The organism is Bacillus cereus group sp. BfR-BA-01492 (assembly GCF_022662815.1).
Classification (GTDB): Bacteria; Bacillota; Bacilli; order Bacillales; family Bacillaceae_G; genus Bacillus_A; species Bacillus_A cereus_BD.
The window spans coordinates 57,672-115,342 of the sequence record NZ_JAKUEH010000005.1; the positions used below are offsets into that span (position 1 = coordinate 57,672).

A 57,671-nucleotide genomic window follows, 5' to 3' on the forward strand; every position below is an offset into this window, starting at 1 on the left:
GACTAACTGTTCTACACGGCCAAGCACTTCTCCAATTACGTGAGCAGCTTTAGAAAAACCTTTGTCTGCTCCTATTTCTTTTGCACATCGAACTATATATTCATCAAAATAATCTTCTACTACAGAATGAACTGTACCATCTTTCCAAATTCGTAAGAGTGCTGTGTTAGTAGATAAAGCGTTCCATTCTTTTATTAACGCTGCTCGAGTTTCTTCTTTTAAACATTCCTTTTCTTTATATTGTTCAAGAATAACCGCTATATCTTCTGGGTCTAGTTCACCAGTTCCACATATATCATACTCTTTATTCAATAACTCTTTCTGTGCTTCTGAAGTGTTAATTATTCTAATATTTTTCTTCTCTTCTAACATAGCAAGTACAAAGCAAAGCCCTACATGTTCATGATCATTATCTGCTTTCCAAATTGTAACTGATGTATCTTTTGAAATAGAGCGCATCTCTTCTAATGAAGAAAGAAAGCGCGGTAAATACTCTTCCTCAAAATAGAAATCACCTGTGCTTAAATTGCTAGATAACCATTCTTGTCTAGCAACTTGTCCTTTTCGATCATCTAAGTGAAAAATTGGTCCGACTGAAAAAATATCCGATAATGAAATGACATAATCTTGATGAAATCCTTCCTTTTTTAACGTGTGCTTTAAGCAACCTGCCGACGAATCACCAAATGCAATATGTACATGTTCGCTGTCTTTTATGTGTAATGTAGGCTTTTGTGATTCTATTAATTGTTTTGGTATTTCTGCTACCATATGTATCATTTCTTCATCCTGATGTTCCGCTACAAGCTCAAGTTGCAGCAAAACAAAGCGTAACAGTGATTTCGCTTCTTCTTCTGACATGTTATCAATAATTTTCCACAACTGATCTCTCATGCCTTTTCCCCTATTCTTTTTTTGACATAATCAAATGCTGATTAAGAGCATCTCTCATCATATCTGCAGGATATTTTGGTATTTTCAACATTACAGTTTTGTTTAAATCTTGATTGAGCCTTTCAATATTAATAAAAGGCTTCTGTTTCTCTACTAATTCAGCATAGAAGTAATGGTCCACCATAAAGACCGCATCATTCATTTGCGAAAGAATGCTGCGATTATTTGTTGCTGCATATTGCATTGGTGAGCTATTCTTTACATAATGTTCAATCACTTCTGGTTCGACTCCATCTAATAACAAGTTTGTGACTAAGTTCTTTTGAAATAACGCCTCAACATTTCGTAAATCCTTTTTCGTTACTCCATAAATGATGAAATGATACCGCGTCACATTCTACATATTGTGACTGCTATTTTATGTCTTTATTCAACTCCTAAAGCCTTAAACACAGAATCCTCTGCACTCTGATAAAATGCAATCTGAAACTTAGCAAACAACTCAGGTGGCACGCTTGGAATATCAACAGCTGATGCCATTGGTAAAAGTATTTTCTTCGCTCCTGAATCAAAACAAACTTGCAGTACATTCGCTAATTCTTCTACTTTATTAATCGTACCACTAATACTAATAGATCCTAACACAACCATTTGGTTTTGCACCGGTTTACTTAACGCACCAGAACATAACGCAATAAATGCTGCAAGTGATAGTTCACCAGTTAAACCGACGCCATGAATATCTTGAATATGCATTAAATAATCTTTTGTCGTCGTACTAATAGTTCCACTCATATTTTTATGATTTGCTTTAAAAAATCGAAAAGCTGTATCAATACTTTCCTTTGCATCACGATCTGAATTTAACCCCGTTTTTTCAAACTTACCAGTTCCACTTACAACTTCTGTTTCTAATTTATAAGTACCAATCATTCCCGTCTTGCCACGAGCCACTGTATAAATATGGCCTGGTTTATTCATCCCCTCTGGAATTAAAGTTCCTCCGCCTCGTTCAGGAACTGATACAAACTCTTCAGTCATTGTTTCATTGTCAATATAAGAGAAATTCACATCATAAAATTCCATGCCGCCAATTTTCTTTAATTGCTCTTTTACACGTCTACGTCCTATTAACGCATATCGAAGTACTTCTTCCACATCTTCTTTTGTGTACTCTCCGTTTGGATATAGCAGTTTAATCAGACCAGAAACCGTTTTACGTACTGCGATTACATCACGTTGATTTAAATTATTTCCTAATCTAAAAAACTTATCAATTGCATCCGAGAAAGAACGCTTTCGCATTTCACGTAAAAATTCTGCTAAATAGTCTGTAATAAAGCCGTATTCATTTGTGAAAAATTCCGGTCTCATTTTCGGAATCTCCCAGCCTGGTAGATAGTAATGCATGCGATCAAAGAATGCAGAATCATATGCCATCGCTTCTGGAAATGGATCAAATAAATGAGATGTTTTCAACAAAACATCGACGCTTTGATTAATATTTCCTACAAACACCATGGAAGCACTAGCATTTTTTTCTTCGCGGCCACGGGCAAAAGAACCTGAAGCCATATAATCCTTCATAATTTGAATCCCGTCTTTATCTTTAAATGTGATTCCAGCAACTTCATCAAAAGCTACTGTATCCCACATACCAACTAATCCAATTTTTCTGGTCGACATATTGTAAAATAAGTTCGCTACTGTTGTTTGTCCACCTGATACTAAAATAGAGTTTGGGGAAATCTCTTTATAAATATGGGATTTCCCTGTACCCCTTGGCCCTAGTTCGCATAAATTATAATTATTTTCTACAAGCGGTACCATGCGTTCAAGTAAATGCCATTTTACAGTCTCTTCTAGCTGCGTTGGTTCCATACCAGTTGAACGAATTAAAACATCAATCCACTCTTCTTTAGAAAAATATCTTCTTTGTTCGAACATCTCGTCTAAATCCATATTCGGCATTTGAATTGGTGTTACACTTTCAATACGAAATGGGCTCGTCCCTTTTGACTCCTCATCAAAGTAATATTCCATTTTTATAATGCACCAAATACCACCTGCAAGTAGTTTATCAAACTCTTTTACATAGTGTGAGGAAATGGGTACACTATTTAATCCAAGGTTTGAAAATTCTGCTTCGTATATATCTTTTTTATCATTTAGTTTTACACCAATCTTATCGATAACCGTATATTTACCTAATTCTTTCACCTTCGACTTTACTTTCTCAGCTTCATCAGGACGTACAAAATTATCAGCTAAAATCTTTTTAACCATTTCTACGCCATCATTCATACTCTGTTCATCATTTGTTGCACAATACATGCCGAGTAAATATTCTAGTACATAAACCGGAACATTCGCACCTTCTTTAATTTTCTTTGTTAAATCTTTACGCACGACTTTTCCTGCAAAATGTGTATTTAACTTTGTATTTAAATCCTCCATCTCCACTCAACCTCACATTTTTCTTAGAAACCAAAATCATTTGTAATCGCTATATCAATCGCAAATGCTACTTTCTCATAAATATTTTCAACAGTCTCGTCCTCATCCTCTAACACTAAATAATATTTCTTTGTTTTATCATACGTCATATTTTTTAAGACAAATTTCTCTTTAAATGTACGATCTTCTGGTTTAGAGGATTGGCTATCTGCAATGATCATACTGTCATTCGAAATTCGATTGCCTTCTTCATCTGTAAAGTATACTTTTAATCGTAAAGGTGTTTTCTTCTCTTCTATTTTTTCCGTCTGAAAGAACTCTAAATATGTAATACTATTCGTAATTTTTCTTGTTAAACTTGTTAATTTTACTTCAACTTTTTTCACATCATTCTTACTAGACTTACTGCGATCGTTTTTAAATTTAATAACTGGAATAACAATTTCTTGAAGCATTGCACCACCATGTACATAATTCGCACCTGCTCCTTGAACAGAAAAACGATTCGCTCCCCTTGGTACTGTTACATATTTATTAGAACCTTCCCCTAGTACATAGTCCATAGAAAAACGAATTGTTCCTTCTAAAGAATCGGGTGTATTTGAAACGATAAATCGACGCTTTTCAAGATCTGCATTCATTATATTTTTCTTCACTTTATCGCTAGCTTGTAGTACATCTCGATTATAAATAAACCCGTGATCTGCCGTAATCATAATATTAGAAGCACTCACCGTATTAATTAATTGATTCACCATTATACGAATATCTTGCAGAGCTTGTTCTACTGCTTGAAACACTTCATGTTCTGTTGCCGCATGATCTCCTCTTGCATCAATTACATTATGATAAATATAACTTACTTTCTTACCAGAAAAAACTGCGCGGAATTGTTGACGATTCATTGCTACTAAGTCTTTATATTGAACCGCTATAGAATCTTTATAATGCTCTGCAAGCACAGTATTTCTATTTTCCGTATTCGCTGCTTTATAACCATTTACATACATTTCGGCGTTATCACCAAATGTAATTGTCTTATGCGGAAGTAAAGTTGCCATACCTAAGTCTGTATAAGAAGGTACAGCACCTTGCAATGCGACAATCTCCGTTGATGCTTTTCTTTCTACATTCAACACATCACACAATTCTTTCGCAGCTTCATAGCGAAGTGCATCCGACACAATCACAAACACTCGTTCTTCTTTATTCACAAACGGTTGTACAAATGAACGATAAAATGTATGTTGCGACTCTATACCAGCGATGGGCCAATATTCTTTTTGATTCTGTTCAATCGCATCAGACCATTTAATCGCTAACTCACTGATATATCCATTTGTATACCAGTTTTCTAATTTATCTCGAAGTGGTAAGAAAAGATCTTTATTTTCAATTTGATCGAACGCCACATAAAATTTTCGGTACGCAGTATCTATACTGTAATATTTATTTTCATATGCTTTAAACAACTCAAATGATTGAGATTCCACAGTTTCCTTCCCAAATTCATGCGCTTTTTGAAACAATTGAATCGCTTGATATAATGCTTCATATTCATGTTGAAATACTTCAAACCAATGCAATGTTCTTCTTGCGGTAATGAGCTCTATATATGATTCATAATCATGAAAGTCGTCCATTAATCGATTTGTAATATACGTAATAATGCTCTCATCAAAATAACGGAACGTATCTGACGTTATGTAATCTTTTATTTCTTTACTTTGCATATGTTCTTTAACCTTTACACGCTTTTCTACTCTATCTGCCAGTTCATTATAAATCGGTCCATCTGTACTATGATTCATAAATTGATTCATAAATACGATCGCATTCATCGGCATCGCTGAAATATATGGCTGCCATGTTGTCGGAATTTCTCCGCCTAACGTTTCGCTCACATTTGTTAATAATAAGAAAATAAACAGAGAATCAAGGGACTTGTCTTGTAAATGATAGCCATACACTTTCTCTACAAGACTCCAAAACGTCTCTTCATCCCCAAACTTTTTCATATTCTCCCAATATTTATTCGTCTCTTGTAGCTGTTCTCTAAACAAAGCTTTTAACACTTCATCTAAACTAACAAGACTGCATTTACATAGGGAAGCTAACACAGTAAGATCGATTTGCTCTTCTGTATACTCTTGAATCTTATACGATTTAAACGTAGCGTAACGCTCTTTATTGTTAAAGAATTTCATATATTTCTTAAACACATCACGTAACACGGCATCATTTGTTACACCTAACTCACGCATCATAACTGTAACTTTATCTGTCGCAAACTCTTGACTATATTTATAAATATCTAATAGCCAATCTTCCCTAGCTAGAGGCTTTGCCATATTTGCATAAATTAAAAAGTGAGACGTTGTATCTTGCTTCTCTAACTCATACTTTGTCGCAAACATATTATGAGGTGTCAGCTTCCAAATACGAACATCTTCTAAGTTCAATTCATCAACTTCTTCCATAAACTCCCCTGCTTCATCATACCAAAATACAATATGACGCTTTTTTCCTTCTGTTAGTTCTTTATCAAACATCTCTTGTAAAACACGTTTTATTTCTTTTGTATTCATACTTCACCAACTCTCAATAGTAAGAAATAGATTCAGCAACATTGCTGAATCTATCATGGTTTCTTATATATTATAACACGTTAAATCTTCGCTAATAAATTCGCTTTCAATGGTTTCTTACCTTCTCCTTGTGGAAGTTCAATCCCTTGGAACTTCGCATAGTTTACTTTCACACCATCATCTAAATCAATTGCAATCTTTTGATTCGCAACATGAGCAATGACTTGGTCATATTGCTGGCACTCAAGCAATTGTTTTTGCAGCTTTTCTTTCTCTTTTTTCGCACGCGTCTTATCTTTCGCAGGTGCATCAGACTCAATTAATACATCACGGCGCACAATCTCAGATTCATATTTACGTTGCAACGTATGAAGATAATCCGTACGAACCCGGGCCACCGTTCCAACATCATAACGATGCATATAAATTAAAGCTTTAAACCCATCATTCTTACCACTATCAAATAACCAATAAATTGGACGTTTCTGATACGTCTTCACATGATCTTTAAAGAATTCTTTTAAGAAATAACGACGAATGCATTGACGAGATGTCTCATTCGCCTTCTTCTTTAACGCTTCCGCTATAAAATCAAGATTCTCTTCTAACGTCTCTTCACTAAACGTCACACGAACAAACTCAATAAAGCGACTAACAATATCATCTTCAAAATACTCGTCATCTGTAATAGGGATAATATTATTTGCATCAGCCTTAAACGTTTGATACTTACTCTCATCAAACTCTCCGCCAGCGAATACCAGGCCTTCTTGGTCTAATGAATAACGCCCTAACATGCAGCCTACTGCGTAGGAGATGAAGGATTTGATGTCGCGTTCTTTGTCGGCTTTGCGGATTGTGATATCTTCATCATCTAAAAAAGGTGTAACACTGTGGTTAAGATTATACAGATCAATGAATATCTTATTTATTTCTTCTTCATTTTTTTTCATATCTAGAAATTGATTATTTGTATATTCCTTAATGCTATTCCAGCATTCTTTAATTCTTTGACTTTGAACTTTTAAAAAGTTATGTTTGCTAAAGTTCCATGATAATTCAAATGAATTCCACTCATCTTTAGATATTTCAATATTTTTATCACATAAATTATTAATTTTGCTAATAATGTTTTGTGAACTTTCATGAATGATTGGGATCTTACCAACAGTTCCTGCACCAAAATTTAAGGTTGGGTTTATCATATTTAGCAAATCATAAACAATTTTTGTATTTAGCAATGCTAAATAATATTTTATATTTATCTCATCGGGGAACATTGATGAACCAGCTGAGTCAAAAATAGCATGATAGTTAGAATACCTAAAACTAGTTTTACTGGATGTAAGGGCACTCCACGTTATGGCATTCTTAAAATATAATTGTTTTGATCTGAGATTTGCTTTAGATTTTCTTAATTCCTGTCCATCATTTTCCCAGTTGATGACATATAAATTATTCCCATACCATTTTCTAAATTCTCCACCTTTATTGTAAGCGAACCACTTTTTATCTTTCGCAACTTCAATAGAAGCTTCATTATAGTTGATCCCTAATTTATCTTCATTTACTTCAAACCATAGTCTTAAGAATCTATTATTATCTCCTGTATCCATTCCCTTTTTCACAGGGATTTCATTCTCTAAACTGTTTCCAAAATTAAATACATGTTTGTATTCATCATTTATCCAATATGCAATAGGCTTATTAGGGATTTCATTAAAATCTCGAGTATTTGCGCTATATCTATATGCACTGTCAGGATTGTTAATCGCTTCTAATGTTTTAACTGGTTGATTTTCGCTCCCTTTAAAATCCGATAACTTAATGTATTCACCAGCGACATCAAGGTTATAGTTTCTCAAAGTAAAGGTACAAACAGGTATGCAAGCTTCTGGAAAAGAATTATATTCTAATTGAATTAGTGAACTAATACTTTTATTTTCTACAATAGTGTTTCTCAAATCTTCATATGAGGTAATAAACATCCAAACGAATGGAGTTATCATCCCAATATGTCCATCGCTTTTCACTTTTCCCATTGAATTTTCCATAAATGCAGCAAATACATCAAGTTTATTATTTGGATAACAGACTTGCATAAATTTTGTTAAATCTTTATTCATATATTTACTTCCCATATATGGAGGATTTGTTACTAAAATATCATAAGTTGACCCTATAATTTGTGCTTGTTTTAGTAATTTAGGAAGTATATACAAAGCCTTCTCTCGACTTAATCCAACAAATAAATCTGTCGAAATATCATTCTGTATAGATTCTAGTCTTTCTTTAAAAAAGCTTTCATCAAATTCGTTAATTTTAATTAATGATCCATAGATGTCTGCATTATAAAAAAGCTCAATAAGTTTCTTTGTTTTTTCATAATTAGAACCTTCATTCTCTCCAGCAATATAAGCAATGTCTTCTTCATTTAACTGATTACTTTCTTGAATATGAGCTAAATTTAATGTTAATCCTTTTCGCTGAATATTACGCAAGAAACGTCTGTTATATTGTTGTCCTTTCATAATTAAAGAGAAACAGGCTAATTGATACGCACGCTCATCAATATCTAATCCATAAAGATTATTTTCAATAATTAAGTTAGGAATTTCTCTATCACTATAACCACATCTTGTATATATTTCGTAAAGAACATCAAACATATATACAAGAATGTGTCCACTCCCCATTGCTGGGTCAAAACACTTTATTTCTTCTACTTGCATTTCTTTATTAATATATGGAGCTAATTTTTCTTCAAAATCTGGTTCTGGATCCGGGTTTTCTAAATAAAAATCCCAATCTTTTATTAATTCTCTATCTTCAGGATGCGATTCAATCCAATAACGCCCTAAAGAATTTTGTACCATATATTGCACAATCCATTTAGGTGTAAATAATTGTGTAGCAAATGGTATTTCTTCTGTTTTATATTTCTTTTTCGCTTTAATTACCCGATCTTTCTCATCAAAGATGTAGTATTGATACAACCACCCAATAATCTCCACTTGCTCTTTCCAATCGTCCTCTTCAATCATGGAAACTAAATCACGAACAACGGAACCTTCCGCAAGCAAGTTATCCGGTAATAGTAATTCCGTATAATCTTGAATTTGTTCAAACATCATCGGCATAATTTCACCGAGTTTGTTACATTGTTTGATCAAAATGTATTTAAATAAGTCTTCCGTTTTGTTTTCGTCTTGTAAGCGATAGACGATATCTAAATTTAAGTCTAATTCATCGGAAATGTTTGTTACTTCGCCGATTACGTCTGGTTCAGTTTTTCCCGCTTCCGTAGAAGAAAGAACGCGTACACCTGCTGGAAGGTATTCATTCACTTCCATAAAACGAATCGCAATAAAGCGGTTAAACCATGTGTAGACTACTTCTTCAATGATTTGATCAAAGTCTTTTTCGTTCATTTTTTGAATGAGTTTGTTACGTTGTTCTAATTCATAGCCTTTAAAAAATTTCTCGTTAATTCGAAATCCATCTTCATACGTTTCCGGTTCTTTTATTTCATCTTTTGTAATACCAAGCTCGTATGCTTTCTGCTTTACAGCGTCCATTAATTTTACGCGAGCTGATACTGCAAAGTTTTTAATTGCAGTTTTATTCATTATGTATTCCTCCATTTTGCTTATATATCCATGTTGATTTTCAAACACCTAAGTCACGGTTATGGAAACAAAAGAAGCTTTTTACTCACTTTCTCCTTTTGTCCTCACGTAGCATGGGGCAAAAAAGGAACTGACCGCTACTATCCAGCACCGGACGTTCTATTCTTACCTATAAAGAACGGTTTTATGTCTGTTTTCATTTGTATTTATATAGAAAGGGAGAATTTCTCCTCCCCTTTCATTTCTTTACACTAATTTGATAACTGAAACGTCTTCTAATTCTTTTTGTAATTGCTTGCGGATCTCATCTAAGAAGTTTTCGATATCTTCTTCATTTTCAATTGTTTTAATGCCACGAATCAGCGTATTTTTGCTAAGGGTTTTCTTCGTTGTTTTGTAATCTGTTTGCGGATCAATGACTGTTGTACCACCAGTTCCAGTATTAGCCTTTGGTGCATGTGGTGTTACAATCGGTTTACGTCTTTCTACTTCAGCTGCAATTTCTTCAATACAGCGCACTTTCAAACGATCACTTTCTGTTTGCATCGCAATAGCTTCATAAAAATTGTTCACTTGATCCAATCTATTTTTTAGACCATCAAAGTTATTTTTAAATTTACTAAAGAACACATTTTTGATTTCTTCCTGTTTATTTAGTTCTTCTAAAACAATTTGATAATCTGCCTCTACTACTTTTTTAATTGGTGCACATTCTTTTTCTAATAGCTCAACAAATCGCTCATCAAATTCTTGAACTAAGCCTGGTAATTGGTGAATGTTTTTATATGGCTCTTTATGTTTAACAATTTTTGAAATGTTATCAATAATCTTTGTTACTTCTTGATCTGTTACATACGTTTGGTTCTTTTCAAAGATGTTTAATCGTTTGACTGCGTCATCATAAATATCTCGCTGCTTATCAAAGAAAGCTTTTACAAGTTCTACATCCTCCGCATAGTCTAAGAAATCATCTTGTAATTGCTTCGCTTTATGAAAGAAGCTTGCCGTATCTGAGATATTTAATAATTGTTCAATCGATTCTTTCCCATCTTGTAATACATCTTGGCCTGGATAGAAAGTATTTCGATATTGCGCTAGCAACACATGAATTTTATTTTGTTCCGAAGTTAGCAGCTCTTTAAAACGATTCATTAAACCATCTTCATCAGTTGGCAATGCTGTAACTTCAAATACCTCTTTTGCTAAATCCTTGACAACTTTTATTAACGCTGGTGAAATACGTTCCCGTTTCTTTACAATCACACGTTCCACATAGTCACGCTTCGTTAAGTAATTGACTAAGTCACGTTCACTTGTTGTTAAATTGCTACTATTCAATTGCAATTTAATGTCTTGCCCTTTGAATAACTTAATAATAAACGAAACAATATCAAGCTCTTTCCAACCATATGGCTGTTTTGTAAAGTGTGTTGTAATGCCTTTTACTGTAATTTGCTGATTACGCGTTGTTAAACGAGTGATATAATCATTCACTTCTTTTACTGCTAATTTGTTCGCATCCTCGTGATCATCCGTTAACGTTAATTGTGTTGTATTGTCAACTAATAACTCATTTAGTTGTTTTGGTGTATCAATAAATTCTTTTACATAATGTAATTTGTTATATAAGTTGTCGATTAACACTTTAAAAGCATCGTTAATTCGTTCTACAGGATTTTTCTCTTTTACATCTAATTGCTGTGAGTTAACAAAGATTTCTGCATGTTTTAATGCTTCCGTTACATATGTGCGAATACGTTCTTTTCGTTCTGTAACTTCTCTCGATTTACGAATTTTAATATCTTCAATCGCTTGTGATACTGCTGTACCACTTTTTAGTTTTAAATACGCTTGAATTTTTAATATTTCTTCCATTTCTTCTAAATAAGATGTATCATGTGGCAATCGTAAAATGACGTTACTTTCACGCATGGACATCATTTTCAACTCAGCATCATTCAATTCTGTTGTTGCCTCAAAGTATGGTGTAATCATTTTCAATCCAATATCATGCGTTTGTATACCAATTGGACGATCATCAATAATCGTATTAAAACTAAAATGATATTTTGGTGAATAACGATATTTTTTATCTTGGTAAATCCCATTAAAGATTACATCACCAATTTTTTGAATGACTTCCGCAGAATCAACATGCATATTTTTAATTTCACGGTTGACGTCTTGCTCGTCATTTGTTAAGAAAATATACTCTTGTCCATTTTTTTGAATTAATGTTTCTTTACTTAATCGAATTAAAGAGCTTTCAATTTGTTTTTTTAGTTCGATTTTATCATCATTCATATTTTGAATCATGAGAGTTGCTAAATTTTCTAAGTTCGCTGGAAGCTCTTTTACATATTTAATCAAGAATAACAGTTTCAATACTTCTACATCATATTCTGTTAAGCGAGAGTTGTTTTGTGCATGAATAATAACCGTACGAATACTCGAATCTAAAAACGCTTCAATTGTTTCGTAAAATGCCGAGAATGGAATAAGTGTGCCTGTTTCATTCTTTGCATATTTCATTGCCGATTCTTGGAATGCACTTAATAAGGATCGTTCCCCTTCTGCCAAATGCTTTCCGGATGCACCGTGAATACGAATACCAGTAAACACTTTTTGCAGCAAGTTAAATTGGTACGGAATAAATGGATATACATCTACAAAGTCTTCTTCATTGTTAAATGTTTTCATTTCTGCTGTGTCACCAGAGAATGTAATTAAGTTCTTTAAAATGGAACTGTTCTCTTGATATAAAAGTTTTAATGTCTGTTTACCTGCGTCATTTTTTAATAAAATACGTTTCTTGATTACTTCATCTACATGTGCGCTAGAAAGACTTAAGCGTGTATCAAAACGACCTTGAATTTTTGAAAAGTCATTTCCATTTACATTTACAACAGAATCAATGTCTTGCTGACTTGTTACAAGCACCCACACTTTACCACCGCACTGCGTTCCGATATCTTCTACTACTGTTTGCAAGTTCAACATCAGTTGTGAATCATTCCCAATATATTGACCTAATTCATCAATAAGAAAGACAACATGATGATTATTCCCTTTCGATTCTATATATTCGCGTACTCGTTTTGCGAAGCGATCAATACTAATGAAATAATCTTCTTCCGCTCGCTCATACCATTTTCGAGCTGCTTCTTCGCTCATTTTCGTTGTTTTGGATAATGCTTCTATAATCGAATCTTCTTCATAGTAAAAATCTTCGCGAGCATCTTCCCATGTGTTACCAGATAAATTTTCAAACTCTGCTTTAAATTCATCATAACATTCATCTTTAACCATTTGACGTTCTAAATCTGCAATCCAAGGAATCGAACCACAGAATCCTTGCATTTCATTAAACACTTTATTAAATACTTTCACAATTGCATTTTTATCAGACTTGGAGTCCGATTCACTTTTCGAATCAATATTAAAAAGAATAACATCTGTCGTTATATTTCCTGCTAATTTCATATCCGCAAGAACCATTGGATCTAACACTTTATTATCAAAGAAAGAAATTGCTTCTTTATTTTTCACATGTTTATTTTCTAATAAGTAAGAAAGAATTTTTAAAAAGTGTGATTTACCGGATCCAAAGAAACCAGAAATCCAAACACCCATTTTGTCTGTATGTCCTGTAATCCCCTTTTTATATGATTTAAAGAACTCACCCATATGATGCAGTAATTCATTTGTTACGACATATTCATCTAATTCTTGATAAATATTTTGCTCATCATCTTGTCCAACTTTAATTACACCTTTAATGTCACGAGTAATTTCTTTTTCAAACATATTTTGAATTTGCATGTACTTTTCTCCTCCAAACCTTCCTTATTACTTATCAATTAGCTGAAATGCTCTGTAATAATTATCATCTTTGATCTCGCTAAATAATACGAGTTCTAACCCATCATACGTACCTGGAAAAAACATCACCAATGGAACTTGATCAATTGCTTTATGTAAGTTATTCAATATCGTATGGGAGCGAATAATCGGGAATGCTTTCCCGACGCCAGTTAGAAACACAATATCATTTAGCTGTACTCTGTCTGTAATGTATTGTACGACCAAGTCATTATTACTTGTCAGACGTAAAGCTTTTCTTGTTGCATTTAAGATAAACTCGCTCCCCTTTTTTTGTTCCATATCCATATTTTTTTGCAAATACCCTTTGCCTTCTAGTATTTCAATCACAATTTCATACAGATCAAACTCGCGTATATGTAAAGAGCTATCACCTTTTAATCGCTCTTTCATATAAACAATATGATCTCTCACAAGCATTTCATACTTAGGGTCATAATCAAAAATATAAAAACCAATTTCATTACCTAATCCTTTATTTTCACGAAAAGATGGATCTGTAATTTTAGGCATAATTTCATCTAGTCGTTCATGTATTGTTCTCATACTATTCACCTACCAAAATATCCATATATATACCGTCACCTAATTCCCGTATATACCTCACGATATCAGCATCCAACAACGGTCGTTCAACTTCCCGATCTCCTTTTTGATTCTTTAAGAAACCTGCTTCAAATAAAATTCGAATGTAAACTTGCTTTAGTTTATAAAACGTATACTCATTCCATGATGCAATTTTTTCACTTTGCTGTTGTTTATGTTCGAAGAAAACATTGAAATCTGCATCTGTAATATATGTTTCTCGAAAAATAAACTTTTCTTTAAATACTTCATTCATAAATTCAAAAAATAAGCGATCTGTTTTCAAAATAGCGTATAATACAATCGTTTTACTGGATTCTATATCTCCATGTACAATTTTCTGAATTAAATACTCATCTAGTACTTTAAGCCGAGCTAAAATAATTGATGCAAGTTCTTTTTTACGGGATTCTGTATTTACTTGAAAGATATTTTCGACAACCGCTTTTTCTTTTACCTCAAACTCTTTTAACCCTTGTAATAAAAGGGACGAAACCTTTTTTGTTTCCAAAAAAAGAAATGGTCGAGACTTAATGGTTGACTTATATTCTTGTTTTTTTACCATTTTTATACATTCCTTTGGGCCACTTTTTGATACTTTTATTGTAACCTTTTAAGGTTATAAATAAAAGCAATTTCTCTGCAACGAAAAAAACCAGCAATATTTTGAAAATATCACTGGTTTAACTTACTTCATCCTTGAAATACTAAAAACATCATATCTTTCCCTTACAGGACTGTATACAAAAACAAAATATGAAATGATTTGATCAAATCCCTTTACCATGTCCATATTGAATCGGAATATCATTAGAAATTTCTGATATATCTATTGATGTATATACCCCAAAAATAAAGATACTAGCAAGTACAATCCCCATTAATTTCCTCATTATTTTAACGCCCCTTTTTCTTCTAAGATTTTCTTCGCTTCGTAACTCATATAGAAATATTGATTTGATTTCATTTCTTCCTTTGCGTTATAAAATTTCACAGCCAACGCCTCAGCATATTCTTGTACATATCTCCATAAATTTTGCTGTTTAAAATATGAAATCCCTTCATTTACAACGCTTTCTACTTTTTCTAACGAATGCTCACTATACATATTTTGCAGAATTGAAAAATGATAATAATATTCTTTTGTAGAAGCCTTCAAACCTTTTTCGATGTATGTTTTTGCAATTTCTGATTTCCCTAATTTTAAATGTTCACGTGCTAGTAAAAACATTGTTTTATAATCATGTTCTTCATCTTCAAAAGCATCGAGAAGATAACGTATCGCTAATTCAGAAAGATTTTGATCAGCATATAGTAATCCTAAATTATATTTCACTTTCAAAACAGAATCTTCTTCACTTTGTTTCTTAAATGTATTAATAGCCGCAAGTAAATATTCCTCTGCCGCCTCAAATTGTTTTAATGCAATACATGATATACCAAGTACATTTTCACATGCTGCTGTTTTAACCTCATAACCTACATTTTTAGAAAAGAAATCTTTTGCCTTTGTAGCATAACGAATGGATAGGATTGGTTGATCAATATAGTAATAATATAAAGCAGTACGATAGTGAAACTCCGCCTTTTCATATACATCAGAAATATCTTTCAATAACTCGTCTGCATAATCATAGTGTTCTTTCGCATCATTATAGTTCCCGGTTTCCATTGCATAGATAAATTTAAAGAAATGATAATAATATTGCAGAAACACATCTTTTTTCACAGGTGTAGTTTCTAGATTACAATCAAAGTTTCCAATCAACATGTTGTAGCGAAAATCAAGCAATGAGTAATAAATGAAACTATCTGGATTGTCTTCAATTTGATATAGATTTGTATCAATTTCTTTTTTTAGTTGTCTTGCTTTTAAAACATGCTGTGCACGCATTACTTGATACCATTCATTTAATTGTTTAGTAATTTGTGTATTCGTTATAACATTTGCATCCATAAGTTCATCCCCTCTTTTCAGTTAAATATTAACACAATTTTCAGATATTAAAAGAAATATCTTCTCCGTTAATCGAGGAATAGTTATCAGAATATTCATACTTAAAGATCGATATAAAAAGAAGAATTTCTGAGTATAGAAATTCTTCTTAAAAAATGTGTGCTGTCATCATTTATAAATATCGCCACGGTTTCCAACCGCTTGTATGTATATTATTTTCTCATCATGATTGACTTCAAATAAAATCCGAAAGGTACCAATCCTCAATCGATACAGGTTGGTGTAACCCTTCATATTTTTGATATCTCCTTCAGGCGGAAGTTCAAGAAGGCCTTTCAGCCCAACTGCAATTCTGTTTTGCATTCCTTTTTCCTGTTTGCAATAAATTTTAATGCGGACTTATGGTAAATCAACTTGTAGTCCGAATTCATTTTTTGCATCCTCCCCTGATACATACCCTTCTTCACTATCGAGCTGTTCCAATTCTTGTTTAGATAATGGTTCATGATCCGGATCTGCCATATCAATTTGTTCCCAAGCTTTCGGTTTCTTTTTTGAACGTTGAACAAGAAACTCTAAAAAGTCAAATGCAGCCTTTTTATCTTGCTGGTCAAGACGGTCTATCAATCGATATAACTCTTCCTTACGAATGGCCATATATTGCACCTACCTTCGTTATAATTTTTTAACTAGCATAAATCAATAAATCTCGGTATGGTATGATTTTATTATAAGACTTATAAGTCCTATTTACACCATAATTTCTCTTTAAATCTTGGCATAGTATGATTTAGAGAATGGAGTTAAATTTGGTTCATCACCAAAAGTCGTGGGTAACAAAATCAACGACCTGTTTCTAAGCGTAAACGCAAGAAAAAATGGGCATCGTTTCGATAACCAACCCCTCGTCTTTTGATGAGTTTTATTTTATTATTCGTGCCTTCCATTATTCCGTTTGATAAAGGAGAAATAATCGTATTCAATATTACTTGTTTGCGTACAGTAAGCGTTTTCGCAATCTTGGACACGGCACCACACATGTGAAATTGGCATCGGTTGAACCATTCGCTTAATCGTCGTTTCGCTTGTGTTAATACCGTCACTTTTAACACATATCTCATATGATTCAAAGCTTGATAAATATATTTTATGTACAAATGTTCCTGATACCACTGCACAATAAATCCTCGTTCTTCATCTGTCAACTGTTCAGGTTTACATGCGAGACAGCGATCGATAAAACGAGATTTGTGCTGCTTTTTTGTCTCTCCTAAATACCGTCTTCTACGTTGAATTGCATCTGTGAAAAATTGAAAACTATCACATTTTTTCTGGGTCAACAAATGTAATACTGAACAAATATTTACTACATGCATTTTTAAAATAGGGATTTTTTGAGAATGTCAAATCTTTTCCTTTTCTACATTCCCTTTCAATCTGAAATAATAACTCTACTGTTAAAAATTTAAGTTGAAATATCGTATGTTTTTCAGACATCATCACTTTTCCTCCCAATCAACAATTTTACTTATTTTAAATCTCTTAACTAGTTATTCGTTCATCTATATTGTAATTCCTCTTCAAATCCCGGAAAATTTTAGCATTCGCATATGAATAACCGACCACAAGGAATTGTCTTCTTTCTTATTTTCTCATCCATCTACATAAAACATTTTCTATTCCCTCTTAGTATGATATGATGAAAAAAATAAAAGGGAAAATACATTTCAAAGTAAAATAAAAAATGCATTTTTAAGCCATAATTCCTCTTTAAATCTTGGTATGGTATGATTCCTGTCTATAACGACCAACTTTTTGCTTTGCCATAATTCCTCTTTAAATCTTGGTATGGTATGATAGAGACTTGTCAAGTGAGTTACAAAAGTATGCCATAATTCCTCTTTAAATCTTGGTATGGTATGATCCAATGGTCTGTTTATGTAGCGCGTTTTAAGCCATAATTCCTCTTTAAATCTTGGTATGGTATGATGGACGAATTGGTAGAGTATCAAAAATATAAGCCATAATTCCTCTTTAAATCTTGGTATGGTATGATGCCCCGTTGGTGTCGCAAGTTTCAAACTTGGCCATAATTCCTCTTTAAATCTTGGTATGGTATGATAAAGCAAACGACTTATTAGATGTCGCGATGGCCATAATTCCTCTTTAAATCTTGGTATGGTATGATATCAATATGAAAGATTATAAGTCGAGACCAGCCATAATTCCTCTTTAAATCTTGGTATGGTATGATGAAGCAAAACATCTTAAAGCGCAGACTTTAGCCATAATTCCTCTTTAAATCTTGGTATGGTATGATTACCTGGTGTTCATATCGATACAAAAAGTGAGCCATAATTCCTCTTTAAATCTTGGTATGGTATGATAATTGAAATTGAGATACCAGCGATTATGCGGCCATAATTCCTCTTTAAATCTTGGTATGGTATGATAAAGAGAAACGTTTCATTATCAATACAGCGGCCATAATTCCTCTTTAAATCTTGGTATGGTATGATAATCATAGCGAATTTGATTACTACTTATGTGCCATAATTCCTCTTTAAATCTTGGTATGGTATGATAGTTACAAGACCAAGAACGTATTGTGAAAGGCCATAATTCCTCTTTAAATCTTGGTATGGTATGATTGCTTTGATTACGTTGCTGAATTCGCTGAGCCATAATTCCTCTTTAAATCTTGGTATGGTATGATACAGCAAGACCAGAGCATATCAAACGGTTCGCCATAATTCCTCTTTAAATCTTGGTATGGTATGATGCAAAACCTTGGACCTTATTACGGAGCTCAGCCATAATTCCTCTTTAAATCTTGGTATGGTATGATGTTTCCGAACAGTACCACGCGTCGCGGACGGCCATAATTCCTCTTTAAATCTTGGTATGGTATGATTTTTTCGACAATGAAAAAGAAAACGGATTTGCCATAATTCCTCTTTAAATCTTGGTATGGTATGATAAAGTTTTCTATCCGGATGACAACGGTGAAGCCATAATTCCTCTTTAAATCTTGGTATGGTATGATTGATACGACTGTGACTTTACCGCCTACATTGCCATAATTCCTCTTTAAATCTTGGTATGGTATGATACCTCCCCAACCTTCGTTTCAATCTTTCCAGCCATAATTCCTCTTTAAATCTTGGTATGGTATGATCTGAGTATGTCGTAGTGAATGGCAATCATCGCCATAATTCCTCTTTAAATCTTGGTATGGTATGATTCAAGTTTTAAATACCATTCTTAAGAAAATGCCATAATTCCTCTTTAAATCTTGGTATGGTATGATACATGCACCGAAACCTCTTGATATTCCTCAGTTTCAAGGGGTTTCTTTTTTAAAAAAACGAGTTTAAAAATGCTCTTTTGGTTATTTTCGTGCTAAATTTTTTTCATATTACGTCAAAACAAAAAACACTTGCTAAAATTGCAAGTGTTTTTTGTTAGAAAAAGTCGGTTTTATTTGTTCCTAATTTTTCATCAATGGTTTGAACACCAAGTAAAATATCCATACTTTCAAATTGCTTTTCTGTTACTTTTAATGAACGGATTGCTCCATTTACATTTGGAATGTTTTGTCTAAGTCTTCTCAAATGTTTTTGAGCACCTTCTTCTCCATTACAAACTCTTGTGTACACAGAAAATTGCAGCATTGTGTAACCATCTTTTAATAAAAATTTCCGGAAACGGGTGTAGGCTTTTCTTTCAGCTTTTGTCATCACCGGCAAATCAAAGAAAACAAGTATTCTCATAAATTTACTCATACGTATGTTGCCGTAATGTAATCAATTCTGGTAATAGTAATAGCGATGCATCATTTTGCCGGCACGCTGATACGTAGCTTTTTATCATTTGTTCTACACCATTTGTTATACTTTGTCGTTCTTCTTTCCATACTGCTTCAATATTTAATACTGAAAACAGCTGTTCTCTCATTTTAGAATCCCACTCTGTTTCATCTGACACATTCAAAGCAACAATAATATCAACAAATGGTCTTAATACTTCCATAAAGTCATCAGCAAGGTTAAAAGCATTTGTTTGACTGTCATGAAATATACCTAGACTTGGGTTAAAGCCGTAGCGAACAAGTGCGCGAGCTGTTAGAGAGCGAACCAAACTATATCCATAGTTTAAAGAGATATTACGCACATCATCTTCTCTCCGGTAAAAGTTTGGACCAAATAGCGCCGTAAAATATACTTTTGCACCGTAGGCTTCTCGATTTGTACGATCACCCGATTCTACACTTTTGCTAATAGAATATAATTTTTGCGCATCTTCCCCTTTATTCGCTAATTCAAGGCATCTCGCTTGATTTTCTAATTTACGAATTACAATCTGTTGCCAAATTCTTTTCTTAAATGGCTTACCTAGCCCCAATTGGACATCTAACACAGCTTTTTGTCTGGAATGTCTATGAAACGGTTGTAAAATTCCCGCTGGTAATCTTTTCCGATCACATATAATAAGCTCTACATGATATTCGACACATTTACTCAATAAAGCAGCTGTGATTGTAATTGCTGGATCTTCTATTGTAATCGTGCAAATATCTTCTAAAGGAATACGCACCGTTTCTTCTTGCTTAATTAACAATTGTTCATCACGTGTCGAAAGTTTACTTGGTTTTCGAATTACAATATGTCTAAATGCCATGTCGTTTCTCTCCGTGTACTTTATTCATTCTACCGAGAGGATCCACTTGGTATTTTTCAAATATCTCTAATTTTCGCACTCCTATTTCATCTTCAAAACTGTTCATATGATCTATCATTCTCACACCAGCATTCCCTGAATGTACTCCTTTAAAATACATAAAGTTTTCTTGCCATACATGTTTTTCACCAGTGCTTGTTTTTGTTTCTTTTTCTTTTGGCATTTTCACTCTAATTAAATCATTAGGATATAACGAAAAGAGGAATTCATACTCATCCGTAATTCGTTTCCATTCACTATAAGGCTTTTTCGATGTAATTAATCGATCTGGAACTTTTTTAGCAAGCACATCAGCCACATAAACAGGTGTTAAGAAATAATTCCCCGTTTCTTTATGACGAAACACCTCTGTTCTTACAATACTCGCATTATCAGCAGCTGTTTTCTCATCCAGCATGACAACACGATTTGCTTTTTCTTCAATTTTAATAGAGCGGATAATTGGTGCATTTTCTGGATTCTTCGCTGGCTTATAAAGCGGTGTGCTAAAGGCTTTTTTCTTATCTTTTCCATATTCAAGATATCTCGATTTTATTGCTTCATATGTTTTCATATCTGTCTCTTTTCCAAACATCGGGAAATCTCCGTTTTTATCGAACGGAATTTGATCTAAGCTTACTTTTTTTACAGTGCGAATGTAGCCATCATCTGTGCGCCCTCTTACTCGCTTCAACGTTTCTTCATGTATTTGTCCCTTCATTGCTCGTTTTGGCATTCTGGAAACAAAAATCGGCTTTAGTTCCTTAATAAAGGATTCATCATAAGTTTTTAAGTCTAGACTTTCCATTGCTAGCTTTATATTTTCAGGGTCTTGCATCATTCTTATTTCTAATTCATGAATGAACCCCGGCCAAGGTTCGGGGAAAAATTCACCTTCTCGTTTTAATTGGTTATGAGCATATTCTTCGCGCCGCTTAAAATACGCGCTTACCTTATGTTTAAAAGGTAAGCTAACCGCTACAATTACTGCATCTAACGCATGATGTAAATCGTTTTCTTGGCGATTTTTGTTAAATCCCCATCGTTTTCGCATAAGAGATGTATAAGCACCATTCACTGTATGCACATATTGTTTTTTTCCTTCTTCCATGCGGAATTGTAAGTTATCCTCAATAAATGTTTTGATATAACGAGTGATGTAGCGTGTATCATTTAAATGTCTAGAGCGAAATTCTTCGGCTTGTTCTTCATCAAAATTCTTTTTTAATAATAAGCCTTTTTTCTTTTTCGCAACTTTCATCGTTGTTACTAACGAAGTGAACTCTTGCCATTTTGTTTCATCGTGACCAAACCATTCATATGGTGTGCGATTTTGTTTATTTTGGTTTTCTGCTGCTAGAACGAGTACTTTATTGTTATTGCTATCATCAAAACTACGACTATATGGAATAATATGATCTACCTCGGCATAGCCAATCTTAAATAACTGCTCTATCGAAATTGGTTTAAACGAATATGCACAACGACCATCTTGTTCTTGCCAAAGTTTATATTTTAAAATATCATGACCTCTTGGATCGCCAAACTCAGGATGAAGTTCTAAAATATGTTTTTTGGCCCCTTCATTCATTTGACGATTTTTATTGTATTGTTTTTCAAGTTCTTTCCGCTCTTTATACACTCTTCCCATTTCACGTGCCAATTCAATATATATTGATGAAGGTGAACCATATCTTTTTATGATTCCATTCATTACTTTGCGCACTTGTGATAAAGAACGTATAACTACCGGATTCACAATATCTTTTGCTGGTACAGGGGGTAATAACTTTTGCTTTTCCTGATTTATTTTTTTATTAAACTGATAACCAGCTTCTTCACAAGCTTGATGATAAGGAATCCCTTGTTCCATAAACGGCAAAATATTTCTAAGCGCTTTTAATGATAAGTGCCCAAACTTTGTAAAGGAAAGGTGTAAAAGTTCTTCAATCAATTCTTCATTGTACTTACGATTTGCTAGATTTAATTCCTTTTTCCCATTACTCGCCACATATTGATTTTGTAAATAGTCACGAATATCTTGATCGTCTTTAAATACAGTTAAAGCGTAAGCGATTGTATCTAAATCAACTGGACGGTATGTATCATTCAAGCTTTTCCCTTCGATTTTTTGTAATATTTTTCTGATTTTATATTGACTTTCTAAAGAAAGGAATGTTCTATTTTCGTTTTTCTCTATTTTTTCATTTGGATCATAAAAGATTTCATTAAATCGTTGTTCATCATTTAATTTTAATAGCTTTCTCAACTCTTTATACTTTACTTCTTTTTTGGAAAAAAGAGAGTTCAAAATAAGATCTCGCTCTTCTTGCGTAAGTGATCTTGCAGGAGAAGTTCCTGATAGAATTCTTAAACGATTTAATTTATCAAGAGCTCGAAAGCGTTCAAATGTATATGTGCTCTTTGGCGCTCGTTTCTCTTTCGGTTCAAATGTACAATTCCCAATTTTTTTCGCTATATCATCTTTTGTTGCAAAAGGTCGTTGTGATGACCATATTTGAAGAAATTTATCTTCATTTTCCATAGTTGCGAAAGCATGTCCATATGCTCTTTGCTTTTCAAAAATAAGCTGTATCTCTCTTTTTAAATCACTTCGTGCAACAACATGAGTATATTGCCCACCTTTGTTACGCTTAGTACCTTCAAATTTCTCATCATACAGAAGCATTTCGCTAATTGTTTGATAACCTTTTTCTTCCATTAACTGCTTGTTTTCTTGAACTGCTGATAGAACAGCACCATTATCTCCTTCTTGTAATTCACTTTTACGATTAGATTGAAAGCCACGATTTTTTGCAAAGTGAACTAATATACGTGCAAATTCGCGGTCTGATAATTTTCTTTCTAAAGCATTTACACGTACAAGCCAAATATCTAAATCACCAGCTTTCCAATCATATAGTTGTTCCATTTGCACTTGTGTTAATAAGCCTGTTCGAATCATAAATTGACGAACTCTCTCTACACGATGTCTTCTTCTGCGCAACCTTTTTCTAGTAGAACGAGCTAGCCTTCTTGGAGTTGACAAAGAAGCACCTGTTTTCGGTTGCTCAGCAACATCGAAAATACGCACTCCTAAGTCCTCAATTCTTTCTATATCTTCATTAATAACTGCCCAACCAACTGATGCAATTCCTATATCTAGTCCAATGCTATATTTCATTTACTAGCACCTCTTTTAGAAAATTCTGTGTTTTATGTATAAAAAAATGACTAAACGAAGTTAGTCATTTTTTAGGGGAATCCGATAAAATCGGAGTTAGGCGATCCCCAACGCCACGGCATATTGCCTTACCATAATAACTCTATAAATCTTGGTATGATATGATACAGCGGCTTCCTCAAACCGCTATATACATTATATTACATTTTCATGAAAATGTAAACATGAAAATAGATTAAATATCAAATTATTTTAATATCACCCTTTAGTTGTTCACCAACTTAAAAACTGTTTCTTTTCAAATCCCCCATCTAAACATGATACCGATTCCGTCTTCGCTCCATTCTTGTTTGACCTAGTGTTGTCGGTTCTTGTTGCTCATGTTGCGGTTCTTGTTGGATTGCGTGGATATTTTCTTCACGCATTGATTCATATGGACGCTTGTCTTTTGATTGAGTAGATGTTCTTCTGAATTTTAGCATTTTAATCCGCAGTTTCGGTAAACGTGGAATACGAATGTGAAATGTAGGTCTCATTCGTTTCTTTTTTTGTTTTAATACATTTGGTGTTTCTTGTTTAAAATGATCATTTTTACGACGAAATCCGTTTGCGAATAAACCACCTACTAAAAAGCCCGCTATGAGTAATAGTAAATACAATTTTTCTGTTGTGAGTAAATTCATCATGCGTCCTAAAACAGCTAGTGATTGTACTTCTTTTACATCCCATAATAATGCTCCCCATAGCGCAAGTAATCCAAACGTAATTCCATATGTACGGAAGCAAAGAATGGCTGGAAGTAAAGCGATACATGCAGCAATTTTTGCGTTTGCTAGTAATGAGCTCATTGTTACGTATTGATCCCAAATTCCCATCAATAACGTGATAAATATAGTATAAGCTAGCCAACTACAAACACGAGAACTCGTTTGTTTTGTATAATAACTACCAAAGCTCGTAAAAAACAATAATCCACCTAGAATGAGTGATAATGGTAGCGGGATTTGTTTCATAATCCCTGCAACCGGGAACAAACCGCTAAGCAGCATTAACAATACATCAAACTTTTTCACAATGTTCCATCCCTTTCAAAACTTCTTTCATTTCCATTTTGTACAGGAACTGTTGTTATTTTTTCAGCACCGCTCATTTTTTAATCATGCCGTATAAAAGCATGTTTCATGTTTTCATAACTATTATTCCTAAAAGACATCTTAATCCTGCTTGCATGAAAAGTAAATACAAAAAGCAAAATTATAATTGACAATCGCTCCCTACATTTTTATGAAGAAATGACAAATCCCGTTCTCTAGAATACATGGGATTTGTCATATGTTTAGAAGCATTATTCGCTATTTTTTAATGATTTTGTTGCTTCTGAGTACGAAGGAGGTTCTGGATCATCTTTCTTTATTTTTAGTCCAATAGATCCGCTTACGATAGCGAATAGAAAAACACCTTGCCATGAAATCATAATAGGATCCATAAAATAATCAATTGTCATAATGAGAATATATGTTTTTCCTGCATCTAATATAAACGGAATCCATCCCTTGCTTGTTTGAATCAAATCAAGGGATTTCAAAGCTTTTGGTATACTATCCACAATGAGTGAAAGTGGAAAATCGCTGAATATATACACAATAAAAAACATGATGAGAGCTTGATTTGATTCATATTGTAGCCCTATTATTTGTAATAACACCAATTCAATCCATGTAAAACTCAGTAAAAGAATCGCTATAATTAATGTACAGATTACAATCGTCTTTCATTTTTTCACAATTTCTCACCACCTATCCTTATTCATTTTCTATCAGCCAATCTGTGTCCAATTCATCACTTGATTGCCATAAGTCAATATCCGTTATATACCTTTTTATTAATTTTACCATTTGCATTGGGAATGGAACAAACGGACGCTTCCCAGGTATAATACTCATTTTACACATATAAGTCATTATTTTAGCAATCTGATCTCGTTCCTCTTGCTTCGCTCCGAGTACTACAATTTCTAATATACGTTGTTCCATCCATCCCGTATCGTTTAAAGGATAAGTATTTACACTATAATACATTCCCCTTTGATCCACATATAATTCTGTTTCATCACGCTCCTTTTCTAACGTTATCATATAATTGGGAACATCATGCTGATTGTTAATACGAATGACTGTTACATTAGAAAGCGATTGAAATTCCTCACTGATATAAGGTAGTTCATGTAAGTCCATACATTCATTTTGCAAACTTTCAATCCAGTACTCTCTCATACTTGCGTCTATAAGAAAATACACTTGCTTATTTTCCTTTTTAGTTTCTTCTGCGATTGCTGTTAATTCTTCCGTTATATATTTTTTAAATTGAATTCCTATATCATTTCGCTTTGACGGTTGCGGTAAGAATGTTTCGTGTGCACTTACGTTTAAGAGGATAGATGTAAAGTCTCGCCACTCATGACTCCCATATAATTTATATACAATTTCTCCCTCGTTTATTTTAGATATAATAGGTACAAATTGATTGTTATACATTTCTTCTATTGATAAACTAACATATGTATGTGATGGATTTATAATCTCCCAGCTTCGTTTACGAAATCCTATCTTTTCTAACAAACTAAAAGTGGCTCTTACTATATGTTCCTTCTCTATTTCTTCTCCGTCTAATCGTTCGATAAATTGCGAAATGCGATTTGTTCTTGCAAATGCTTCTCGAATCACTTGTTTCGGATCGATTTTTTCACGACCATCACACTTTTCAATTTCTATTAAAGACAACGATGTTTGAAAGGATTGCGTTGGTATAGAAAATATTGCTTGGATCACACTTTGGATACAATCTTCTTTATACCTATGGCAATAATCCATTCGATATGGGTGCTGCTTAATAATTTTTGGATTATACATGACGATGTTTAGTATAATTTGCGGTTTAGAATTTAATATATAGGAATGATCTGTCCTCTTCTCTAAAATTAGTTCTTCTTCAAATAATATTTTTTCTATTTCTATAAGTTTTTGAGAAGACCATAGTTCTAATATAATCTCTTCCATTCCTTTTGGTGTATAAAGTGGAAATAACTCATCGTTCTGATTTATAGTTATATTTTTACATAGCGGGATACGTGTACAATGAGGAAATCGCTGATGAAATGCTTGTAAGAGTACTTCCTTTTCTCTTCTACTTATCCCTCGTTTTATTTTTGTACCAGGAACCTTAAAGATATTTTCATCATATATAACAAGTGCTCGTACCCTTTTCCCTTTTATATATTTTTTTGGATTCGTCATAATCTTAACTAAATGTAACTGTTTATTAAGCATAAAAACATTCTGTAATTCCCGATAAGCTCTGGACCAATTCACTCCAAATCGCGCGTCTTCTATTTTGAGTGTAACAAACTGATCCTTTTCATTATGACAGTTAGAGACTAGTACAGTTCCTTTTCTTTTTTTCATAATCATATAATGTTCATATTGATTTGCTGTTTGATAAAAACGCCTTTTACCAATAGAAACTTTAAGTAGAAACATATTTTCAATTCCACGAGTGATAAGCTCAAACCGATATATATAAGAAAAATATTCCTTTGTTTTTTTATCCTGAATAGGCTCAGACATCGCTTCACATCTATTTTGTTCTCGAAGTGGGTAAAAAGGAAGTTCTTCATATTGTTTATTTCCTATAGATAGATGCAGAGCGCGTTCACAAAACAAATGTGAAATTAATGCTGGTACCCATATATAAAATGTTTTTTTATCATGTAGTAACGACAACTTTGAAATCGCACTAGGTTGCCATTCTAATAAAACTTCTCCAGGCATTTCGGTCGGTTTCCAGTTATGAATATACGCATACCATTGACGACAAATATATTCTAGTTGTTCAGAGCTAAGAGGTTTTAAAGATATAATCCATGGACTATCTTCTGCTAACTTATATGGATCGTGCTCAATGAATAAAATATCCGAAAACATAATATACAATCTTTTATTTAGAAGTTTAAATTTTTTTATTAATTCGTATGGTCTATTATGCTCTAATAAGAGACTTGACCAATGCTTTGGCCACTGCACATAAAATACTGTTTGCTCAAAAAGTGGATTTATTACATCTTTAAAGGCTAACAACTGTAGTGTTTCCATAAAGTGAATACTCCCTCTCTTTTTTCGTTATTTTACATAAAATCCAAAATCAATAGACTGTGAAAGTTTGAAACGAAATACAGATTCCACCCCCTTTTTACTTTTATTATACCATCATCAAAATCCATTTTTTGTTAAAAAACAGTAAAAAAAGAGGAAGTGTTCTATCCTCCTCTTTATCTTTCCCATTTCTCTTTTTATTGTATAATTTTTTCATAATATATTATGAAAAATGATGAAATAAAATGAACATCTATCTTACTACTTTTTCTTTAACAGGCCATTTTTCTAACGTATAAGCCATCTCCCAGAACGAATATTCATATTGACTACTAATGATAAAATGCTGTTTCATTCGCTGACGATCTGCCTCTGTTACTGTTTCCGCAATTTGATCTAATCGCATAATTTGTTCTTCTACTAATGTGCGGAACCAATCAGAACCATATGCTGAAATCCATTCTTGGTAAATCGGTTCCTCTGGTTTACACTCTTTTAGACGTTCGCCAATTTCATAATACAACCAATAACATGGTAAAATGGCCGCAATAATATCACCTAAATGTCCTTCATAAGCAGCGCGATACATATGGGATGTATATGCATACGCCGTTGGTGCTGGAATAAAGGATGCTTTTTCTTCTTCAGTAATTCCTAATTTTTTCGCAAAATTTTCATGAAGTGACAATTCTGCTTCATATGTATTTTGTGCATGATGCGCCATGCGAGCTGTCGTTTCCAATTCGATTGCCTTCGCTGCCCCTAATGTTTGTACTCTAGCAAAGTGACTCAAATAGTAGGAATCTTGTAAAACATAGTAACGAAAGCTAGCTAAATCTAGTGTTCCCTCACCTAGTTCTTTAATAAATGGATGCTCAAAACTCGATTGCCAAATCGGAGCAACTTCTTGACGTAATAACTGTGAAAATGACATTTATATCCCTCCTCATTTATCCTACACTCAGCTAACATCTAACGAAAAAATAGAAATGTACAAAATAAAAACCACTTCCTTATAGGTAAAGAAAGTGGCCTAGATATATAAATATCATATTTTGTCACTTCCACTTCCCTACGCTGGTACGAACCAGATCAGGTACTAAGAGTCTTAAAGATAAACTTTAATCTCAGCCAATATCGGCACCCCTAGTGGATAGATGAGAACTATATAGTTTTGGTAATCATCATAACATAATTTAAAGAATTGTCAATTATCCAAATCTATATCGTATATTGTTATAAAAAATGAGTCACTTTTTTAGCAATTCCCTTACATCATTACTGTGCGGCTAGCCCAATAGGTGAGAATAATACATAGGCACCTAGCATGAATATAATAAGGAAGATTGAAAATACCTTTGCATATTTCCATGGCTTTAAATCAACTTTATTAGCATCGAAAAGTTCAAAGTCTGTTTCTCTCGGTTTTAATTTTCCGATAATTAACATCACAACTACACATGCCGGGAATAAGACACTAAGAATATATAAGAAATTAATGGATCCTAAAAACACTTTTGAGAGCGCATACAAAACAATATGAAAGACTAAAGCAATTTTCGGAGCACTTGCTGGTACTTTTTTACTAAAAAATCCTACGACAACAGCTGCGATAATTGGCACATTGTAAAAACCAAACATTTCTTGTAAGTAGTTATATAATCCAGAAGGTGCATATAAAATAAATGGTGATACGATAACCGCAATGAGACCGAGTGTAATCGCAAAAATACGTCCTACTTTCACCAACTCTTTTTCGCTTGCTTCTTTCTTGAAAATTGGTTTATAAAAATCCAGTGTGAATAAAGTGATTGAACTATTTAATGCACCGTTAAATGAACTTAAAATAGCACCGAACAATACAGCGGCAAAAAAGCCTGATAATGCGACAGGTAAAATCTTAATTACTAACATCGGATAAGCCATATCAGCATTTTTTAATTGATCGCCAAATAAATGAAAGGCAATGATTCCTGGCAGCACTAAATACAATGCTCCAAATACTTTAAATAATCCTGCCAACAATACTCCTTTTTGTCCTTCTGCTAAATTTTTTGCCCCGAGTGTACGTTGGACAATAGCTTGATTGGTACACCAATAAAATAAGTTATTAAACAACAACCCCATAAAAATTGTTGTCCAAGGTATAGAATCTTGCGAGTCTCCAATTGCATTTAATTTTTCTGGATGAGAATGTAATAAAAGATTTACACCATCCATAATATTCCCTTTTCCAAGTGCGAGGAGCCCAAGAATTGGAATTAAGCATCCTCCAATAATTAAACCAATTCCATTTAGCGTATCCGAAATCGCACATGCACGTAGGCCCCCAAATACAACATAGGCAATACCAGTCATACCAATGATGAGTGCAATCACCATAATCGTTGTGAAATTACTAAGCCCAAATAGTTGTGAAATATTAAAGATACTATCAAGTACTAATGCACCGGAATACAATACAGTTGGTAAATAAGCGATGGCATAACCTAATAAAAATAGAATGGAAATAATTTGTCTTGTTCGTAAATCGTAGCGTTGCTCTAGAAAATCCGGGATTGTTGTAATTCCACTTTTTAAGTAACGAGGTAAAAAGACAAATGCCATAAAAATGAGCGCTAGAGGAGCGGTTACCTCCCAAGCCATAACGACCATTGAAGTTGCATAGCTTTGTCCATTTAGCCCTACCATTTGTTCGGTTGATAAGTTTGTTAATACAAGTGATCCTGCGATAACGATACCAGTCAAACTTCTACCACCTAAAAAATAACCATCTGAACTATCTAAATCAATATGTCTTGTCTTATACCAAGAAAACCAGGCAATGAAAATCGTGTATACTAAAAATGTAATGATTGTTACAAATGCCATGGAGCAATAAACCCCTTTCAAATGATATCTATTTCTCTAAAAGGGAGTAGAGTGCCCTCTTGTTCTTTATTCTGTATCATAAAAGCCCTCTACCTACCCCATCTTATAATCTAGAAATGTATTACGAATGAATTTTGTTTGTTTGAAAATTCCGAATATTAATAAGTTCACCTGTTTCAAATGATTCTTTACATGCATATCCAAGCACTGTTGATTTTACTCCATCTTGTACCGTAATTGTTGGCTTACGTTTTTCGATAATACATTGAATAAACTCTTCTACTTCACTTAAATATGCTTGTTCAAAACGTTCTAAAAAGCCCTCTGAACACTCGCGAACTGCACCTGTTTGATCAAAAACAGTCACGGCATTTTTTTCTGGAACTGTTCCAACGCGAAGCGATCCTTTTGTACCGATAATTTCTGTTTCAATATGATAACCATGCATGCAGTTTCGACCTGCGACAAAAATACCCATTGTATCATTTTCAAATTTTATGAGTGCCGCTCCAGTATCCGCATCGTTAAATTCCTTAAATTCAGGACAAGCAAATGCTCCTCCAATCGCCCACACTTGTTTTGCCTCTGATTCTAAATACCACCTTGCTAAGTCTAAATCATGAATGGCCATATCTAAAAATAAGCCCCCGCTATAATTGCTCTTTGCGAATTTCACAAAACTATCAAGAGCTTTTGTCGGATCTATACCATAGCACCGCACTAAAACGGGCTTACCGATTACGCCTTCTTCTATTTTTCTCTTTGCATACATATAAGATTTATCAAAGCGTCTCATAAATCCAAGCATGAATACTTGATCGGGATGCCTTTGTACTACTTTTTCTACATGAAGAGCCTCTTCTAAATATAGTCCTAGTGGTTTTTCGCTAAAAACATGAAACCCTGCTTCTAATGCTTTTTCAATCTGTTCGCAATGAAACCCAGATGGCGAAGCAATGAAAATTGCATCTAATTCTTCATTTCGCAGCATTTCATCATAATCTGTATAACCGTATGGTATGCCCCATTCTTCCTGCGCTTGTGTTACTTCCTCTTCAATTACACTGCATACTGCTGTTAACTCACAGTTACGAATATGAAATGCAAGATTCTCTGCATGTTTTTTCCCAAGTCTCCCTAACCCAACAATACCAACCTTTACACGTTTCATGAAAAACACCTACCTATTTTATTTTTGCTAAAAATTACAAATTTCATTTATGTATGTTCGCGCCTTTACTGCATATTCAAATGGATTTGCTGTTGCTGGATCTTGTTCTGCCTCTACTAATAGCCATCCCGTATAATGCTTTTCAGCTAATTTCTTAAATATCGGTTCAAAGTTAATACTGCCATCACCTGGAACTGTAAATACTCCCTCTTTCACTCCTTGTAAAAAGCTTAATTTATTTTGTTTTACTTTCTCTGCAACATTTAAGCGCACATCTTTTAAATGTACATGTTTGATGCGATCCATGTACTTTTCTAATATATACATTGGGTTCTCACCAGAAAAAACGAGATGACCGGTGTCATAGAGTAAATGAACAACATTCGGATTTGTTAAAGACATCAATTTTTCAATTTCTGCCGTTGTCTGTACTCCCGTTCCCATATGATGATGATAAACAAGGTGAAGTCCGCGCTCTTGAGCTAGTTTTCCTAAAATATTTAAGCCTTCCGCAAGCTTTTGCCAACTTTCCTCATCAAAAATCGGTTTCTTCTCAAAAAGAGGTGTATTCATCAGCCCTTGAATACTATGTCCTTGTTCTGACACAACAACGACTTTCGCCCCCATTTTCTGCAAGAAATCGCAATGTTCTATAAATGGATCTACTGTTTCATTTAGCGGCTTTGTTGTTAAATAAGCGCTAAACCATGCGCTTGCGATTTCCATCTTTCTTAGTGATAACGCTTTCTGTAAAACGTCTACATCTCTTGGATACTTATTGCCAACTTCAGTACCAGTAAAACCAGCTAACGCCATTTCACTAATACATTGTTCAAATGTATTTTCTTTTCCTAATTCAGGCATATCATCATTAGTCCACCCAATCGGTGCAATACCAAGTTTTACAGTTCCTTCTTTAAACATCTTGTTCAGCTCCTTTTTCCCTTTAGAAAAGGCAATGAAACGAACTGCTTCATTGCCTTCTATTAAAATAAGAAAGGCATTTTAATATTGTCTTGCTTGTTTTAAATGGCTCATTCGCTCTTCATAAGACGCTTGAATTTTCTTATTTTCAGTTATCTCAGCAACACCAACATTCCACCAAGAGTCATATCCATTTGTCATCGTTTTAGGTAATACTTTTATATCAATGAGTGTAGAGATCGTTTGTTTTTTCGAATCTTCTAGAGCAGCTACTAATTCTTCTATCGTTGTTACGCGATATGTTTTCACACCATAACCAGCTGCACTTTTGGCAAAATCTATTTTCATAAATCTTCCTGCTGGCGTTCCAACTTCATTTTCTCTATGACGAAACTCTGTACCGAAGCTTCCCATACCATTTGACATTTGAAGATTGTTAATGCAACCAAATCCGGCATTATCAAATAAAAGAACATTTATTTTTTTACCTTCTTGTACACTAGTTACAAGTTCTGAGTGGAGCATTAAATAACTTCCATCCCCAACCATCGCATATACTTCTTTATTTGGTTCAGCCATTTTCACACCAAGCGCTCCAGAAATTTCGTATCCCATACAAGAATATCCATATTCCATATGGTACGTATTTGGCTTTTTACTCATCCACATGCGCTGCAAGTCACCAGGAAGACTTCCTGCTGCGCCAATAATAATAGCATCCTCATCAAGTAATCTATTGATTTCCCCAATTACTTTCGTTTGTGTGAGGCAAGAGCCCACTGTTTCATAAAATTCTGGTAGTGCTTCGTCTAGATGGCCTTTAATTTCTGGTTGAAACCCGTCTTCTTTATAATCGGTTTGATAAAGTCTCTTTAACTCTTGATCCCATAACTCTTTCACTGCATCAATTTCGTCTATGTAACTAGATTGATATTCTTTACTTTCTAATACTTTTTCAAGTTCTTCTAATGAAGCTTTCGCATCTGCGACAACTTTAGTTGCATCTAATTTGCCAGCGTGAAAATCTGACACATTAATCGTTAAAAACGCAACATCTTCATTTTGGAAAAGCGCTTTTGATGATGTTGTAAAATCAGTAAAGCGTGTTCCAACTCCAATTACTAAATCTGCTTCTTTCGCAATACGATTGGCAGCTAAGTTTCCAGTAACGCCAATACCTCCTAAATTCATTGCATGATCGCTTTCGATGGCACTTTTTCCAGCTTGTGTTTCCCCAAACGGTATGCGGAATTTCTCTGAAAAACGTTTCAGTACTTCGCCTGCTTCAGAGTAACGTACACCGCCCCCGCAAATTATGATTGGTTTTTTCTTCTTGAAAATAAGCATTGAAGCATCATGAATTTCGCTTTGAGTCGGCATACGTCTTTCGATGCGATGTACACGCTTTTTAAAGAAATATACTGGATAATCATATGATTCCGTTTGTACATCTTGCGGGAGGGCAATGGTAACTGCACCTGTATGAGCTGGGTCTGTTAATACTCGCATCGCGTTAATCATCGCTGTCATTAATTGTTCCGGACGATTGACGCGATCCCAATATTTACTTACTGGACGAAACGCATCATTTGTTGTAATGGATGCATCATGAAGTTGTTCAATTTGCTGAAGCACTGGATCTGGCTGCCGAGATGCAAATGTATCTCCAGGTAATAACAAAACAGGAATATTATTTGCTGTTGCTGTTGCTGCTGCTGTAATCATATTTGCCGCACCTGGCCCTACTGAAGATGTACAAGCCATAATTTGTTTCCGATGTTTTTGTTTTGCAAATGCTACCGCAGCCTGCGCCATTCCTTGTTCATTTTTCCCCTGATATACTTCTAAGCTTCCGCTATTTTCTTCCAAAGCTTGCCCAATTCCTAATACATTACCATGACCGAAGATTGTGAAAATTCCTTTCACAAATTTTTCTTCTCTCTCATCAAACTGTATATATTGCTGATTTAAAAATTTAACTAACGCCTGTGCTGTTGTTAAACGAATTGTATCCATTCTTTTCAACCTGCCTTACCTTAAAGTTAAGCGCTTTCTTTAAAAAGGAAGTGATAGCAGAGAGAAATGAGACTCTCTGCTATTTACCTTTATTACGCCCAGCGAGTTGTAATCATTTTCTTTCTTGTATAAAATTCCACACCATCCGGACCATTTGCATGTAAATCGCCATAGAATGAATCTTTCCAACCAGAGAATGGGAAAAATGCCATTGGAGCTGGTACACCGACATTTACTCCTAACATACCTGGATCTATATTTTCGCGGAACACACGAACTTTACCACCGTCATTTGTAAAGATACAAGCACCGTTTGCAAATCTTGATTCATTTGTTAGCTCAATTGCTTCTTCTAATGTTTTCACACGTACAATAGATAGGACCGGTGCAAAGATTTCATCTTGCCAAATTTTCATTTCTTGTGTTACATGATCAAAAATTGTTGGTCCAACAAAATACCCTTCTCCATTTACTTCCACATCATTTCGGCCATCGCGAACAAGAGTTGCTCCTTCTTGTATACCTGTTTCAATGTATTGCAGTGTACGTTCTTTATGACCATCGCGAATTACAGGTCCTAAGAAAACATTTTCTTCTAAACCGTTACCAATTTGCATTGCATGAGATGCTTCAACAAGTTTTTCAATCAGCTTATCAGCTACTTCCTCTTGTACAGCTACAACAGAACATGCCATGCAGCGCTCACCCGCCGAACCGAATGCTGCATTTATAATTTGGGTTGCTGCTAAATCAAGGTCTGCGTCATTTAAAACGATTGAATGATTTTTCGCACCTGCTAACGCTTGTACTCGTTTTAAGTTTGCAGAAGCTGTTTTATATACATATTCAGCAACTGGTTGTGAACCAACGAATGAAATCGCTTTAACATGCTTATGCTCTAATAAGCCATTTACTACATCATGAGCACCATGAACAATATTTAATACCCCTTTTGGAAGGCCGGCTTCTTCTAATAATTCTACTAAGCGACAAGCTAATAATGGCGTGCGTTCAGATGGTTTTAATACAAATGTATTACCGCAAGCAATCGCTAATGGGAACATCCAGCAAGGCACCATCATCGGGAAGTTAAATGGTGTAATTCCGCCAACTACTCCAATTGGATAACGATACATACCAGATTCTAAATTCGTTGCAATATCAGGAAGTTGTTTTCCCATCATTAATGTTGGAGCACCGGCTGCAAATTCAACACACTCAATACCACGTTGTACTTCTCCATATGCTTCTTTAAAGTTTTTCCCGTTTTCGATTGTGACCATTTTTGCTAGTTCATCCCAATGTTCAACTAGCAATTGTTGATATTTAAACATGATTCTTGCACGTTTTGGTACCGGCGTTTTGGACCATGTTTGAAATGCCTTTTTAGCAACTTGTACAGCTTCATCTACTTCTTCTTTTGTAGAAAGCGGAACGTGTGCAATAACTTCTCCAGTTGCTGGATTGTATACGGGTTCTATTTTAGAGGAATGTGATTCTTTCCATTCACCGTCGATATAGTTTTTTACTGTTTGAACTGCTACTTGAGTCATTTTAATTTCCTCCTTCATGATTAAGAAATGGATGTTTCTTTTGCTTCTGTAATAAACTGCTGAATTTCTTCCACTGTCGGCATTGCATCTGAACAACTATGCTTCGAAATGACAATTGCTGCTGAAGCGCTTCCAAATTCCATCGCTTTTGGCACGTCCCAGCCTTTCATCAATCCGTATATAAAAGCAGAGGCATATGAATCACCAGCACCGAAAGTTTTTAATACTTTTGTTTTAAAGATACTTCCTTTATATGCATGACCATCTTTTGTATAAGCAATAGACCCTTCCGAACCGTGCTTGATTACAACAATTTTCGCATGATGATCAAACCATTTTTGAGCAATCACTTCATCTTTAGCTTTCGCATCTCCTATGATTCCTTCCATCATTTCAAATTCTTCTCGTGTACCAATAATCACGTCACATTTTTCAGCTGCAAGATTGTAATACATGGCTGTATCTGCTTCAGATGTCCACGTATATGGTCGATAATCTAAGTCAAAAAATACAACAACGTTATGTTTTCTCGCATAATGTAATGCTGCAAAAGTGGCTTCACGTGAAGGACTTGCTGCAAGAGCTGTTCCTGAGATAAGGAGCGCTTTTGCCTGTGCAATATATTTCTCTGAAACTTCTTTTACTTCAAGCTTCAAATCTGCCACATTATCACGGTACATTAAGATGCTACATTCTTCTGGACTCTTAATCTCAGTAAATGCTAATCCTGTAACTGCACCTGTTTTATCTACAATGACATTCTCTGTATCAATCTTCTTTTCTTTCAAATAGTTTGTAATAAAGCGACCCATTTGGTCATCTGCTACTTTTCCAATGAATCCACTTTTTAAACCTAACGTAGCTGTTCCAACAGCAATATTCGCTGGTGAACCCCCTACATATTTTGTAAAAGTTATTGTTTCTTCCATCGGACGATTGATCTCATTTGCATTTAAATCAATGCATGCTCTTCCTAACGCTAAAAAATCAAGAGGTCGATCGTTTGCGATTTGTAACATGTCCACTATCTCTTCCCCCTCATCAAAGTAACCGCTTTCTTTTTATTCTAATAAAAAACATTTTATTTAATAAAACCTTAAATAAAACGTTACTAATACACATAGTAGAGAAAGTATTTTTAGTTAAGCGCTTTCCCTTGATTGAATTATAACGAATAAATTCTAAAAAATAAATACATATTTTATTATTTTCTAAATTTTTTTGCTAGTTGTTTTATTAATAAAATTTATTGTGATAGTATGCACAAATAAAAAATACATGTAAATTTCTCTATTTTCTCCTAAATAAATAACCTCTATTTTATTTAGAAGAAAATAGAGGTTAAAATAATGATATGTATACCCGTTAAAATATTATGGTACAAAATATTAAATTTATGATATTTTTGCTGTTGACTTCCGAATCATTAATTCCGGTACTAATAATATCCGCTGTTTAGGCTTATCTTTATGTTCAATTTGATGAATTAATAGACTTGTCGTTTGTTCAGCCATCTCTTGAATAGGCTGTGCAATTGTTGTTAATGGTGGATAACAAATATCCGCTAAAATGGTATTATCAAAACCAATAATCGAGAGTTCTGATGGAATTTGTATTCCTTCTTCTTTCGCCCCTTGCATGACACCCGCAGCTAATATGTCATTACAGGCAAAAATTGCTGTGGGACGATCTTTTTCCTCAAATAATAATTTTGTGATTTGCTTTCCGTTTTTTATTGTTGCAGCTTCTGTATAATGAATTAATTTTTCATCCACTTTCACTCCGGCTGCTTCTAATGCATCTTTGTAACCTTGAATACGATATTTACTACTTGTTGTTTGTTCAGCAATTAGACCAATACGCTTATGTCCGAGGGATAATAAATAATCCATCGCTTGAAAAGCAGCTTTATAATCATCCACCGACACCATATCAACAGATAATGCTGGTATGTCCGTTGAAAATAGTACAACGGGAATATGTTTTTCAACAAGTTTTTTTATGTGTGTTGTATCCTGAAAACTTGTAGCAATAATTAAACCATCTACACGCTTTCTCAACAATAAAGAAATATATTTCCTTCCTTTTTCATCGTTATTGTCCGTGCTGCACATAATAACATTGAATCCCTTTTCTTCAGCGGAGTCTTCTAATGCGCGTGCAACTTCCGAAAAAAACGGGTTTGCAATATCTGGAACTAGAAGGCCGATCGTATGCGTTTTTTTTCCAGTTAATGCAGAAGCGACAACGCTAGGTTGGTAATGCAAGCGATCCATTACTTCTAATACATGTTTTTTTGTTTTTTCACTAATTTTCCCAGTACCATTCACTACCTTTGAAACGGTTGCAATTGAAACCCCCGCTTCTTTCGCCACATCATAAATAGTCGTTTTCATTGTCTCCCACTTCTCTTCTCATAACGTTATCTTCCTTTCAGTATATCATACGAAACTTAAATTTTTCATCTTGAGCGGAACTCCCTTCATTCCAGCTGCACATATCTTCTTTCTTCTTACAAAAAATAAGCAGTATGCCCATGCATAGACATACTGCTTATAAACGATATAGTATAAAAAAAATATTTACATACAATTTATTTCATTACACCTTCAAATAGCCATTCATGATCTGAGTCATTATGAAATTTCCATGTACGCACCGGTCCTGCCATTACATTTAAATAGTAGGACTCATAGCCTGGAGGCGCTGAAACAGGATGATACCCTTCTGGTACAAGTACAACATCACGATTCTTCACAATTAATGCCTCATCAAGCGTACGATCATCATTGTATACGCGTTGCATAATAAATCCTTGTTTCGGATTTACTTCATGGTAATATGTTTCCTCTAAATAGGATTCGTGAGGCAAATTATCCTGATCATGTTTATGAGGTGGATAACTAGACCAATTCCCTTCTGGTGTATATACTTCTACAACTAATAAACTATCTGCCTCTTGATCTTCTGGTAAAATATTATGAATTTTACGTGTCATATGTCCATAACCTCGGTCTTGTACACCAACATTATTTGGCGCAATAAGACGCGCTTTATATGTACCTTTTCCCGGCGCTAAACAAACAGCTAATTCTACATCTGTTAATGCTTCGACATGAAATTGCTCTTGATTTGGTACATAGACTGAGTATGGTGGAATCTTTTCAAAAACACTCATACGCTCTCCAATATTTTCAAAGCGCTCTTCCTTCGTCGCAACATTTGCTTTTCCGCTTAATAGAACAAGGCAAACTTCTTTATCATTTGTTACTTCTTGCAAAGTCTCTCCTTGTTTTAAAGAAAATAATTCAAATCCAACATATTTCCATCCTGCTGATTCTGGTGTTACAGATACAATGCGCCCATTTTCTTCTCTTTCATGCGGGCTTACGATTAAATTTGCCATAACTTTCATCTCCCTCATTTACTCAATAGTAATGGATGATTGATTTTAACAGGTTGTTTCAATCGCAGTGATTCTTTTGCTGCATGGGCAATGCGTTCTGCTTGTAACCCGTCGTTTCCACTACAAATTACAACTTCATCATTTAAAATAGAGTGCACAAACAATTGAATCTCTGTAATATAAGCCTCTTTATAGCGCTCTAAAAAGAAATGTAGCGGCTTGTCTTGCATGACACCGTTTGCTGTTGAAATGCGGACAGTTGATGGACAATCATTTTCTGTGCTTATACATCCTTTTTCTGCAAACAACTCTATTCTTTGATCATAACCATATGCTGCTTTGCGGCTGTTATCAATAACTCCAATCGCACCATTTGCGAATGTTAATGTAATAATAGCAGTATCGATATCCTCATATTCAGAAAATATAGGATCAATTAAATTCGCACCTTGTACATATACTTCAGTTACTTCACTGTTCATCACAAAACGAGCCATATCAAAGTCATGAATGGTCATATCCATGAACATTCCACCAGAAGTTTGAATATAATTTGCATTTGGTGGCTCTGGATCACGGGAAGTGATTTTTAAAATATGTGGTTCTCCTAACTCGCCAGACATGATAAGATCACGCACGCGTTTATAATTATGATCAAAGCGACGGTTAAAGCCAACTTGTAGTTTTACACCGCTCTTTTCAACTACTTCTAATGCTTCCTTCGTCTCTTTTTCTATAAAACTAATTGGTTTTTCACAAAAAATATGTTTTCCTGCTAATGCAGCTTCTTTTATAAGAGTTGCATGCGTATTTGTTGGAGAACAAATACATATAGCCTGTATGTTATCATCTTGTAAAATATCATGATAATTATTCGTTACTTTATTTATTCCTCTTTCCTTTGCCCAGCCATGAAGTGCATCAATATTTACATCTGAAATAGCTACAACATTCATTTCCGGTATATAAACTGAATTTTCGATGTGAAGCTTTCCAATTCTTCCTACACCTATAATTCCAACATTTAACATATCCTAACCAACCTCCCGTGCATAGATAGATTAGGAAAGCGCTTAACTATTTGTTTTTAGTATACTGAATATTTTTAAATAATTCAATTATATATTTATATTTTGTGGTAACTTCCGAATATCTCTATATGCTTCTTTACATTTTCGTACGCTGCCTGAATAACATCTTGATGAAGTTTAAAATAATCTGTATAAGGGGTAGCTTGAACGAAATTGTTAATCATGTGGATTACATTGTGAAACGTAGCAGTCGCCACATTCACTTTCCGAATACCGTATTGAATACATTGCTGAAAGTCTTCTGCACAAATACCTGAACCGCCATGTAAAACAAGCGGCACCTTAACTTGTTGCGCAATTTCTTGCAAGCGATCAAAGTGTAAGTGCGGATCCCCTTTATACATGCCATGTGCATTTCCAATAGCAATGGCCAGCGCATCTACACCTGTTTCCTTAGCAAAATGTTTTGCCTCTTCTACGCTAGTTAGAGAGATTTCTATATCTTCAGATCCATCCTCACTTCCCCCAACTCTACCAATCTCAGCTTCGACCGTTGCACCATATTGTTTCGCTAATGCAACTACTGCTTTTGTATTTTCAATGTTTTCTTGTAATAGATAGTGAGAGCCATCATACATGACAGAACTAAACCCAATTTCTAATGCTTGTTTTATTTTTTCAATCGTCATGCCATGGTCAAAATGAACTGCTACAGGAACATCCGCTTCTTTTGCTGCCGCTACCATTAAAGGACCAATCAAATGAATTGGCGAATGATTCAACCGAACTTCAGCAATTTGTAAAATTAGCGGGGAGCGTAATTCTTCTGCTGCTCTAATAGCCCCTATTACCATTTCCATATTAGCAACACTAAAAGCTCCAACTCCATAATTTTTCTCCATTGCTTCTTCTAAAATATCTTTCATTTTTACTAATGTCATACCCTTTTCTCCATTTCTTCTTGTCAAATTAAACGAATACTTTCTCTTAAAAAAGTAAAGCGCTTTCCTTAATTATACACACAAAAGAAAGAACCTCAAACTATTTTGAAAATATTCTTATTTTTATCACCTAACTCAGCTCCCTTAACATATCCAGGCCCAGCTAGATTAATCTGATTCCAATCTAGCTCTTGAAACGCAACATTTTCTGATTGAATTTGATTTTCAAAACAATCATATGTTTCAAAAACAACTCTACTTCCAGCCTCCATTTATAGGCATGGTGTATTTTAAGGTGACATACATATATGATATGTTCTTTTCCTATACGATACATTTCATCACTCATCTCAAAAATTTGTAAACTCCAATTTCCTAAAAGTAAAATATTGTTATATATTATTTTTAAGGTTTAATTGTAAAATTTCTCAAAAATGCAAGGTGTATACTCTTTTTTGGCGAATATATATAAGTTAGATTTGTAATGAATAAGTGGTAATCTTCTTTTTCATAGCCGTAACGTTTCAAAATAATATGCTTATTTAATCGTAAAATTAGAGGTGAAAGATGGAGCGAATAGATTATATTAGAAAAGAAGAGAAAAAATATCACGATCTTTGTTATGAGCAATATAAATTGTTTGAAGCTGGATCATGGCTTTATAAGCCGGTAAAAACAATCGTGGATATGATGCAATATTTCGATGATCAAGCACAGGTCAAAGTGCTTGATCTCGGTTGCGGTGTTGGTAGAAATAGTATTCCAATTGCCCAAAAGATAATACGTGGGGGCGGTACAATTACATGTGTTGATTTACTTGACTCTGCATTAAGTAATTTAATCATAAATAGTAAAAAATATCATGTTTCCGAAGCGATAGAACCCATCCAATCTGCTATTGAAAACTTTCCTATTCAACCAGATAGCTATGATTATATTATTGCAGTATCTAGTTTAGAGCATGTAAACTCAACAGAAGCATTTCAAAAAGCACTTTTATTAATAAAACGAGGGACAAAACAGAACGGAATCAATTGCTTCGTTATAAATTCTAATGTTCAAGAATTTGATATAGAAACAAATGAAGAACGAGACGTATTAATAGAAGTCAATCTTCCTACTGAAACAATGTTGGATATATTGAAAAGCACTTATAAAGGTTGGAAAGAAATACATATGAAAGTAAAAGAATTATCCTATAATATCACTCGCAATGAAAAATCCATTCAGTTAAAAACAAATGCGATAACTTTTGTTGTTCAAAAAAGAGGTGCATACGATGAATCGGAGTAAGTTGATTTTCTTGGTTATTATATTCTCATTGCTTAGTATACTTGCATATGCCATACATCAATATATAACCAGAGGTATCATTGGTGGCAGTACCATTTTTGCTGGTTCTTTAATACTTAGCTATTTGATAAATCATATAACATGGGGAGATCCAAATGGTGTTTCAAAAGAAAGTCAAGATGAAATAGGATAACATATTACATATAAAAGCTTCAAAATTGGATATTTCGTATTAGTCATTATTTTGTTTCTTTTATTGATTTGGACAGAAGGGTTTTCTGCTTTCTATTCACTTGATAACATTCAAAACCTTCCTTTGTTCCTTGCGCTTTGCTCGTCATTTATTGTGATTCCACTTGTTGAATGTATTGTTTCAAAACGACATCAATAAAGTGAAATTTTAATCAGTAGGAAGGCTCCATCCCCCACTGATTAAAAGCCCTCAACAATCGAGCTAACAGAATAAAGGATATAAAGAAGAAGGAATTCTTTTACAGAGGAATTCCTTCTTCTTTATATTTTTTACAAACTCGTTCCAATTCTTCTAACATGTCATGAATTGATAATACCTCAAATAAGATAATAGCTTCACTTGAAAAATGATGATAATAATCATCTGGTTTATGCTTTGCTAAATCATTTTTATGTTCCCAAAAGAGTTGATCTAACTCGTCTATTAATTGATAATGTTTGTAATCCATTTTATAACAATGATTACGCAATATATGAATCGTGGAAAGAATCACTTTATATAGTGTCTCTTTTTCTTTTTGTGACCATTTACATTCTGTTGTAGATACACGAGTTAAATTATCTAAGTGATAAATAATTTGCTGAAGGATGTGAAGTTCCTTTTGAATGGCTAAAAAGCTGCGCATTTCATTTTTCGTATGCCGATGATATTTCCAATCCTTTTGCTCATATTGTACAAATTGTATTGCTTTATGCAAAAGTGTTGTTAATTTGGAAATGTGATGAACTGTTTCCTTTTTTATTTGTTCTCCATTTATAGCTTGCTGTAACCATTCTTCCATAATAGTTGCTGTTTTCGAAAATAATTCCGTTTTACAATCAACAATTGTTTTTGCATAATGCGGCGGTAAAATAAAGAAATTTACTAAAGTAGAAACGATAATTCCAGTTGACGTCGTCGCTAACCGCACTAAAAAGGCTGTAAAGTAATGATCGGCTGTAATTGGAATCATTGCTACTGCTGTTAATGTAGCGACTAATGTACCCGCATGTAATTTCAATTTCTGACACGTTACAATTGTAAGCATAGCTGCTAAGGCATAAGAAATCGCTTGGTGACCAAATAAAAAGGTAAATGTCATAGCATATGCTGATCCAATCGTTGAAGCTGGAAAACGAATCAGTCCTTTTTTAATCGAGTCTGTTGCAGTTGGTTCTATCGTTACAATAGCAGTAATAACCGCAAAAATTGTAGGGATTTGCAAAAAGTCACAAACAAGTACAGTTAAAAAAACAGCAATCCCCGTTTTTACAACTCTTCCTCCAATTAAATTCCATTTTCTTAGTTGTTGCATACTTATCTTCCCTTATTTCATTTTTATATTCAAACTAATTAATAATAACATATTATATCGTAACAGATAGAGTTGTTTTCTATAAGATGATATTCAAAAATTGATATATAACATAAATTTACTTATGTTGAAGAAAAGAAAGTCTCTAAACATACAAAATACCGTTCGGAAATAGAACGGCATTTTAAATAGTAATTTCATTTTCACTAAAATAAATAACAATATAATCGTTTAAATCAAAGTAATCTTCCACGATTGCGCTTAATTGCAGACAAACAAATGCATGAGATAACCTCTCTTTTAAAACGAAAAATTTTGAATAAGTGAAATAGTGATAACGAGTGTTGATAAAGAGCCTAAAGATGTTAAAGTTATAATCTTTCTGTTATTTTGCTTTTTTGAAGGTTTACTGAGTTCATGTGTCACTGCACCCCATAATAGTATGGATACTAAGGCAAGAATACTCATAGACATATTTGGCACACCCTTTCATGAAATATCTTAACTGACAGTTTTAAACGATTTTATTAAAAAATCATTTTTTACACAATTCATTCCTGTTTTTATATTGGTAAGTATAAAATAAGTTGTCTTCCAATCGGCCCCATTTTTCTTTGTCCTCTATCTTCAAAACCAACTTTTAAATATACTTTTTGTGCTGGAATATTTCGTTCATTTACAGCTAAAACAACTTCATTTGTTCCTGAAAAGTACGCTGTGACATATTCTTTTAGTAAACGCAATCCTCTTTTCGCATAGCCTTTTCCTTGTTTTTCATAATCAACTGAAAAAGAAACTAACAATAATGCATCAGAATTATTTGTATATTCCTTAACGATTTCTCCTGTTTGAAGTGCAAAAATACCAACTGGAACATCTTGATCTACAATCACAACGACATGTTTTGTAAGGTCTTCTTTTGCTTTTTCAAGTAAGTCACTTGGATTCGCTGTAAACTGAACTTGTTCACTGGGTAAAGTGAATGTTGCGATTTTTTCTTTATATTCCTCTTTGTAGGGAACAAGTTTAATGTTTTCTGTATGTATGCTCATTTTCATTTCCCCATTCTTTCTAGTTTATAAAACTACCTTTTTTCTCTTTATTTTTATTAAACCATATATTCCTTTATTAACAAACTGAATTTTCACTATTTATTTGATAAGAAAAATCCCGCGCTTTCCACACGCGGGATTTTTCTTATCTTTGCAAGTGATGATTCGATTGATCTTTCTGTTCCTTTTTCAACTCATTTTCTTCGTTTTTCGGCAACTGCTTATCATTATCTTTTATTGGATCTGTTTCTTTATTTTCAATCATATCATTTGGCACTTGCGGCATGACACGGCCGACAATAGCAGCCAGTTCATCAAGAATTCCTTCTCCCGCTTTGCCATGTCTAATTTGCTTTCCCATTTGTTTCAGTCGTTCATACGTATCAACATCTGCGACAACAACAGCATTTGCACCGTTCGGATCATGCTTTAAGCTTTCTGCAACAGAATATTTAATGGATTCAACGCGAGAACGATCCAACTTTGCTTTTACATCGATACCAACAACAGCATATTTACCGATAACAACCGCCGTTGCATCTCGCACGCCCGGTATACTCGCTGCTAAAGAGGCGAGATGATCTGCTACTTGTTCATTTGGTTTGTTATGGTTCGTATAAGTAACATTACGCATAGATACATTTTTTTGTTCTGGCTTTTCGCGTGCATTATCTTTTGTTCCGACGCTGCAGCCAGTGATAGTTAAACTAATCATCAGCATATATATATACTTTCTCATTCTGTTCACCACCTTATTCTTGATGTTTAATCATACATATGTTCCACAGCTTGCATCTTCTTCACTTTCTCTTCTGTTCCATCATTTGCATTAATAAAGATTTGATACGTATCTTTCCCTAACGTCCCTATAAATTCATAACACAGTACTTCTTTATGCAAATCATTTACAACAATCGCTTTACGTTCTTCCATTACCTTCACATCTGGATTGATTTTTTTTCTTGCCTCAGCAGCTGATAATGTTGCGGTTGGGATGCTTCGACTCTGATGAGATGCTAAATATTCTTTTGCTGAAAAACCAACAATCGATCCATCATCTAATGCAATTTTCATTTGAATGGCTTCAGGGTAAATCCGCACCCCATTTTCATTTGCCACGTACGTAAATACGCCAACATTATCATATTGTGAACTATCATACAGTTCCATATTTGTAAACCTATGTTTTTTCAAAAACGCTAATCCTTTGTTTCCTGCGTCATTTAAACTAACCTTTTGTTTTTTAATCTCACGGTTATTTATGACCCAAATTGGATATCCACCTTTTCCGGTAATATCCATATAAAACTCATTATTTGTTTTTGGATCTTTAATTTTCACACTATAAAAAGATTCTTTTGCACCTTTTCCACTTTTCTCAACTTCTACTTTTTCATTTCCTTTTAAGTTTAAAAATCGTTTTGCGATTTTAACTGCTTCATCTTTTGAAATTGGTTTTCCTTCAGCTTGAAACCCACCTTTTTCTTTTTTCTGCAAACTCGTAAAAGTAGGTCCAAAATTTGTTGAAGCATATGATGTTACATTTTTTTCAACTGTTTTCAGCCCATCGATAATTGTGTTATCGGCTGGATCTTTATTTGATGCAAGCGCAAGCTCTACATCCATCCAGCGTAAATTATTTTTCAGTACAAGATGCTGTACTTTGCGAAGTTCATCTTGAATATTCTTTGCATTGGCATATAAACTTTGTAACGTTTTATATTCTTTGTCATTGAGTGGCTCTTTTTCTAAATCGCGAACAGCTGTGCGGTAACTAAAATCACCGATATTCGCCAAAAATTCTTCTGTTTTATTAAAGGGTAATAATGTTAAAGGAAGCTGTCCAACATCTGATCGCGCTTCAGATGTAAGACGCCATACATCCGCCAGTGCTGGCGATAAAGAAGAACGTGAATTCATCGCTAAAGTTGTTCCGATTTTATCGTGTAATAAATCGACCTCGTATGCTAAATCATGAAACGCTCGCTGATAATTGTTTTCTGCTCGAATCAATACCGCATTCTTCTCTTGATGCTCTTTATAGCCCCAATATCCTGTCCCCACAACACCAATTGTTAATAGTACAATGATAATACCTCGTAACATCTTTCCACCTCCGCTCTATTTACAGAAAATATGTTTACCAATTTTTTTAATTTGCGGACGACTCCAAATCCACTTACTCGTTGCAGTGTCTGGATTGAAATAATAAAGCGCATTTCCAGTTGGATCCCAGCCATTTATCGCATCTAATACTGCTTTTTTCGCTGTTTCATTTGGCGTTAAATAAATTTGGCCGTCGGCAACTGCTGTAAAGGCACGCGGCTCAAAAATAACACCCGAAACTGTATTCGGAAACGATGGACTCGTTACACGGTGCAAAATTACCGCTGCAACTGCAACTTGTCCAATATACGGCTCTCCTCTCGCTTCGCCGTAGACCGCATTAGCCATTAATTGAATATCATTTTGAGAATAACCATTTGGAACATTGGTCCCTTTGTTTTGCGCTGGCTTATTACTTTGACCGCCACCGCTTTTATTGGCAGTCGATTTCTCATATTTCGTTGCTTTCACAAGCATTTGTTTTGTTTTTGGACCCGCTAGTCCATCAACCGGTAATCCAAATTTTTGCTGAAAGTTTCGCAGTGCCCAATATGTACCCCATCCAAATACACCATCTACTTTTCCTGTATAATATCCGTTATATTTCAGGCGTGATTGCAATTCGATGACATCTTCTCCAGATGCCCCTCTTTGAATGACTTGATTAGAAAAGGCCTGTACATTTTTTGTTTGCTCGCTACTTACGATGACGGATATACTAATCAGTACAAGTAAAATGAGTATTTTTAGAATACTTATTTTACGCATGTATTTCCCTCCTTAAAGACAGTAATGAATTCATGGTTATGTTTTGTAAACGGCGCGCTTTTATGTAAAGAAGACAAAAAAATCCACAGTTATATGTTTTTTGTTCTATGCAAACAATAGAAAAAAATTAAAAAGGAGTTTATTTATGAAACGACTTTGCACATATTTCATGTTAAGTGTTGTACTTTTATCAACATCTTTTCATACATACGACGGATTATCTATTGTTCATGCACAGCCGCCCTATGCAAAATGGGGGAAACTAGCAGTAGAAAAAACGAAAGAAAAATATCCGAAAGCAAAGATTATTGATTATCTTCATATCGGTAGAACACCAAAGACTATTCATGTGACTGTCGAAAAGTTTAAACTTTGGTTACGTGAAAACGGGAAAGAATATGGTGTTTTTGTTCATATAGAATTTGAGACGAAAACGGAGAAACTTTTGAGGATTACCTTTCAAAAAACGAATGGGTAAAAGAAATTTCGATTAATAAAAACTGTATACTTATTTAAAAAAGGAAACCTTAAAAGATTTCCTTTTTTACTTTGTCAACTGTAAAGCTTTCTTATATTCATTTTTCTTTTCTAACGTCTGTTTCGCATTTTCTGCAGTTAATATGTAGTCTACAGGAATATTTGGGAGTAAATGTTGCTTAGCGTTTGGAAGCAAAATGGTGATATCCTCTATAACTATCCTATCATTTTCAATTGTTTTATTAAATGATTGAACTTTTCTTGCAACTTCCGCTAATTGTTCCATATGCTCGGAATTGTTTATATCTAAAAAGATATTACTTTGAAATACTCCGGTAACATACGTCTTCTGATTTTTCTTTTTGATTTCTTTCTCAGTTTTTTTATCAAAAACAGTATCTCCCGTCTGTATTTGATGAAACGTAAATAGCGTATGATCCCCTATTTCTTCATAATATGTATGAAATTTCTCCTGCACATCATGTGCTTGTTTCTTTACTTTATAGTTATCATTCTCTACTTTAGGAGCAATTTGCCCCTCAAAATCGAGTTGAAATTGCACGTGCGGTTCATCAACTTGTTGCACATAAGCGGTACGAAGATCTGGACCCCATAATAAATCTTTTTCGTCCCCTTTTATGTCAACTCGATTTAAATTAACAGAAATTCCATATTCTGCTTTCGCATAATCTTGTGCTTTCGTTTCGATTTCATCATTTGATATATCACATGATGCGAATAAGAATACACTGCACATCATGCTACCTATTAGTTTCTTTCTTTTCATATTTCATCTCCCTTTAGTTCTACTGTATCGTATATAAGCTACATCGTAAATAAAGTGAAACTTTAATCAGTGGGGTTTTTTTTCATCCCCCACTGATTATGAGCCCTCACCAATCGGGCTGTTACGGGCAGCCCTACCCCCACCTATCTTCCTTGCTTCTCTCTGCATCTTGAGGTGGGAGTCTTACTGCCCTAAAATAGCGGGATAAAATTAAGTTTTAAGTGATGGGAATTGTACTCTAATCACTCTTCTACACATACAGATTTTCTTGCAAATGAGCAATAAACTGTTTTAAGGGAACTAATCCGCGCTTTGGCATTTTACTGCTTATAACAGCAACAAGCTCTAATTCTGGAACAACAAATATATATTGTCCTCCATATCCCATTGCAAAATATATACAATACGGTATGTGAAATCTTTTGTGATCTACAATCCACCAATGATATCCATACGCTCCCACATGCCCATATGTTTGATAACGCGGAATCGTTGATTCTTTTATCCAGCTTGATGATACAATCTGTTTCCCATTCCAGTATCCTTCTTGTAAACATAAGATTCCTAATTTCAATAGGTCTTCGCTTTTCATTTTCATACCAAATCCACCAACATAAATTCCTTGTGGATCTTGTTGCCATTCATACTCAGTAATCTCTAAAGGCTCGAATACATATCGTTTTGCAAACTCCACTGTTGTCATTCCCGTTGCAATTTGTAAAATATAACTTAACAAATGAGAGGATCCCGAATTATAGTTCATTTTTGTTCCTGGTGCTTCGACGAGTGGACGTTGTAAAACGTATGTAATCCAATGATTCGATTCAACAAAATCATTAGGAAATACAACACCATCTCCAAATTCTTTCCACTCCTCTCCAGTTGTCATAGTTAATACATGATAAAGTGTTAGTTGTTGTTTATCTTTTGGGACATGTTCAATCCACTGCCTTATCGGAATATGTATATCCTCTATATATCCTTTATCAATTGCTATACCAATTAAGAGAGACAAAATACTTTTCGTAACAGAATTTATTTTATATACATGATTTGCATTTTCTTTTTCCTTATAATACTTTGTTATGTACTCACCTTTTTGATATACAAGAAATGCATGTACTTTCTTATGACGAAATACATCCTCCAGTTTACAAAAATCCACCATCTGTCCCTCCACATATATACTTTTATTCTTACTATTCTACTCAAAGCAAAGAAATATTTCTAACTTTAGCTTTAACATTGTCATAAAAAACTGCACCTCCATTTGTAGACTGTGTCTAACAATTGGAGGTGCAGTATAAAGAGACGCTGATTTATTCTTGTAATAAGAAGCATAAGTTTCCCATTATTTAAAAATTAAAAGGAATCAATATTGACATCATTAGTTCACTTCTTTCCATAATGATAAGGCAAAAATCCAATTCAGATCCCCATTCCCTTGATAGCTCTGAACTGCTTCGTACACCTTTCCCTCATGAACTACTCTATCTCCTGTTTTATACGCTTTATACGCATCCCATTGTTCATAAGAGTTTTCTTGTCCTTTTGTTGTAACCGTTAAAGCATCACTTTTCATTGATTCATTACCAGATGTATCAACAGCAGAAACTACATACTTATATGTTGTATTCGCTTTCAAATTCTTATCGATAAATGAAGTTGTATTAGCAGTACCTATTTCTTTCATAGCTTCTCCAACTTCTCTGTATATAATATAATGGCTCACATCTACATTATCTTCAGATGGACTCCACATTAAGTCAATATTATTCATAGTGGTTCCCATACTGTGTAATCCTTTAGGCTGAGTTGGTGCTTCTGTATCTGGTTTTTCCTCTGTTGTTTTCATAACTAATGTTTCACTTTCCTTAGATATATTCCCTGTAGCATCAACTGATTTTACTGTATACGTATACTCTGTATTTGGACTTAACTTTTTATCAACTACACTTGTACCAACTACAGTATTAATTAATTCCCCATTACGTAACACCTGATATTCTTTCACCCCTACATTGTCTGTTGCAGGTTTCCAATTAAGTTCTACACTATTTGAGGTAGTTTTTACTACTTGTAGTCCAGATGGCTGGGTTGGTGCTTCTGTATCTGGTTTTTCATCATTTATTAGATTCACATCGATCACACTATAGAAAGCGTTTACAGTATCAGCTACATCCCATACCGCTAAAATGACATGATACCCACTACGGTCAGTTGGTACATTAATTTTATGTGATAAATTATTAGATGCTGCAGAACCATTATGTTTTACAGTTCCTATCGGTTCAAAATCTGCTCTTGTTAAAGGTTTATTTGGATTCCATCCCTTTTTCGTGATGTAGTAGTGCCATTGACTTGTTGAATGAGGAGCTGTGTATTTCCAAGTGAATGTATTTTCTCCACCCTTAATCGTGTTCTTAAACCATCGATCAGCTGTTTGTTGATCGAGAATCCCACCAAACATCCCCCCTGCTGAAGCAATTTTCCCATCTGCTGGTCCACCTTGTGGAAATCCTTTAGGGGCTTCTAAACTTTGCGGTTCATACATTATATTTCCACAATTTGAATTCAGCGCTCCATAATTTTGACTACATAAAGCCGCACGGCTACCTGGTTTTTCAACGAATCCATGTGCATAGGCATTTTGAGGAATTAAAGTTGTACTCATAATTCCTACCGCTACTGCAGCAACACTTATCCCTTTTTTATTTGTAGCCATTTTTCTAAACTGCCCTAGAATTTTTTTATTCATGCTACTAGTCCCCTCCTATTAAATTTCTTACTATATTAAGAGCATAGATGTAAGTGAGGGTTAAACACATATAACGAAAATGAACAATTAAATACAAAATCTCAAAACTTCGTACCCAACTATTTATCTCCATTACATTCAAATAACCCTATAGTTAAATTATTACATATTACTTCATTAAACTTACACAGAAATTGTGACAATTATTGAACTTTCTTCCTGTAACCCTCTTTTTCTTAGAAACTCTTCTTTCTGTAATTTTGACTGAGGTTTGATCAAAAATACTTGTTAAGCCATAACTAATAACTTTCTAAAAAGCTGTGTCTTTTATAACAACGAAGTTCATTTTTATCGTTTTGGGACAACCCGTTCTGTTCGCTTGATGGCGATTGGGTCCCGCCAACATATTAACAAAAGCCCACGCTACGCAAAAAATACAATAAACTGCCCATATGGACAGCTCATTTACATAATTATCGTTATCGATAGTTTCGATTTCAGCAAAAAAGGATTAGCTAAATGCTAGTCCTAAAGGTTTTATATTGGATATTCATTCAACCAAATCAATGCTTGTTCATAATTATCAAAAAAACTTACAGATTCTTTTGTATTGGACTGTTGTAAATAATTCATTATCTCTCCTTCCTCAAGAAGAAACGCAATTGCTTTACTATGATTCAAAATGTTTTCATTGAAAAACTTATCTTTCCATGCTTTTTGAACTGAAAAATGATTTGGAGTGTACCCTTTTCTATCTACCAACAATTTGTATTTCCGACCTTCAGAAATGAATTGCTGACAAACTGTCTCGAATCCTTTAAACCATTCGTTAACATCATCTGTTTCAATTTTGCCAATCAGATGGGTAACAATTAAATCTCCTGAAACTGTTGTGCTAATATTCCGTTTACTCAACTTGGAATCATCCCCCTTAGTTACAATTATGTGTAAAAAACTTTATGAAATCAATTAAAAGAAGGAATGATTAATTTTTTATGAATAATCTATACATATCTACTTAACATAACGTCCCGTTATCAAAAGTTCTCCTCACCAACAATCTCCGACTTATCTTCTGTGAAACATCCTCTTCACCTGCGTATGCAGTTTCTTATTCATCCCATTATGTCAGCGGTTAAAAGTAATTATTTCCTTTACTTCATATATAGAAGTCGACTTACGTGGATAATAAGTAACAGACGGTACCTTATAGGTAAAGTGATATTTATAATTTCGTTCGTACATTCCAAAGCTCTGGGAAAAAGCGCTGGTCTAACACACGTTTTAAGTACGATACACCAGACGAACCACCTGTCCCCATTTTATGACCAATGATACGTTCTACCGTTTTCATATGACGGAATCGCCACTGTTGTAACCAATCTTCTATATCAATTAATTTTTCTGCAAGCTGATATAAATCCCAATATTTTTTCACATCGGCATATACTTCTAACCAAGCCGCTTCAACTGTCGAATCCTCTTCGTAAGGCTGCGTAATATCGCGATCTAGTACGTCTTTATTGATTGGAAATCCTTCTTTTACAAGCGCCTGAATTGCTACATCATAAAGGCTTGGTGAATGAAGTGCTGTATGTAAGCGAGCATGTAATTCTAGATCTTTTTCATAAATTTTTAATGCGTGCGGTGTTTTATAACCAAGTGCATATTCAATCATTCGGTATTGATACGATTGAAAACCTGATGCTTGACCGAGTGAATCGCGAAATTCAATATATTCAGATGGCGTTAATGTGGCAAGAATATCCCACGATTGAATGATTTGTGATTGAATTTTCGACACTCTTGCCAGCATTTTAAATGCAGGTGCCATCTTTTCATTTTGAATAGATTCAATCGCTGCATTTAATTCATGTAAAATCAGTTTCATCCAAAGTTCACTTGCTTGATGAATAATAATAAACAGCATTTCATCATGATGATTAGATAATCTTTTTTGACTATCTAATAAGCGATCTAACTGCAAGTATTCTCCATATGTCATATTCTCCTTGAAATCTGTATAAATTCCCTTTTCCATAATTACTTTCTCATTTTCCGTCATCGCTATGTAACACCCCTTCTATGCATCACCCTGTTATAATGGTCGAATTATAGCACGAACTGGGCTACCATCTGCTTCTGTTAAGGCAAGTGGTAAAGCAATCAGCTCATAATCTCCGTCTTGTACATGATCTAATACGATATTTTCTAAAATATGAATGCCGTGCTGAAATAATTGATGATGCGCTGCTAGTTCTTTATCATCAAGTGGATCTACAGAAGGTACATCTACTCCAATTAATCGGACTCCTTTTTTCGAAAGGAATGGCGCAATCTCCGCATGTAAAAATGGGATTGTATTTGGAAACTTTTGTGCGTTTCCATGTGAAGAAGTACGCAGTAATAAGCGCTCCACGCCTTCTAAATCAAATTGTTGCAATTCCTTTACTCCAATAGAACCCATACTTGAAACATCGATAATACGCGCTGGCCCCACATACACATGAATATCTAAATCTATGACCTTCTTTCCATCGTTATCAAAGTGAAACGGCGCATCAATATGTGTCCCCGTATGAATGCTCATCGTTAACTTTCCAATATTAACAGACCCACTTTGCTCTTTCGTACAAGATACTTCATATGAGAAAGGTGTATCCCCTGGCCAGGTTGCAATCTCATTATTTAATGGCTGTGAAATATCAATCCATTCGGATGCCTTCATCTTACGCCACAACCCCTCGTTTATTTTCAAATTGTTTATATTCTCCATTTATCATAATTTTCTTTAAAATCTGAACAGACTTCCACACTTCTTCATATGTATTATATAAAGCAACTGGCGCAAGGCGAATGCCATTTGGCGCGCGAAAATCAGGAATGACTCCATTTGCTTTTAACGCTTTACATATGCGGGCAGCTTCTCGGTGCTCTAAATAAATATGTCCTCCTCGTTTTTCATCTTCTAAAGGATTTCCAATTGTGAATCCTTTATCTGTTAATTCATAATCAATCAAATGTAGCATATAACGTGTCATACGTAATGATTTTTGACGTAATCGACCTATGCCTGCCTCTTTAAATATCTCAAGTGAGCCAATTAATGGTGCGATACTGAATATATGTGGTGTTCCAATTTGATACGCTCCAGCATGCTCAGCTGCTGTTAATGTATGTTCCATATCAAATTGTTTATCTTTTCTTGAACTAAACCAGCCAGAAAGACCAGGCAGACGATCAAAATGTTTTTTATTTACATATAATCCACCAACACTACCAGGGCCTGCATTTAAATATTTATAATTACACCATACCGCAAAATCAACACCCCACTCTTGAAACTGATGAGGAATCGTTCCGATAGAATGACATAAATCAAACCCAATATGAATACCACGCTTATGTGCTTCAGCTGTCAATCGCTTCATATCTAAAATTTGTCCGCTTCGATATAAAACTGCTGGCAATAAAATTAAAGTAATATCATCTGTCATCGCAGCAATAATATCTTCCTCTTCTAATGTTCTTCCGTCTCGACTTTTCACTCGAACAAGATGCTTATCTGGGTCTAATCCTTTTAAACGAATTTGACTTTGCAAAGCATATATATCTGACGGAAACGTTAATTCATCTGCTAAAATCTTTGTGCGAATTCCTTTCGGTTCATAAAACGTCGCAATTACCTGATGAATATTCGTCGTCGTGGAACCGGTTACAATTGTTTCTTCAGGCAATGCACCAATAAGTGGTGCGATATGTTCACTTAATTGTTCCGATAGAAAAAACCACGGATATTCTCCTTCTGTCCATCCATCAATTCCATACTCTTTCCATGAATCTAACATAGTGAGTAATGACTTTTCAGCTCGTTTAGATAATAAACCTAATGAATTTCCATCTAAATATATTGTATCTGCTTTCTTATAAAACTCATTTTGAAAAGCAGCAAGTTCATCCTGTTTATCACATTGAATTGCATACTCATAAGATGCTTCAAATGGCTTTTGATCCATAGTTCCACCTTCTTTTTAATTTTCTGTTTATTCTAACTAATTGAAATATAACATTATAACTATTGTAACGTCAATGATATTGTATTCGTGGATCTCTTCCATATTACACATTGAAACTTCATAATTGCCACTACGCTAGGCATAAAATACAATTAGTTTCCTATATTTTATTCGCATTTGCTTACAATCTCCAAAATAAACTTATATTTCTTTTGTTTTTTCTTCATTTGTTTCATGCCTTCCTTTTATTCGTACATAACAAGATTGAAAATGAATTGGCTTTATCACAATTCACTACCATCCTCACGTTCTATTTCTGTTCGAATGAGCCAACTGTTCCCCACTCCGCATTTTATATATTTCATCTATTCTCCCCTTAAGAATTTTTGTTTTTTAAACATTTTATTATTTCCCTAGTAAGCGCATATTCCGACAGAACCTTTGCTTATATGTAAAAGCAACACTTTATCGGTGTGCTGCTTTTACAATTGAAACCTTTGCATTCGTTTGTAAAAGGTACTGCGCGGAACATTTAATAGTTTTGCTGCAAGCGATACATTTCCCTTTGCTTTTTGTAATGCTTCAATCATTCCATCACGTTGTATTTTTTCACGGAAAGTTAACTTATGTTCTTTCTTCATATCCTTTGTTTCTTTCCAGAAATCTTTTTGATCTCCTTGCATAGATTGCAATATGAGTGAAACTTGCTTTCTATTTATTTCCTTCCCTTGCGAAAGAATATATAGGCGCTCTAATACATTGAATAACTCCCGAATATTTCCGGACCATTCATATTGTAATAACCGGTTACAAATACTAGTTGGAAATTGAATATTCCACTTCTTTCTTGCACAAAAATCTTTTATAAAATACGGTATATCTTCCCTTCTTTCTCTTAAAGAAGGTACATA

45 protein-coding genes, 4 pseudogenes, 1 CRISPR repeat array and 1 riboswitch (2 of these 51 cut by a window edge) are annotated in these 57,671 nt (G+C 34.2%); of the genes and pseudogenes, 3 read left to right on the forward strand and 46 right to left on the reverse strand.

What is annotated here, in order from left to right:
- From MR063_RS08640 to MR063_RS08790, 32 genes and pseudogenes are all read right to left on the reverse strand, one after another.
- Positions 1-894, reverse strand: the 5' portion of a protein-coding gene (locus MR063_RS08640; RefSeq protein ID WP_242196453.1) for a DUF1835 domain-containing protein. The gene continues 111 nt to the left of window position 1, outside the view; only the first 894 of its 1,005 coding nucleotides appear in the window; the start codon lies at positions 892-894; its stop codon lies off the left edge, out of view.
- A gap of 10 nt (positions 895-904) precedes the next feature.
- Positions 905-1,288, reverse strand: a complete 384-nt coding sequence (locus MR063_RS08645) for a DUF6933 domain-containing protein (protein WP_242196455.1) — start codon at positions 1,286-1,288, stop codon at positions 905-907.
- A 32-nt stretch (positions 1,289-1,320) separates the two neighbouring features.
- Positions 1,321-3,351: a protease Lon-related BREX system protein BrxL gene (gene brxL / locus MR063_RS08650; RefSeq protein WP_242196458.1), complete on the reverse strand. Its 2,031-nt coding sequence runs from the start codon at positions 3,349-3,351 to the stop codon at positions 1,321-1,323.
- Positions 3,352-3,374: 23 nt separating this feature from the next.
- Positions 3,375-5,939, reverse strand: coding sequence for a BREX-1 system phosphatase PglZ type A (gene pglZ, locus MR063_RS08655; protein WP_242196461.1), 2,565 nt, complete (start codon positions 5,937-5,939; stop codon positions 3,375-3,377).
- An 80-nt stretch (positions 5,940-6,019) separates the two neighbouring features.
- Positions 6,020-9,568: a BREX-1 system adenine-specific DNA-methyltransferase PglX gene (gene pglX, locus MR063_RS08660; protein WP_242196464.1), complete on the reverse strand. Its 3,549-nt coding sequence runs from the start codon at positions 9,566-9,568 to the stop codon at positions 6,020-6,022.
- A gap of 246 nt (positions 9,569-9,814) precedes the next feature.
- Positions 9,815-13,390, reverse strand: coding sequence for a BREX system P-loop protein BrxC (brxC, locus tag MR063_RS08665; RefSeq protein WP_242196467.1), 3,576 nt, complete (start codon positions 13,388-13,390; stop codon positions 9,815-9,817).
- 27 nt (positions 13,391-13,417) lie between these two features.
- Complete coding sequence (brxB, locus tag MR063_RS08670; protein ID WP_242196469.1) at positions 13,418-13,996, reverse strand: BREX-1 system protein BrxB; 579 nt, start codon at positions 13,994-13,996, stop codon at positions 13,418-13,420.
- Position 13,997: 1 nt separating this feature from the next.
- Positions 13,998-14,600 carry a BREX-1 system RNA-binding protein BrxA gene (brxA, locus tag MR063_RS08675; RefSeq protein ID WP_277927814.1) on the reverse strand — a complete coding sequence of 201 codons (603 nt, stop codon included), beginning with the start codon at positions 14,598-14,600 and terminating at the stop codon, positions 13,998-14,000.
- A gap of 205 nt (positions 14,601-14,805) precedes the next feature.
- Complete coding sequence (locus MR063_RS21780) at positions 14,806-14,928, reverse strand: hypothetical protein (RefSeq protein WP_277927815.1); 123 nt, start codon at positions 14,926-14,928, stop codon at positions 14,806-14,808.
- Positions 14,928-15,992, reverse strand: a complete 1,065-nt coding sequence (locus tag MR063_RS08680) for a response regulator aspartate phosphatase (RefSeq protein WP_242196475.1) — start codon at positions 15,990-15,992, stop codon at positions 14,928-14,930. Before MR063_RS08680 ends, MR063_RS21780 begins: the two co-directional genes overlap by 1 nt.
- A gap of 168 nt (positions 15,993-16,160) precedes the next feature.
- Positions 16,161-16,423: pseudogene (locus MR063_RS08685) on the reverse strand (type II toxin-antitoxin system RelE family toxin).
- Positions 16,392-16,649 carry a hypothetical protein gene (locus MR063_RS08690; RefSeq protein WP_242196480.1) on the reverse strand — a complete coding sequence of 86 codons (258 nt, stop codon included), beginning with the start codon at positions 16,647-16,649 and terminating at the stop codon, positions 16,392-16,394. The pseudogene MR063_RS08685 and the gene MR063_RS08690 overlap by 32 nt, the downstream one beginning before the upstream one ends.
- 185 nt (positions 16,650-16,834) lie before the next feature.
- Positions 16,835-17,332, reverse strand: coding sequence for a transposase (locus MR063_RS08695; RefSeq protein ID WP_396021826.1), 498 nt, complete (start codon positions 17,330-17,332; stop codon positions 16,835-16,837).
- On the reverse strand, positions 17,313-17,489 hold the full coding sequence (locus MR063_RS08700) for a hypothetical protein (RefSeq protein WP_242196895.1): 177 nt from the start codon (positions 17,487-17,489) through the stop codon (positions 17,313-17,315). The genes MR063_RS08695 and MR063_RS08700 overlap by 20 nt, the downstream gene beginning before the upstream one ends.
- A 259-nt stretch (positions 17,490-17,748) precedes the next feature.
- Positions 17,749-19,302: direct repeats of the CRISPR family, unit length 36 nt; unit sequence GCCATAATTCCTCTTTAAATCTTGGTATGGTATGAT.
- A 154-nt stretch (positions 19,303-19,456) separates the two neighbouring features.
- Positions 19,457-19,765, reverse strand: a complete 309-nt coding sequence (gene cas2 / locus MR063_RS08705; protein ID WP_048723010.1) for a CRISPR-associated endonuclease Cas2 — start codon at positions 19,763-19,765, stop codon at positions 19,457-19,459.
- A 4-nt stretch (positions 19,766-19,769) separates the two neighbouring features.
- The gene (cas1, locus tag MR063_RS08710; protein ID WP_242196483.1) at positions 19,770-20,672 is read right to left on the reverse strand and encodes a type II CRISPR-associated endonuclease Cas1; all 903 of its coding nucleotides are present in this window, start codon (positions 20,670-20,672) and stop codon (positions 19,770-19,772) included.
- Positions 20,662-23,895 (reverse strand): type II CRISPR RNA-guided endonuclease Cas9, encoded by a 3,234-nt coding sequence (cas9, locus tag MR063_RS08715; RefSeq protein WP_242196486.1) that lies wholly within the window; start codon positions 23,893-23,895, stop codon positions 20,662-20,664. The genes cas1 and cas9 overlap by 11 nt, the downstream gene beginning before the upstream one ends.
- A gap of 311 nt (positions 23,896-24,206) precedes the next feature.
- Positions 24,207-24,968 carry a DUF3959 family protein gene (locus MR063_RS08720; RefSeq protein WP_242196489.1) on the reverse strand — a complete coding sequence of 254 codons (762 nt, stop codon included), beginning with the start codon at positions 24,966-24,968 and terminating at the stop codon, positions 24,207-24,209.
- A gap of 272 nt (positions 24,969-25,240) precedes the next feature.
- Positions 25,241-25,660 carry a YrvL family regulatory protein gene (locus tag MR063_RS08725; protein WP_313928932.1) on the reverse strand — a complete coding sequence of 140 codons (420 nt, stop codon included), beginning with the start codon at positions 25,658-25,660 and terminating at the stop codon, positions 25,241-25,243.
- Positions 25,661-25,697: 37 nt separating this feature from the next.
- The gene (locus MR063_RS08730) at positions 25,698-28,043 is read right to left on the reverse strand and encodes a pPIWI_RE module domain-containing protein (protein ID WP_242196495.1); all 2,346 of its coding nucleotides are present in this window, start codon (positions 28,041-28,043) and stop codon (positions 25,698-25,700) included.
- A gap of 253 nt (positions 28,044-28,296) precedes the next feature.
- On the reverse strand, positions 28,297-28,977 hold the full coding sequence (gene tenA, locus MR063_RS08735) for a thiaminase II (RefSeq protein WP_242196498.1): 681 nt from the start codon (positions 28,975-28,977) through the stop codon (positions 28,297-28,299).
- A gap of 118 nt (positions 28,978-29,095) precedes the next feature.
- Positions 29,096-29,201: riboswitch (TPP riboswitch) on the reverse strand.
- A gap of 120 nt (positions 29,202-29,321) precedes the next feature.
- Entirely contained in the window at positions 29,322-30,914 is a 1,593-nt protein-coding gene (locus MR063_RS08740; protein WP_242196501.1) for a solute:sodium symporter family transporter, read from the reverse strand.
- Positions 30,915-31,035: 121 nt separating this feature from the next.
- Positions 31,036-32,085, reverse strand: coding sequence for an inositol 2-dehydrogenase (gene iolG / locus MR063_RS08745; RefSeq protein ID WP_242196504.1), 1,050 nt, complete (start codon positions 32,083-32,085; stop codon positions 31,036-31,038).
- Between the two features lie 27 nt (positions 32,086-32,112).
- Positions 32,113-33,009, reverse strand: a complete 897-nt coding sequence (iolE, locus tag MR063_RS08750) for a myo-inosose-2 dehydratase (RefSeq protein ID WP_242196507.1) — start codon at positions 33,007-33,009, stop codon at positions 32,113-32,115.
- An 81-nt stretch (positions 33,010-33,090) separates the two neighbouring features.
- Positions 33,091-35,025, reverse strand: coding sequence for a 3D-(3,5/4)-trihydroxycyclohexane-1,2-dione acylhydrolase (decyclizing) (gene iolD, locus MR063_RS08755; RefSeq protein WP_242196510.1), 1,935 nt, complete (start codon positions 35,023-35,025; stop codon positions 33,091-33,093).
- A gap of 92 nt (positions 35,026-35,117) precedes the next feature.
- A complete protein-coding gene (locus tag MR063_RS08760; protein WP_242196513.1) occupies positions 35,118-36,578 on the reverse strand; it encodes a CoA-acylating methylmalonate-semialdehyde dehydrogenase in 1,461 nt (486 codons plus the stop codon).
- A 20-nt stretch (positions 36,579-36,598) separates the two neighbouring features.
- Positions 36,599-37,603 carry a 5-dehydro-2-deoxygluconokinase gene (gene iolC / locus MR063_RS08765; RefSeq protein ID WP_396021827.1) on the reverse strand — a complete coding sequence of 335 codons (1,005 nt, stop codon included), beginning with the start codon at positions 37,601-37,603 and terminating at the stop codon, positions 36,599-36,601.
- A 369-nt stretch (positions 37,604-37,972) separates the two neighbouring features.
- Positions 37,973-38,974: a LacI family DNA-binding transcriptional regulator gene (locus MR063_RS08770; protein WP_242196516.1), complete on the reverse strand. Its 1,002-nt coding sequence runs from the start codon at positions 38,972-38,974 to the stop codon at positions 37,973-37,975.
- 197 nt (positions 38,975-39,171) lie between these two features.
- Positions 39,172-39,984 (reverse strand): 5-deoxy-glucuronate isomerase, encoded by an 813-nt coding sequence (gene iolB, locus MR063_RS08775; protein ID WP_242196519.1) that lies wholly within the window; start codon positions 39,982-39,984, stop codon positions 39,172-39,174.
- A 14-nt stretch (positions 39,985-39,998) separates the two neighbouring features.
- Positions 39,999-41,015, reverse strand: coding sequence for an inositol 2-dehydrogenase (gene iolG, locus MR063_RS08780; RefSeq protein ID WP_242196522.1), 1,017 nt, complete (start codon positions 41,013-41,015; stop codon positions 39,999-40,001).
- 95 nt (positions 41,016-41,110) lie between these two features.
- Positions 41,111-41,956, reverse strand: coding sequence for a class II fructose-bisphosphate aldolase (locus MR063_RS08785; RefSeq protein ID WP_242196525.1), 846 nt, complete (start codon positions 41,954-41,956; stop codon positions 41,111-41,113).
- A 125-nt stretch (positions 41,957-42,081) separates the two neighbouring features.
- Positions 42,082-42,293, reverse strand: a pseudogene (locus MR063_RS08790) (acetamidase/formamidase family protein); the annotation flags it as partial.
- Positions 42,294-42,523: 230 nt separating this feature from the next.
- Here MR063_RS08790 and MR063_RS08795 point away from each other — a divergent pair.
- Positions 42,524-43,249, forward strand: coding sequence for a class I SAM-dependent methyltransferase (locus MR063_RS08795; protein WP_242196528.1), 726 nt, complete (start codon positions 42,524-42,526; stop codon positions 43,247-43,249).
- A pseudogene (locus tag MR063_RS08800) lies at positions 43,236-43,640 on the forward strand (hypothetical protein). The gene MR063_RS08795 and the pseudogene MR063_RS08800 overlap by 14 nt, the downstream one beginning before the upstream one ends.
- 100 nt (positions 43,641-43,740) lie before the next feature.
- On the opposite strand, the gene MR063_RS08805 reads toward MR063_RS08800, so the two are convergent.
- The 5 genes from MR063_RS08805 to sleB form a co-directional block, all read right to left on the reverse strand.
- Positions 43,741-44,796 (reverse strand): aromatic acid exporter family protein, encoded by a 1,056-nt coding sequence (locus MR063_RS08805; protein ID WP_242196531.1) that lies wholly within the window; start codon positions 44,794-44,796, stop codon positions 43,741-43,743.
- A 563-nt stretch (positions 44,797-45,359) separates the two neighbouring features.
- Entirely contained in the window at positions 45,360-45,848 is a 489-nt protein-coding gene (locus MR063_RS08810) for a GNAT family N-acetyltransferase (RefSeq protein WP_242196534.1), read from the reverse strand.
- A gap of 145 nt (positions 45,849-45,993) precedes the next feature.
- Positions 45,994-46,587, reverse strand: coding sequence for a YhcN/YlaJ family sporulation lipoprotein (locus MR063_RS08815; protein ID WP_242196537.1), 594 nt, complete (start codon positions 46,585-46,587; stop codon positions 45,994-45,996).
- Positions 46,588-46,613: 26 nt separating this feature from the next.
- The gene (gene ypeB, locus MR063_RS08820) at positions 46,614-47,954 is read right to left on the reverse strand and encodes a germination protein YpeB (RefSeq protein WP_242196540.1); all 1,341 of its coding nucleotides are present in this window, start codon (positions 47,952-47,954) and stop codon (positions 46,614-46,616) included.
- Between the two features lie 15 nt (positions 47,955-47,969).
- On the reverse strand, positions 47,970-48,722 hold the full coding sequence (sleB, locus tag MR063_RS08825) for a spore cortex-lytic enzyme (protein WP_242196543.1): 753 nt from the start codon (positions 48,720-48,722) through the stop codon (positions 47,970-47,972).
- Between the two features lie 145 nt (positions 48,723-48,867).
- Here sleB and MR063_RS08830 point away from each other — a divergent pair, with 145 nt between their 5' ends.
- Entirely contained in the window at positions 48,868-49,200 is a 333-nt protein-coding gene (locus MR063_RS08830) for a YqzG/YhdC family protein (protein ID WP_242196546.1), read from the forward strand.
- Positions 49,201-49,266: 66 nt separating this feature from the next.
- Here MR063_RS08830 and MR063_RS08835 read toward each other — a convergent pair whose 3' ends face one another.
- The 9 genes and pseudogenes from MR063_RS08835 to MR063_RS08875 form a co-directional block, all read right to left on the reverse strand.
- On the reverse strand, positions 49,267-49,986 hold the full coding sequence (locus MR063_RS08835; protein ID WP_242196549.1) for a hypothetical protein: 720 nt from the start codon (positions 49,984-49,986) through the stop codon (positions 49,267-49,269).
- Between the two features lie 250 nt (positions 49,987-50,236).
- A complete protein-coding gene (locus MR063_RS08840; RefSeq protein WP_242196552.1) occupies positions 50,237-51,151 on the reverse strand; it encodes a serine hydrolase domain-containing protein in 915 nt (304 codons plus the stop codon).
- 222 nt (positions 51,152-51,373) lie between these two features.
- Positions 51,374-52,744: a lytic polysaccharide monooxygenase gene (locus MR063_RS08845; RefSeq protein WP_242196555.1), complete on the reverse strand. Its 1,371-nt coding sequence runs from the start codon at positions 52,742-52,744 to the stop codon at positions 51,374-51,376.
- A 537-nt stretch (positions 52,745-53,281) separates the two neighbouring features.
- Positions 53,282-53,714, reverse strand: a pseudogene (locus MR063_RS08850) (STAS/SEC14 domain-containing protein).
- Between the two features lie 255 nt (positions 53,715-53,969).
- Positions 53,970-54,809 (reverse strand): tryptophan 2,3-dioxygenase, encoded by an 840-nt coding sequence (gene kynA, locus MR063_RS08855; RefSeq protein ID WP_242196558.1) that lies wholly within the window; start codon positions 54,807-54,809, stop codon positions 53,970-53,972.
- A 33-nt stretch (positions 54,810-54,842) separates the two neighbouring features.
- Complete coding sequence (gene kynB / locus MR063_RS08860; RefSeq protein ID WP_242196561.1) at positions 54,843-55,472, reverse strand: arylformamidase; 630 nt, start codon at positions 55,470-55,472, stop codon at positions 54,843-54,845.
- 1 nt (position 55,473) lies between these two features.
- On the reverse strand, positions 55,474-56,760 hold the full coding sequence (kynU, locus tag MR063_RS08865; RefSeq protein ID WP_242196564.1) for a kynureninase: 1,287 nt from the start codon (positions 56,758-56,760) through the stop codon (positions 55,474-55,476).
- Between the two features lie 284 nt (positions 56,761-57,044).
- Positions 57,045-57,125: a DUF3977 family protein gene (locus MR063_RS22090; RefSeq protein WP_396021828.1), complete on the reverse strand. Its 81-nt coding sequence runs from the start codon at positions 57,123-57,125 to the stop codon at positions 57,045-57,047.
- A 117-nt stretch (positions 57,126-57,242) separates the two neighbouring features.
- Positions 57,243-57,671, reverse strand: the final stretch of a protein-coding gene (locus MR063_RS08875; protein WP_242196567.1) for a sigma-54-dependent Fis family transcriptional regulator. It continues 1,425 nt past the right edge of the window; 429 of the gene's 1,854 nt are visible here — the last part of the coding sequence; its start codon lies off the right edge, out of view; its stop codon occupies positions 57,243-57,245.

Coding starts and splice junctions, on each gene's coding strand:
- brxL (WP_242196458.1), bottom strand. CDS start 3,351: ATGGAGGATTTAAATACAAAGTTAAATACACATTTTGCAGGAAAAGTC.
- pglZ (WP_242196461.1), bottom strand. CDS start 5,939: ATGAATACAAAAGAAATAAAACGTGTTTTACAAGAGATGTTTGATAAA.
- pglX (WP_242196464.1), bottom strand. CDS start 9,568: ATGAATAAAACTGCAATTAAAAACTTTGCAGTATCAGCTCGCGTAAAA.
- brxC (WP_242196467.1), bottom strand. CDS start 13,390: ATGCAAATTCAAAATATGTTTGAAAAAGAAATTACTCGTGACATTAAA.
- brxB (WP_242196469.1), bottom strand. CDS start 13,996: ATGAGAACAATACATGAACGACTAGATGAAATTATGCCTAAAATTACA.
- brxA (WP_277927814.1), bottom strand. CDS start 14,600: ATGGTAAAAAAACAAGAATATAAGTCAACCATTAAGTCTCGACCATTT.
- MR063_RS21780 (WP_277927815.1), bottom strand. CDS start 14,928: ATGAGGAAATTAATGGGGATTGTACTTGCTAGTATCTTTATTTTTGGG.
- MR063_RS08680 (WP_242196475.1), bottom strand. CDS start 15,992: ATGGATGCAAATGTTATAACGAATACACAAATTACTAAACAATTAAAT.
- MR063_RS08690 (WP_242196480.1), bottom strand. CDS start 16,649: ATGGCCATTCGTAAGGAAGAGTTATATCGATTGATAGACCGTCTTGAC.
- MR063_RS08700 (WP_242196895.1), bottom strand. CDS start 17,489: ATGTCTGAAAAACATACGATATTTCAACTTAAATTTTTAACAGTAGAG.
- cas2 (WP_048723010.1), bottom strand. CDS start 19,765: ATGAGAATACTTGTTTTCTTTGATTTGCCGGTGATGACAAAAGCTGAA.
- cas1 (WP_242196483.1), bottom strand. CDS start 20,672: ATGGCATTTAGACATATTGTAATTCGAAAACCAAGTAAACTTTCGACA.
- cas9 (WP_242196486.1), bottom strand. CDS start 23,895: ATGAAATATAGCATTGGACTAGATATAGGAATTGCATCAGTTGGTTGG.
- MR063_RS08730 (WP_242196495.1), bottom strand. CDS start 28,043: ATGGAAACACTACAGTTGTTAGCCTTTAAAGATGTAATAAATCCACTT.
- tenA (WP_242196498.1), bottom strand. CDS start 28,977: ATGTCATTTTCACAGTTATTACGTCAAGAAGTTGCTCCGATTTGGCAA.
- MR063_RS08740 (WP_242196501.1), bottom strand. CDS start 30,914: ATGGCATTTGTAACAATCATTACATTTTTAGTATACACGATTTTCATT.
- iolG (WP_242196504.1), bottom strand. CDS start 32,085: ATGAAACGTGTAAAGGTTGGTATTGTTGGGTTAGGGAGACTTGGGAAA.
- iolE (WP_242196507.1), bottom strand. CDS start 33,009: ATGTTTAAAGAAGGAACTGTAAAACTTGGTATTGCACCGATTGGGTGG.
- iolD (WP_242196510.1), bottom strand. CDS start 35,025: ATGGATACAATTCGTTTAACAACAGCACAGGCGTTAGTTAAATTTTTA.
- MR063_RS08760 (WP_242196513.1), bottom strand. CDS start 36,578: ATGACTCAAGTAGCAGTTCAAACAGTAAAAAACTATATCGACGGTGAA.
- MR063_RS08770 (WP_242196516.1), bottom strand. CDS start 38,974: ATGAAAACGACTATTTATGATGTGGCGAAAGAAGCGGGGGTTTCAATT.
- iolB (WP_242196519.1), bottom strand. CDS start 39,984: ATGGCAAATTTAATCGTAAGCCCGCATGAAAGAGAAGAAAATGGGCGC.
- iolG (WP_242196522.1), bottom strand. CDS start 41,015: ATGTTAAATGTTGGAATTATAGGTGTAGGAAGAATTGGAAAGCTTCAC.
- MR063_RS08785 (WP_242196525.1), bottom strand. CDS start 41,956: ATGACATTAGTAAAAATGAAAGATATTTTAGAAGAAGCAATGGAGAAA.
- MR063_RS08795 (WP_242196528.1), top strand. CDS start 42,524: ATGGAGCGAATAGATTATATTAGAAAAGAAGAGAAAAAATATCACGAT.
- MR063_RS08805 (WP_242196531.1), bottom strand. CDS start 44,796: ATGCAACAACTAAGAAAATGGAATTTAATTGGAGGAAGAGTTGTAAAA.
- MR063_RS08810 (WP_242196534.1), bottom strand. CDS start 45,848: ATGAGCATACATACAGAAAACATTAAACTTGTTCCCTACAAAGAGGAA.
- MR063_RS08815 (WP_242196537.1), bottom strand. CDS start 46,587: ATGAGAAAGTATATATATATGCTGATGATTAGTTTAACTATCACTGGC.
- ypeB (WP_242196540.1), bottom strand. CDS start 47,954: ATGTTACGAGGTATTATCATTGTACTATTAACAATTGGTGTTGTGGGG.
- sleB (WP_242196543.1), bottom strand. CDS start 48,722: ATGCGTAAAATAAGTATTCTAAAAATACTCATTTTACTTGTACTGATT.
- MR063_RS08830 (WP_242196546.1), top strand. CDS start 48,868: ATGAAACGACTTTGCACATATTTCATGTTAAGTGTTGTACTTTTATCA.
- MR063_RS08835 (WP_242196549.1), bottom strand. CDS start 49,986: ATGAAAAGAAAGAAACTAATAGGTAGCATGATGTGCAGTGTATTCTTA.
- MR063_RS08845 (WP_242196555.1), bottom strand. CDS start 52,744: ATGAATAAAAAAATTCTAGGGCAGTTTAGAAAAATGGCTACAAATAAA.
- kynA (WP_242196558.1), bottom strand. CDS start 54,809: ATGACGGAAAATGAGAAAGTAATTATGGAAAAGGGAATTTATACAGAT.
- kynB (WP_242196561.1), bottom strand. CDS start 55,472: ATGAAGGCATCCGAATGGATTGATATTTCACAGCCATTAAATAATGAG.
- kynU (WP_242196564.1), bottom strand. CDS start 56,760: ATGGATCAAAAGCCATTTGAAGCATCTTATGAGTATGCAATTCAATGT.
- MR063_RS22090 (WP_396021828.1), bottom strand. CDS start 57,125: ATGAAATATATAAAATGCGGAGTGGGGAACAGTTGGCTCATTCGAACA.